This window comes from Bacillus sp. REN3 (assembly GCF_017912555.1).
Classification (GTDB): domain Bacteria; phylum Bacillota; class Bacilli; order Bacillales; family Cytobacillaceae; genus Mesobacillus.
Map to the genome: position 1 here is coordinate 1 of NZ_JAERSD010000006.1, position 57,671 is coordinate 57,671.

Consider the following 57,671-nt stretch of genomic DNA (forward strand, 5'->3'; position numbering starts at 1 on the left):
AGCCGTATGAGGGAAAACCTCACGTACGGTTTGATGAGGAGGGACTGAAAGTAAAAGAGGAAGCCAGGAAGGCTCCCACTTTGAAATCAGTTTCTTACTCTACCAGGGAAAAACAAACACAAAATATAGGAAAAGTATGAAAAATCATATAAAATATAGTCATTCACAAATTTGTCACAAGGGGTAATAAATTATGGGCCAGAAAGTTGCACAGAAAGAAGACAGACACCTTCTTGGAAAAGCTTTATCACTTTATAAATTGATGTCCGCCAATAAAGATGAGGAAACAGCAGAAAAAATTAGGGATCTGGGAAGGAAAACGATTGGCGGAGAGTTCACCATCGCTTTTTGTGGTCACTTCTCAGCTGGGAAATCGAGTATGATCAACAGGCTGGTAGGAGAAAACATCCTGCCGTCAAGCCCTATTCCTACAAGCGCCAATTTGGTGCGCATCAAATCTGGAGAGGAATATGCGAAAGTATTTTTTAAAAACGGTGGTACAAGACTTTATCCTCATCCTTATGACTATGAGACGGTAAAGTCGTATTGCAAGGATGGAGATGAGATTGAGGCAATTGAAATCAGCCACGATGGAACAGAGTTCCTGAAGGATGCCATCATAATGGATACACCGGGGATCGATTCTACTGATGATGCCCACAGGATTGCTACTGAGTCCGCCCTGCATCTTTCCGACCTCATCTTTTATGTTATGGATTATAACCATGTTCAGTCCGAACTGAATTTTATTTTTACAAAAGAACTGACTGATGCAGGAAAGGAACTGTACCTGGTGGTCAATCAAATCGATAAGCACCAGGAATCAGAGCTTTCATTTGACCAATTCAAGGATAGTGTGGAAACTGCCTTTGCCGGATGGGGAGTCAAGCAATCAGGCATCTTCTATACTTCGTTGAGAAATGGAGAATTACCTCATAACCAGTTCGACGAGCTTCGCAGGTTCATGACTGCCCGCAAAGAAAAAAGGAAAGAACTTCTCCCTGTTTCGGTTTTCAGGTCAATGGAAAAGCTGTCGGAGGATCACTTGTCCTTCCTTTATCATCAAGTCGAGGAACAGGTGAACGAGAAAGAGGGCGTCCTCGGACACATCCCTTTGGAGGAAAGGGAGCAGCTATCAGCAAGGCTGGAGAAATTAATGAAAAAAAAGGAGCAGTTCATTGAAGATAGCAATCCGGATGCCAAATTCATCTCAGGCATAAATGAGATATTGAAGAATGCCTATCTCATGCCTTTCCAGACGAGGGAACTGGCAGAAGCATACCTGGAATCCATACAGCCGGGCTTCAAGGTGGGCATGTTGTTCTCAAAGCAGAAAACAGAACAGGAGCGCCAAGCGAGATTGGACCATTTTTACAAGGACCTTGAGGAAAGAGTTCAATCTCAGCTTGATTGGCATATCAAAGACTATTTGAGGAAGCTGTTTTCAAACCACGGGATCAGCCATCCTGAAATCTTGAATGCAGTCCAGGATTACAAAATTGATTTTGGCAAGGAATTGCTTTCCCAAGCAGTAAAAAGCGGAGCAAGATTATCTGGCGATTACGTATTGAACTATACAGATGATGTCGTACAAACGCTGAAAACCATCGCCAGGAAAAAACTTGATCCGATTAAGGAACTGTTCGTACGTCACGCCAGGGTGAATGCCGATGAGGAACTTGCAAATATCGCTGCTCAGGAAGTCAGACTGAAGGAACTGCTAACAGCATGGGCTGATCTATCATCCATCAAAGAGGGGTTGGCGGAGCAAAGACGAGAAGTTTCAGAAATATTATATGGCAATGGAAAGAACGAATTTGCTGACGAGGAACTGGCTGTCTTTGAAGACCAAAGCGAAGATCCGGAGGTGGTAATGAGTTCCCATCCTGACAATTCCAATCACCAGGTGGAGGAAGCAATGCCAGCGGAACATAAGGAACAAGTGGAGGAAAGAGAAGATGAGCTTGAGGATATCCACGATAAACACAGGAAACTAGTCGATAAACTGAACTTTGCTTCCTCACGGATCAATGGTTTCCCAGGACTGAAAAAAATCGCCAGGGAATTGAAGGATAAAGCAGCCAGGCTGAATGAAAAAGAGTTCACTGTGGCATTATTCGGAGCATTCAGTGCCGGGAAATCGTCCTTTGCAAATGCTCTTGTCGGCGAAAAGATTCTTCCGGTTTCGCCGAATCCGACCACTGCGGCAATTAATAAAATCAAGCCAGTTACAAAGGATCACCCGCACGGCAGTGTTATCGTCAAATTGAAAAATGCTGAAGAACTGATGGAAGAAGTGGACAGATCACTAAGGTTATTCGGCAAATCTGCTATCAGTTTTAAAGAAGCCCTCGAACAGATTGAACGTCTCGATTGGTCGGATTCGGGCTTCAATCCGGCTGAAAAAACCCATTACTCTTTCCTGAAAGCATTCTCCAGAGGATTCCGGGACTTAGGCAGTCAGTTGGGAGCCACTCTGGCTACAGACATGGAATTATTCCGGGAGTATGTTGCCATGGAAGAGAAATCGTGCTTTGTTGAATGGATCGAAGTTTATTTTGATTGCAGCCTGACCAGGGAAGGAATCACCCTTGTCGATACACCTGGAGCGGACTCCATTAACGCCCGGCATACAGGCGTCGCTTTTGACTACATTAAAAATTCTGATGCGATTTTATTTGTTACCTATTACAATCATGCCTTCTCAAAAGCTGATCGCGAATTTTTGATCCAGCTTGGAAGGGTGAAAGACACATTCGAGCTTGATAAAATGTTCTTCATTGTAAATGCTGTCGATTTGGCTGGGTCGCAGGAAGAACAGGATGCTGTCCTTGAATATGTGGAAGATCAACTTGTCCAGTATGGAATAAGGAAGCCTCATATCTATCCTGTCTCAAGCCTGCAAGGGCTGCAGGCAAAACTGAAGAAGAACAGCGACCCACTATTCAGCCAATTTGAGCAGGCATTTCATTCTTTCATTTCTTCAGGGTTGCTAAGGATGGCGATGGATGCAGCAGAATCAAAATGGCATCAGGCAGTCAACATGATAGAAGAAATGATTCATTCTGCTGAAGAGGATCAGGCATCCAGGGCAGAAAGAAAAAGGAAACTTCTTTCCGACCAGGAGCGGATGCAGCAAATCTTGAAAAAAATGAAGGGCGATCTCCTTCTTGACCGAATGGCATCGGAAGCGGATGAACTGACGTATTATATCCGCCAGAGGGTTTTTATCCGATTTGGTGAATTTTTCAGGGAATCATTCAATCCAGCCCTTTTAAAGGACGATGGGCGAAACTTAAAGAAGGCGCTTGAGTCTGCTCTTGATGAATTGATCGAAAGCATTGGTTTCGATTTGGCACAGGAAATGAGAGCGACATCCTTGAGGATGGAGGCTTTTATCGGGACCATCTTAAATGAGTTCCAGGATACAGTCATGGCTGAAATGAGCAAAATCAATCGAACTGTTTCCCTGGCAGCTAGTGAGCGAAGCGAATTGGCTGGCATCGATTTCGAACCAGCTTTCAATGATTTGGATCGTTCTGATTTTAAAAAGGCACTCGGAATGTTCAGGAATCCAAAAGCGTTCTTTGAAAAGAATGAAAAGAAGCTGATGAGTGATAGACTTGAACAACTATTCCAGGAACCTGCTGGAGATTATCTACAAAGAGAAAATGACCGGCTGAAAGACCACTATTCAAAAGAGACCGAAACTGCATTCAAATTAGTCGTGGCAGATTATTCGGAGCAAGTCAATGAATACTTTGAAGGGCTTACTGCCGCGCTTGCCGGCCAATTTTCAATTGACCAGGCGAGGGAAATGCTGCGAGAGTTGAACAACCATGAGTCTGGCCCGGGAATGGTTCAGTGATGAGGAACCGTTATCATGCCTGCGCCACATGTACCCACTTCAGAGCAATCAGAACAGGGGGCAAGATGAAGTATCACTGCGGGAGACTCGGGTACGAAACGAAAACGCATTATCAATTCAATTGCTGGAATCCAAAAGATAATGTGAAGAAGCTAATGGAGAACGGGCGATGAAAGTATTTGGAGGGATTTGATGAAACAGCATGTAGAACCGTCGTGGCTGAAGGACCGCCTTAATGATGGCCATATAAGAGTGGTGGATTGCAGGTTCAATCTTGGCAATCCGGATTCAGGCAGACTAGAATACCAAAGAAGCCATATTCCAGGTGCCGTTTATTTCGATCTGGAAGAGGACCTTTCAGGACCTGTGAGGGAACATGGCGGCAGGCATCCGCTACCAGATCTGGAAGAACTCAAAGCGAAATTGGAAAAGGCGGGGATTGAAAACGATTCGGTGCTTGTTGCCTATGATGCGAAGGAAGGGGCTTTTTCTTCAAGGTTTTGGTGGATTATGAATTATATTGGCCATGAGCAGGTTTACATCCTGGATGGAGGTTTGGAAGCCTGGAGAGAGGAAGGCTTCCTTGAGGATTCGCTGATTCCAGACTATCCTCCGTCTTCTTATACCATTTCAGTGAAAAGCGAAATGGTTGCCAGCTATGAAGAAGTAAGGGACATCGCCCTGAACGGAAAAGAAGGAACCATTCTTATCGACTCACGGGAAGAAAAACGATTTCTCGGTGAAGAAGAGCCAATCGATAGAATCCCGGGCCATATTCCTGCAGCAATCAACAAACCATGGATGGAAGGGTTCAAGAATGGCAGGTTCAAATCAAAAGAGGAACAGGTAAAAAGGTTTTCCGGGATCAGCAAGGATCTTTCCCTTATCGTCTACTGTGGTTCAGGGGTCACTGCGACACCTAATTATATTGCATTGAAAGAAGCCGGTTATGAAAATGTCAAGCTATATACTGGCAGCTACAGCGATTGGGTTTCCTATGAACATAATCCAGTCTCGAAAGGAAAGGAAGGCTGATGGATGCTCAGCTGAAACAAAAGGCCAACTATGATACAATAGAACGGATGCAACGCACTGCATCAGCGGTTTTGGACCGCTGGCAAAATGAATGATGGAGGTTCCAGTTTGGAAAAAGACAGAAATTCTACACTGATGCTAGTGGATGGAATGGCATTGTTGTTCAGGGCTTTTTATGCCACAGCAGTAACTGGCCAGTTCATGATTAATTCAAAAGGCTTGCCAACAAATGGAGTGCACGGCTTCATAAAACATTTCATAACAGCTATTTCAACCTTTAAGCCAACTCATACAGCAGTATGCTGGGATATGGGGAGCAAAACATTTCGTACTGAAATGTTCAATTTATATAAAGCGAATCGGCCGGAAGCCCCAGTTGAACTGGTTCCGCAATTCGAGCTTGTGAAAGAGGTCGTGGAATCCCTTGATGTCCCCAACATTGGGCTGCCGGGATACGAAGCAGATGATTGTATCGGAACAATCGCAAAAACAATCACAGATGTTGACACAGTTTCGATCCTGACAGGTGACAAGGATATCCTCCAATTGATCGACGACCGAATTTCCGTAATTTTACTGCAAAAAGGATATGGAAACTATTTAGTTCATAACCGTGACACTTTGTTTGCGGAGAAGGGGATTACGCCTGAACAAATAATTGATCTAAAGGCATTCATGGGGGATCCGAGCGACAATTATCCAGGTGTGCGCGGAATCGGAGAAAAGACAGCCCTTAAGCTGCTTCAAGACCATGGGGATGTGGACGGAGTGATCGCCAATCTGGATCAGTTGACAAAATCTCAGAGGACAAAGATTGAGGCAGATATGGAGATGCTCCATTTAAGCAGGCAGCTCGCTGAAATTAAATGTGATGTACCCGTAGAATGCAATCTGAAGGATGCCCTCTGCAGATTTGACAGGGAAAAAGCCATTGCCAAATTTCAAGAAGTAGAGTTAAAAGGTCTCCATCGCTTCCTGGAAAACGAAAGTATATACGCATAAAAAAGCGATATGGGACTGTTGACAATCTGATAGGAATCTGAAAAACCTGTGGAGAATTTATTCTTTACAGGTTTTTTCTTTAGGGGGATATATTATGTGGGTTCACAATGATGATTGTCAAAGTAAAATGGAGTTCATTGGCGTGAATCCTTTTGTTCCTCAAAAATAGTATGCTTCACCAAATCAGTGAGAAGATTGATTTTTTCGATTCATAATAGAAAGGAAAAATATTTTTCGAAACTTTGGGGGAAATCGATTCCGTCCTTTTATTTAGGCTATGTTATAGACCAGTGTTGATTATAAATGCCTGTTGGTTGGAACGGAAGGCACGCAGGCTCCTCGAAGATGCTAACGCAATTCCTTCGTGCTTGGGCAAACTCGAGGAAGCCCATCCAGTATCCAGCGGGAGTACGGGGCATGGGGGGGACACCACCCAAGAGGCGAAAAACGCCGAGGAGGCTAACCGGCACGCCTGCTGAAAGCGGTCGACTAAAACCGCGCAGCCTCCTGCGGCAAAGTCTGTACTAGGACTTCCTGACTGTCGAAGTGCCTGGAGTGGATATCAACATTCAAATTTAACATGGCCATGATTTAAAAAATGCTACTCATTGGTTATTTAAATTAGATTGATTCTTGAACAAGAAGTTCATTTTAAGATGCGCTGTGTTAGTTGAAGAAGTATGGGGAACCAAATGAAGGCTCCCCGATTTCTGTCTAAAATCAACATTCTAGTTTAATAAAACCTTTTACTTTGTATTTTTTTTCTTAGCAGCATTTTCAAGTTTTGATTTAGGTTCCTTGCTGAATTCGGTATCCGCCCCGTAGCCTTGTGGATTCACTCCTCGTGATGCCTTGTCTCTATTGTTAGTGCCCATTTAATGCCCTCCTCTATTTTTTTTGTTTAAAAATCCCGTGAAAAGAGAAATAATCAAGTAAGCTGTCCAATTTAAATAATCTTTCGACTTGGAAAAAAGAAAAAACTATGTGGCTTAAGGCGAAAGCTTCGGGAAGACGAGGATCCAAATCTTTTATATGTGGAATGACGGAGCCAGTCGCTAGAAGCTTTACTGCCATATGCCAATCTTCAGCCGCTGGCTATTGAAGTGCGCCTGAAGATGAAAATGCCGCAGGGCAGAAAAACACCAATGATGCTGTGTACGTTTTTAGGCTTCCTCTTGGTAGGATGCCCTAGCGCATTTCAGGTTATAAGCACCTAAGAATAATTGCGCTCATTTTTCTTCACAATAACATGGAGGTGACGGTTGTGAATAAAGGAGTACTTATTTCATTATCAAGCATCGGGCTGGCACAAGCCCTGAAAATACCTATCCATTATGCGAAAACGAAGGAATGGAAGCCGGAACTGTTTTTTGCTACTGGAGGAATGCCAAGCTCACATTCTGCTGGAGTATCTTCATTAACAACATATATTGCCTTGAAAAAGGGGGTACCAACGGTTGATTTCGCCCTCTCGCTAGTGTTTGGAATGATTGTTATGTATGATGCCCAGGGAATCAGGAGGCAGACCGGGGAGCTTACATTGAAGGTGAATGATCTCGACGAGCTAATCGACAAAATTCATGAGGATGACCCTGTTGAATTCGAGGAGAAATCACCTAATCCATTGAAGGAGATGCTGGGACATCAGCCTAAAGAGGTTCTTGGCGGGGCCCTGCTCGGGGCACTAATGGGATTTTCCGGCTACCATTTAGCAAAAAAACGGTAGAAAAACGTCGGAATTTACGGTAAGATTTTTATTAGAAGAAAGGTGTGCAGAGAGGATGGATCCAGTCAGTGCGGAAAGTAGAAGATTATCTGCTTCATTTAAAAAGTAAGGGATTTCATTTGCGCGAAGATGCTGTTGGTTTCATTTACTTCGGCCAGCAGTATACGAATTCATCAGATGAAATCACGAATGCGGCGATTGAACTTACCCTAAAGGCTCAAAAGAATTTTGACGGAAGTTTTTATATCTCATTGCTCGAAACATTTGCTTCTAATAAAATCAATACCCGTAAAGCGGCGATCCGGTTCCTTAGGGACAAACAGCTGCTGGCAATATGAAAAAGGCTGGCTCCATAGCATTTCATGCGTTGGAGTCAGCATCTTTTTTTATGGTGAATTTCTTTGCAATGTAATCTAACCGCCCGGGAGGCAATTCAGCAAATACCATTCCTGCAAAAATGAGGACACAGCCTGCAAGCCCGATTGGCGCAAGCCGTTCTCCTGCGAAGAAGAAGCCAGTGATTGCAGCAAACACTGGTTCCATAGCGAAAATCAAAGCAACGCGGGTTGCTGTTGTGTGCTTCTGGAAATTCGTCTGGATAAAGAAAGCAAGCGCTGTTGCCAGGACAGACGTAACCAGCAGGGCGATAATCACTTCAGCCGAAAAAATGACTTCTGGTTTGAACGCATTTTGCCAGTCTTCAAAAACAAATGATGATATGCCGGATAGGATGGAGACAGTCAAAATCTGTACGGCAGTCAGCAACAAGGTTGGAAAGCTGCTGCTGTATTTTCCCGTGAATAAGATATGGAGTGCAAATCCAGCAGCACAAATCAAGACCAGCCCATCTCCAACATTCAGGGAGGATATATCGGACATTGTTAAAAGGTATAGACCTGCTGTAGCCGCGGTAACGCCGGCAACTGAATGGATGCCCGGCCGCTGTTTCATGACCAAGGTCATCAATACGGGGACAAGGACGACACTCAGTCCAGTAATGAAACCAGCTTTTGATGAAGTTGTGTACAAGAGCCCGAGTGTTTGGAATGCATATCCGATGAACAGCAAGAAACCAAGCATTACACCTGATATCACAAGGTTTTTATCAAGTTTTTTCAGCTGTTCCCGTTCAAAGACGGCCAGCCATGCAGCTAAAAGGATGGCAGCAAACCCGAACCTGATTCCATTGAATGAAAATGGTTCGAGGAAAGAAATCGCATTTTGGACAATGACGAATGTTGCTCCCCATATCAACGCAACAAACAAAAGACTTAAATCTGCAAAGGTAGACGCTCTGATCATGTTTCCGTTCCTTTCATATTGTGGATTATTCTTGCTGCCTTTCTCGCCAGTTCATCCGCTGTTTTATTTTCGCTTGAGGGAATCCATTTCATGAAAAAAAGTTCAAATTGGCTTGACAGCTGTAATGCCTTCTCCAAAAGCGGTGCGTACATGTTGTTTTTTACAAACTCCTTTTCAACGGCTGCATTGACAAGCTGGGAGTCAGTGCGGAAGGAAACAACTGTGTAGCCTTTTTCAAGACAGATTTCCAAAGCTTTGATAAAAGCATGATATTCGGCTTCATGATTTGTCATGACTCCAAGAGGGATGGAGTATCTGGATACATCGCCATCCGCATTGATGAAAATGCCGGCACCGCTCGGTCCTGGATTCCCTGCACTGGAACCATCAATATATACTTCGATCAATGATCGAACCCCCCATTGTTTATTCGAATAATACATAGTGTATCATAATAGCACGCCGTAAAATAAAAAAATGCCATCCGTGTCGAGTCGACTACGCTGGCCAAATCGTCAGTCCTTATGGTAACAGCCTTGGAAAATGGACAAGATAAACTATAATAATCCTAACGGCTATAAGGACGGTAATCCTGAAAAGATTGTGAGGATCGAATCATGAAATATAGATTGGAATGGGAATTCAAAGCAAAAACGATGGGAAAAATCATGTTCACATCTGACTTTCTTGAAGGCGAAACTGCGCTGCAAGCCGCAGAAGAGCTTGAAAAGACAGGGAAAGCTGGGGAAATCACGTTCATTGATGAAATCGGCACCATATGGAATGTGAAAGAAATGAAAAAGCTTCTTGCAGAAGTGGAAGAGGAACCCCATGACCTGCGCGTATATTTTGACGGTGGATTTCAAAAAGAGACATACAAAGCAGGACTGGGGATCGTCGTTTACTATAAACAGGGAAAGAAAAAATACCGGCTGCGCACTAATCATGTATTTGATGAATTGGAGACCAATAATGAGGCTGAGTACGCTGCTTTGTATTACAGCCTGACCATTCTCGAAGAACTTGGTGTCCGGAACATGTCCTGCGAATTCATCGGGGACTCGCAGGGAGTGCTGAAACAGTTGGAAGGAGAATGGCCCTGTTATGAAGATACATTGAATCGCTGGCTTGACAGGATTGAAAACAAGATAAAAGAACTTGGTCTTTATCCAAAATACAGTTCCGTAAGCAGGAATGAAAATAAGGAAGCGGATAAATTGGCAGCACAGGCACTTCAGGGGAAAATGATCAACAGCAAAATGCAGATATTATGATGCCTGCGGGAAAGGCGGGGGAAAGATTGACACGGAGTGAAATTCTTGCTGAGCTCGAAGCCTTGCTCAGCACCTACTGCAACGGATGCTTCCTCAAGAAACATCATAAAAAGGAAAAGGGCAGAAGATATGCCCATCGATTTTGTATTACGGAATGCACTGTAGGGCGACAAATCAAATCATGCGGAAACCGGCTGCCCAAATAGTGAACAGGGACCAGTTTCCGTTCCACTTCAATAAAACAAAAAGGCTGGCAAAATGCCAGCCTTTGAATTTTTGAATTATAGTTTAACGACGTTTGCAGCCTGTGGTCCGCGGTTACCTTCCACGATTTCAAAAGAAACTTCCTGTCCCTCTTCAAGTGACTTGTATCCTTCTCCCTGGATTGCAGAGAAGTGTACGAATACATCATCGCCGCCTTCTACTTCGATGAATCCAAATCCTTTTTCATTGTTGAACCATTTTACTTTACCGTTTTGCATGTTAAACTTTCCTCCCATGTCTCTCGAGACACATTCTCTGTGTCAAAGTTGAATATTATCATTCATAGGAAATGCCTGCAAAGGTAACGGAGCAAACATATTTCTATTAAATGATGTATTAAATATACCAATAATGGGCATGGTCAGTCAAGATTTGTAAGGAGATAATAAAGTAATTATCTCAAGATTTCATTTTTTGAAAATAAATAGAATTTTAAAGGGCTACCGTTTCAATTTTGGAAAATATTTGTTATTATTTTCTTAACTTTAGCATTTGCAGGAGGGTATTTATGAAGAAAGCCACTCCATCCACGTTCATGTCCTTAACGAATCAGGAAGTCGAGACGCTTCTTGATACGATCAGGAACAGCCCAACCGTATTCGAGCAGCAAGGCAAGTATGAAGAGACGATGATTGAGGACGTCTCGCGAAAAATTGACCAGGCTTCAAGGCAAATGGAAGAAATATTTGAAGGTATCTTTGCAACCGGTACAGTCCCGATCAAGGAAATCAAGGACGAAATACTTCCTGTAATCATGCAGGCTGCGGAAATTCCGCATATCTACCATTTATTCTATGAATTGAAAAGCAAGGATGAATACACATACAGGCATACTGTGTGTGTGGGCATCATTTCTGCAATGATTGGGAAATGGCTTGAATTAAGCGAGCCAGACTTGATGGCCCTTTCGCTTGGGGGAACTCTGCATGACCTAGGGAAGGCAAAAATTCCAGGGGAGATTCTTAATAAACCTGGCAGGCTCACCCAGGAAGAATACCGGGAAATGAAACGGCATACAATCTACGGATACCAGCTGCTTCGAAATATCAGTGAACTTGATAAGAGAGTGGCGTTAATCGCCCTTCAGCATCACGAACGCGAGGATGGGGGAGGCTATCCCTTCGGTTTGCTCGGCGGGAAAATTGACAGGCTGGCCAAGATTGTCGCGATCGCGGATGTCTATCACGCAATGTCATCATCCAGGGTATACCACCAGGCGGAACCATTCCATATTGTCATTTCCCAAATGCAGAGTGATGTTTTTGGCAAGTTCGACCCGGAAATCATGCTGGTATTTCTTTTCCGGATCATGGATAGCCTTGTTGGCCGGCGCGTGCTGCTCAGCAGCGGCGAAGTGGGGAGGATCATCAGAGTCGATCCATATGAACCATTGAGGGCATTAGTGCAATCCGGGGATGCACTCATTGATTTGAGGCTGAACCGAGGGCTCAGGATCTCACGTGTTTTAAATGATTCAATCGTAGAGGTATAATCGGGTTCTGTCCTTCATACCTTTCAAGAGTAGGATATGATATGAAAAAGGGTGAGGGCATGTACCGTTTTTCAATTGGCGATGAGGACTGGGTGATTGTTTTTTCTCAGCATCTTTCTCTTGAAAAAAATGAAAAAGACGCAGCTATACATTCCATTGCCATCATGGGTCCTCGTTGGTCAGGTTTTTCCCATGGAGAGTCGTTCGTGCTCTTCCTTGATCAAATCGGGGCGGTTGTCATCAGAATCGAGAAGATTCCATCCCTCATTTTGACTGTTTCTGCGGTGGTGCCGAGGAACAGGTGGTTTATAAAAGATCATAATAATATAATACCTATTGAGGATTGACTCCAAGGCAGCTGTTAGAACAGCTGCCTTTATCTTTGTCCATCGGTTGAGGAAGAGATAAAAGTCCTTTACGCTTCGGAATCCAAACATTTAAAATAGAATAGGGTTTTTAAAATGAACGATAGGAGGAAGCCATGAAATTAATCATTGCGGAAAAGCCTGACCAGGGCAGGACGCTAGCCTCCGTTTTCAAAACAAAAAAGGGAGAAGGTTTCATCGAAGTCCTTCCGAATAGCACTTTTCCAAAAGGAGCTTTCGTGACTTGGGCGATTGGCCATCTGACAGAGCTGTCAGCTCCTGAGGAATATAATCCCGCATGGAGAAAATGGTCGCTTGATATGCTGCCAATCATACCTGGCCAATTTCAATACAAAGTCGTCAAATCGAAAGCAAAACAATTCAACATCATAAAAAAGCTTGCCACCGATCCCAGAGTTACGGGAATCATCCATGCCGGTGATGCCGGAAGGGAAGGTGAACTGATTATCAGGAATATCCTTCGCCTGGCCGGGTGCTCCAAGCCGATGAAGAGGCTGTGGATTTCCTCGCTGACACCGAATGCTATCAAGGAAGGATTCCAGAAACTTCTGAATGAAACAGAAACGAAAAATTTGTACTTTGAAGCTTATACTAGAGCATGTGCCGATTGGCTCGTAGGAATGAATGCTTCAAGGCTATATTCGATCCTGCTCCAGAAGAAAGGGTATTCAGATGTTTTCTCCGTTGGCAGGGTTCAGACACCTACATTGGCTTTAATTGTAAAAAGAGAACTGGAGATTGAAAACTTTGTTTCTGAACCCTTCTGGGAGGTCCATGCAAAGTTCAATGTCAACGGCAAGAAATATAGCGGAAAATGGGAGAAAGATGGTGATTCAAGAATCAAATCCAAGGAGCTTGCTGAAAAAATCTCCTCATTCTGCATTGGGAAAAGGGCTGTAGCCGCGGAAGTCAGCTCAGAGAAAAAAGAATTTCTGCCTCCCTTATTACACAACCTTTCCGCCATCCAGGCCGAGGCGAACCGAAGATTCAAAATGTCCCCTAAAAAGACTCTTGATGTTTTACAGGGCCTATACCAGAAAGGGATTGTGTCCTACCCCCGCTCCGATTCCAGGTATGTGACTCCAGGAGAAGCAGATGGGTTCCCGGCAATCTTGAGAAAGCTGGAATCGTATCCAGAATATGAATCGTTATTCCCCTTGCCAGTCCCTATGATCAAAAACAGCAAAAGATTCGTAAATGAAAAGAAGGTTACGGATCACTATGCCATCATACCGACGGAGCAAGTACCGCCTCCCGGAAAGCTTTCAGGTGACGAACAAAAGCTTTATGACCTGCTGGCAAGAACATTGATTGCGGCCCACTATGGGCCGAATAAGATGGAATACACGACAATCAAAACTCTGGTCGAAGGCAGGGCAGAGTTCATTTCCAAAGGAAAAGTCCAACTAGAAGAGGGATGGAAGAAAGTACTTCCCCAGAAGGAAACTGACAAGGAACAGGAACTGCCTCCGATCCTGCAAGGCGAGACAGGCTCCGTCATGAAAACGGAAGTGAAGGAGAGCAGGACACAGCCGCCGAAAAGGCTGACCGAAGGACAATTGATCACACTCATGAAAACAGCTGGAAAACATCTCGATGACAAGGAGCTTGAGAAAGTGCTGATGAAAGCCGAGGGACTTGGCACGGAAGCGACAAGGGCGGGAATCATTACAATGCTGAAAGACAGGGCGTATATTGATGTACGAAAAAATCTTGTCTATGCTACAGCCAAAGCAAAAATCCTGATAACAGCCATAGGCGGACAGGTACTTGCTTCCCCTGAAATGACGGCGAAATGGGAAAAAAGGCTGCATGAAATCGGCGAAGGCGAAGCATCACCGAAACAATTCATCGAACAAACTTCCAAGATGATCCGGCACCTAATCGGTGAAACTTCCCAAGAGGCTGAACAATGGGAATTCGAAGATGAACTGACTGATGCTTTCGTACCGGGAAAAAGGCGAGGCGGATCCAAGAGGAGAATAAGTTTCGGGCAATGCAAAAAATGTGGGGGGATGGTTGTGGATAAGGGGACGTTTTACGGCTGTTCCAACTATCCAAAAACAAAATGCAACTTCACGCTTTCCAAGAAAATCCTCGGCAAGACCCTTACGCAGAAAGATATCAAAAAGCTTTTAACAGAGGGAAGGACGGATGTGATTAACGGCTTCCTGGGCAAAGAGAAGCCATTCAATGCCAGTCTTTACTGGGATGGTCAGGAGAACAGAGTCAAGTTCGATCTGCCAGTACATTCGGCCAGGCAGGAAGGATAACTCCTTGTCACTGCTGTCTTTCTATAGTACACTTTAATGTGGCTATCGTTTTATCATTGGAGGTCAAGGGATGACAACACCTAGTATGGAAGATTACATTGAACAGATATTTAAATTGATTGAAGAAAAGGGCTATGCTCGCGTATCCGATATTGCCGAAGCATTGGCAGTCCATCCCTCCTCGGTAACCAAAATGGTCCAGAAGCTTGATAAGGACCAGTTTTTAGTCTATGAAAAGTATCGGGGCCTAATGCTGACCCCAAAAGGATTCAAAACAGGAAAACGGCTTGTATACCGCCACGAGTTGCTGGAACAGCTCCTGAAAGTCATAGGGGTGAAGGATGAGAATATCTATGACGATGTTGAAGGGATCGAGCACCACCTAAGCTGGGATGCCATCGACAGGATCGGCGACCTCGTCCAGTTTTTTGAGGAGGATCCTGGCAGGGTAGAAGCATTGAGGGCAATCCAGAGGAAAAATGAAGAATGATATAGAGGGGAACACCTGACGGATGTCAGGTGTTTTTTTACTTTCAGACCGTAATACAGCTTTGAAAAACGCTTTGCGCCTCCGATGGGGACAAAGCATTATATTTCGTTTCTCCGCAAATTCCCGGCTCAAGGAAGTGCGAAGGCCCTCAGCCCAATGAGAAAAAGGTTAATTAAATATCGGTCGGCGATCGCAAAAAACTCTCCATGATTGAACCGGAACGACCTTTGTTACACAAACACAGATGCGCTCCCTTTGAAGGTGCTGGGAATAGTGAAAGGTACCGCAAGAGCAGAATGCACCCCCTTTTGAGGCACTGGGAGTAGTGAAAGGTACCGCAAGAGGGGCATGCACTCCCTTTGGGGCCGCCGGGAGTAGTATAAGGTAACGCAAGTGCAGTATGCGCTCCCTTTGAAGGCACTTGGAGCAGTGAAAGGTACCGCAAGAGGGGAATGCACTCCCTTTGAAGGCACTTGGAGCAGTGAAAGGTATCGCAAGAGGGGAATGCACTCCCTTTGAGGGTGCAGTGAGTGTAGAAAGGTACCGCAAGAGGGGGATGCACTCCCTTTGAAGGCACTTGGAGCAGTGAAAGGTACCGCAAGAGGGGAATGCACTCCCTTTGAAGGCACTTGGAGCAGTGAAAGGTATCGCAAGAGGGGAATGCACTCCCTTTGAGGGTGCAGTGAGTGTAGAAAGGTATCGCAAGCACGGAATGCACTCCCTTTGAGGGTGCGGGGAGCAGTGAAAGGTATCGCAAGAGCGTTTTGCACTCCCTTTGGGGCCGCGGGGAGTAGTAAAAGGTAACGAAAGCGCAGTATGCACTCCCTTTGAAGGTGCGGGGAGTGTAGAAAGGTATCGCAAGCACGGAATGCACTCCCTTTGGGGCCGCGGGGAGTAGTAAAAGGTAACGAAAGCGCAGTATGCACTCCCTTTGGGGGTGCAGTGAGTGTAGAAAGGTACCGCAAGAGCGTTCTGCACTCCCTTTGGGGCCGCCGGGAGTAGTAAAAGGTAACGCAAGAGGGGCATACACTCCCTTTGAAGGCACTTGGAGCAGTGAAAGGTATCGCAAGAGCGTTCTGCACTCCCTTTGAAGGCACTTGGAGTAGTGAAAGGTACCGCAAGAGGGGCATGCACTCCCTTTGTAGGCACTTGGAGCAGTGAAAGGTACCGCAAGAGCGTTCTGCACTCCCTTTGGGGCCGCCGGGAGTAGTAAAAGGTAACGCAAGAGGGGCATACACTCCCTTTGAAGGCACTTGGAGCAGTGAAAGGTACCGCAAGAGCGTTTTGCACTCCCTTTGGGGCCGCGGGGAGTAGTAAAAGGTAACGCAAGAGGGGCATACACTCCCTTTGAAGGCACTTGGAGCAGTGAAAGGTATCGCAAGAGGGTTCTGCACTCCCTTTGGGGGTGCAGTGAGTGTAGAAAGGTATCGCAAGAGGGTTCTGCACTCTCTTTGGGGGCGCCGGGAGTGTAGAAAGGTACCGCAAGCACGGCATGCACTCCCTTTGTTTGTATATCTAGGAAAGTTATTTTTATGATTCATTGCTGGCGCTTTTTCGGACTTGTCCAGCCATAGGCTTTCTTTAATAAATAGGGGGATATTGTTCGAGTGCCGGTCCCTCGCTGGACATTAAAACACCAATCCCATCCGTGTCCATGGTTAGATGAACACCTGTGATGATTCCCTCTGCAGCTTCGGCAAGGGCTTTGCGATATGAAATGATCCTTCCGCTTGTGGTCTGGAAGCTGATGATCCTTCCATCATGATTCTTATGGATTGCTATTAATTTTTCCTGGTTCATTGCAGTCACTCCTTTCATTCTCCTAGTCTTGCTCTTTTTCCTGGAAAATAAACAAAAGGAAAAAGGTGATTTTTAGCGAAATGGTAATGAAGAGATTATCTATATAAAAATGGGCAGGTGGAAACATGGAAACATTCAACTGGACAGAAGAGGCTGAAAAACAATGGGATGAAATGGCGGGTTCCTGGAATTCCCGCAGCAGGGAAATGTGGGAGACTGGCAGCCGAAAAGAGATTATACCTTTCGTCAATCAATATCTTCCCCAGGGAGCAGCAGTTTGTGACCTTGGTTGTGGCGATGGTTCTGGCACAGAAAAATTGGCAAGGGCAGGATATATTGTGACTGGGATGGATGTTTCTGAGGAAATGCTTGGCAAAGCAGTGGAAAATCTCAGGGATTGCGGTGCCCGTTTCAAGAAAGGAGATCTTTTAAAAACCGGATTCCCCGAAAGTTCTTTTGATGCAGTTCTTGCAATCAATTCCGTGGAATGGACTAGCAGCCCTTTTGCAGCTTTGAAAGAAATGGAGCGAATCATCAAACCAGGGGGATTCGCCTGTATTGGAATCCTTGGACCTACAGCGGCTCCAAGGAAGAACAGTTATCAGAGGCTATACGGAAAAGAAATTACCTGCAATACCATAATGCCATGGGAGCTTGAACAGCTTGCAGAGGAGAATTCATGGAAAAAAGCCGGCGAGTATGGTGTGTATAAAAAGGCTGCAATGCAGCTATCACTCGGTTCATTGCCGGTAGTTCTCCAGCAGGCATTGTCATTCATGTGGGTGTTCATGTTCCAGTCAGGCAAAAGGGAGGAATGAGCAGATGGGACGATATTCCTTGGAGGAATTCGTTAGCAATACAAAACAGGAGGATAGAGGAGAAGGGCTATTTGAGCTAGAAACACCGAGAATGCTTGAAGTCAACCTGGAAGGAAGGGTATGGGCAAAAGCAGGTACGATGATATCTTATCGGGGATCTGTCAAATTTGAGAGAGAAGGGATCCTTGAACATGGAGTAGGAAAAATGTTCAAAAAAGCTTTGACAGGGGAAGGCACAGCATTGATGAAAGCAACCGGAAACGGGAAACTGTACCTGGCTGACCAGGGGAAGGTAATTTCGATTATTCAGCTCCAGGGTGAGTCGATCTTTGTGAATGGGAATGACCTTCTTGCTTTTGAGCCTTCGATTGCCTGGGATATCAAGCTGATGAAGCGTGTTGCCGGAATGCTATCAGGTGGTTTATTCAATGTCCGGCTTGAAGGGAGAGGCATGGTGGCGATCACCTCCCACCATAAGCCCCTCACCCTTCAGGTCACAAGAGAAGAGCCTGTATACACGGATCCGAATGCCACGGTCGCCTGGTCAGGCGGTCTCCAGCCAGAATTTGTGACGGACATTTCATTGAAGACATTCCTTGGGAGAGGAAGTGGGGAATCCATTCAAATGAAATTCAGCGGTGAGGGGTTCGTGGTGGTCCAGCCATATGAGGAAGTATATTACAGTCAGCAGACGTAAAAGAAACAGAGGCGGATTGCCTCTGTTTTTTCAATCCCACATATAAGGAGTTTCTTGATAGACATAATAATTGAGCCAGTTTGAAAAAAACAGGTGTGCGTGGGAACGCCAGCGATTTGCCGGTTTTTGCCCAGGGTCGTCTCCAGGGAAATAATTTTCAGGGATTTGGATATCCAGTCCCTTCTCAAGGTCCCTTGCATATTCCTCCGCTAGCGTCTCTGCCTCATATTCCAAATGGCCCGTTACCATGATTCTTTTTCCATCATCAGAGGCGATGATAAATGCGCCAGCCTTTTCAGAGACTGCCAGGAGCTTCAGGCCGGGTGTCCTCGAAATAGATTCTAAGGATACATCGGTGTTCCTCGAGTGAGGTGCCAGGAATTGATCATCAAATCCTCTTAGCAGTTTCTCATTCTCTGATTGCACACGATGGCTGTAGATGCCTGAACATTTCCTTGGGAGTTCGAATTTTCCGATGCCATAATGGTGATACAGGGCTGCCTGTGCGCCCCAGCAAATATGTAGCGTAGACGTGACATGGCTGGTCGTCCAATCCAGAATATCTTTCAGTTCTTCCCAATAGTCCACTTTTTCAAATTCAAGCAGTTCGATAGGTGCCCCAGTGATGATCATCCCGTCGAATTTCTGCTCCCTGACAAAGTCAAAAGTGTGATAGAATTCCTCAAGATGATAGGCTGAGACATTCCTGGATTCATAGGTGGCCGTTTTTAAAAAGGTGATATTCACCTGGAGCGGTGTGTTTCCAAGAAGACGGAGAAGATGCCTTTCGGTTTTTTCTTTTTCTGGCATAAGATTCAGGATCAGGATATTCAAAGGCCGGATATCCTGCTGCTCGGCCCGGCTGTTGTCCATCACGAAAATATTCTCCTTCTCCAAAATTTCCCGGGCAGGCAGATGTGCCGGTATTTTAATAGGCAAAAGATAACCTCCCTTAAATAGTTTGAATTAAATAACTTTTATTATAATCCGAATTGTTTGACGGAGCAATTGGCTAAAGAATAAAATTTCTAAACTGTCAAATTTTTTTCACCTTTGTATGTTGTTCAGATGTTAGAATATAATAGCAAAAGCATATAGATAATATCTGGGGGGATTGGGAATTGGAAACAAATATTCAAGTAAAGTCAGATATTGAAATTGCACGTGAAAGTAAAATGAAGCCGATTATGGAAATCGCAGCAAAGATTGGTCTTGATGCTGAAGAAATTGAAATGTTTGGAAAATATAAAGCAAAGCTTTCAGCTGAAGCGCTTGCTAAATTGAAAACTAAAGAGAGCGGGAAGGTAGTCCTCGTTACGGCCATCAATCCGACAGCTGCAGGGGAAGGGAAATCCACTGTAACAGTCGGCCTTGCTGATGCGATGAACCGTCTCGGGAAGAAAACAATGATAGCCATGCGTGAACCATCATTAGGCCCAACGATGGGCATCAAGGGTGGCGCCACTGGAGGGGGTTATGCGCAGGTCCTTCCAATGGAAGATATCAATCTCCATTTTACGGGAGATATCCACGCGATCACGACAGCCAATAATGCTCTTGCCGCCTTGATTGACAATCATATCCAGCAGGGAAACAAGCTCCGGATCGACCAGCGCCGGATTGTCTGGAAAAGGGCCCTCGATATGAATGACAGGGCATTGAGGAAAGTCATCATCGGTCTTGGCGGGCCGACACAGGGTGTGCCCCGGGAGGATGGTTTTGATATTACGGTCGCTTCCGAAATCATGGCCGTCCTTTGCCTTGCGAGCGACCTGAAAGATTTAAAACGCCGTCTGGCAAGGATGGTTGTTGCATACAATTATGATAAACAGCCAGTAACAGCAGGTGATCTGGGTGTGGAGGGAGCGTTGACGCTGCTTTTGAAAGAAGCGGTGAAACCGAATCTTGTCCAGACAATTGAACATACACCTGCCCTGATTCATGGGGGGCCATTCGCGAACATTGCTCATGGATGCAATAGTGTGATTGCGACGGAAGCTGCATCGAGGCTTGCCGATTTTGTCGTGACAGAAGCCGGATTCGGGGCCGACCTTGGCGCGGAGAAATTCCTGAACATCAAGACAAGGGCAGCTGGAATCGAGCCTGCCGCCGTTGTGATTGTTGCTACCATCCGGGCGCTCAAAATGCATGGCGGCATGAAAAAGACAGAGCTGGCAACTGAGGATGTCAAGGCTCTGAAGGACGGATTCACGAACTTAAAGAAGCATGTTGAAACGATTGCCGGCTTTGGGCTGCCATTTGTGGTCGCAATCAATCGCTTTATCACCGATACGAAAGCCGAGACAGACACATTGCTGGAATTATGTGAAGCTGCCGGGATTCCCGCTGCCCTGACCGAAGTATGGGAAAAAGGGGGCACAGGAGGCCTTGAGCTTGCTGAAAAATTGATAGAAACCATCGACAATACAGAGAACGCCTTTGCCCATTTGTATGATCTTTCCGATCCACTTGAAGTGAAAATCGAAAAGATCGCAAAAAATGTCTATGGAGCAGATGGAGTGGACTTCTCCCCTAAAGCGAAAAAACAGCTGGCTGAATTTGAAGACTATGGGTGGGGTGTGCTTCCGGTTTGCATGGCTAAAACCCAATATTCCCTTTCTGATGATCCGTTAAAGCTCGGCAGGCCATCAGGCTTTACCATAACCATAAGGGAATTAAAGCCATCAGTTGGAGCAGGCTTCATTGTCGTGTTGACAGGGGATGTCATGACGATGCCAGGCCTGCCGAAAATTCCGGCGGCCATGAATATGGACGTGGATGACGAGGGAAATGCGGTCGGCCTGTTTTAGATGTAAAAGGAGTGTTACAGCCTTTGTTTGATCCAACAGCATATGAAAATATCAGGGTTGTCATTGAAGGTGCGGTTTATGACAGGGATTTAAGCGGAGAGATATTGGTGATTGACCGGAATGATTGGTTCAATGCCGCCAAAATGTCGCGAAAATATGAAATAACTTTCTCTCTGACCGGGAATTTTCCTTCCCGTTTTTCAGGTTCGATTACAATCGAAGCTGGCATCGAGAATCTTGCAGCGGAGCTTATGGAGACCGGGAACGCCTCGCAGCTTGCCGGCTGCATTGTCAAGATCCATTTTTTGATCGAGCATCCTGACGAACCCTCGGTCTTCGGGGAAATCCAGGAAATCCTCGAGTCGGTCTGGGGCAGGGAAAGAGTAATTGAACAAACCGTGCAATCTTCACCGTTCGCAAACAATACATTAGTAAAAAACGCAGTGACTGTTTCCTTCAATCGCCTTGTTTATGAACACCAAATTGAGGATCTAGCCGGGATGATCGATTATATGATCATGTCTCTTGAAAAACTTCATGAGGCTATCACAATCTAATAAAGAAATTCCTGCCGAAGTAGGCAGGAATTTTGTTTATTTTTTTAGAACTATTTTAAAAAATAATCGAGGGGGAACTCGTTTGAAGAAAATTGCTTGGGTCACCGATAGCACAGCCTATCTGGATGAGGCTCTGAAAACCCATCCTGATGTATATCAGGTGCCAATGACGATTGTGCTTGATGACCAGGAATATTTGGACGGGAGGAATTTAACCGCTGAAGAACTTTATGAAAAGCTGAAACACCTGAAAACACCGCCAAAGACATCTCAACCGCCTGTTGGTGCTTTCCTGGAACTCTATGAAAAGCTTGAAAAGGAATATGATGCTGTTTTTACCATCCTTGTTTCCGCCAGGCTCAGCGGGACGGTAGCCTCCAGTGTCCAAGCAGCTCAATCTATCTCCATGCCTGTGGTGACATTCGATTCGAAGCTATTGACTTATCCGCTTACTTCCCTGTTGAAGAAAGGAATGGAATATGCCAAACAAGGAGCCAGCCTGGAAGAAATTCAAAAAAAGCTTGAAAAGGTTAGGGATTCAAATGAAACCTATGTCCTGATCGGCAGCCTGGAACAGCTCCATCGAAGCGGCCGAATGTCCGGTCTCCGGTTTTATCTGGGGAGCATGTTGAACATTAAGCCGATCATCAGTATAGAGGATGGTGGCCTTGCAACCAAGGACAAAGTTCGTAGTGACAGGAAAGCGAGGGAAAAGATCTTTGATTACTTAAGAGCATCCCATCAGGAACATACAATCAAAGAGGTGTATATCCTTTATGGCCTGCATAAGTGCTCGGCTGATGAATGGCAAAAAGAGCTTGAAGACGAATTTCCTGATATCCGATTTATCAGTTGTCCAATCGGCGCTGTTATTGGCGTCCATGCAGGAGAGCACACAATCGGAATCAGTTGGAATAATATCGAAGGATAAGTGCCATGTTTACTGGCGCTTTTTTCTTTTCGGATAGTCAGGAAAGACCGCCAAATAAAGGATTGAGAATCTCCGTATAATCGCGTATGGCGGGGCCTTCCACTTAACCTGCTTTGACGCATTTCTCCAGAGAATCATACTGACTGAGTATAGATTAACGGGCATTACAGAAATCGGCAAAGATGCCTTGAAAGGAACCATTTATACAGGATTAATTGAGGTATATGATAAAATAGTTTCCGAGGAAAGCGGGTGGCAAAATGAATGAAATGATAAGAGCTGCTGAACTCTTCGTCAAAAATGAGCTTGAAAAGGATTCATCCGGACATGACTGGCATCATATTGACAGGGTAAGGAAGAATGCCAGGCTTATTTGGAGCAAGGAGAACCGGGGAGACTGGTTCATCATCGAAATGGCAGCATTGCTTCATGACATCCCGGACGGGAAACTGAATGAAACGGAAGAAGCGGGTTGGAGTAAGCTGTATTCCTTTTTGTCCACTCTGAATCTGGATGACAGATTGGCTGCGATGATCTTAGAATGTATCGAAAAAGTCTCATTCAAAGGTGGAAGGGACATAGAACTTAATACCATCGAAGCGGAAATCGTCCAGGATGCTGACCGGCTGGATGCCCTTGGAGCAATAGGAATTGCCAGGGCATTTGCATATGGCGGAAAGAAAGGCCATCCCCTTTATGAACCAGGGCTTGCAGTCAGGGATCAAATGACAATTGAAGAATACCGCAACGGTGATAGTTCTTCGATCAACCATTTTTATGAAAAGCTTCTGAAGCTTAAAGATAGAATGAACACTGCATATGCAAAACAGCTCGCAGAGGAGCGGCATCGATTCATGGAAAAGTACCTCTCACAATTTTACAGCGAATGGAATGGTAAGGCATGAAGATGATTACGATTGAAGACTTGACAAAAACATACGGAGAAAAACAGCTATTCAATAATATCACTTTTACGATTGGCGAGCATGAACGGGTTGGCCTGATTGGAGTGAACGGGACAGGGAAATCATCGCTGCTGAATATTGTCGCCGGCATAGATCAAGCGGATTCTGGACGGATTACATATCCGAAGGATTATAAAATTTCCTTTCTCTCTCAACAGCCAGAAATGGATCCGGACAGCACGGTACTTGACCAGGTTTTCAGCGGGGAAGCTCCTATTTTAAAGCTGATGAGGGATTATGAGTCGGTACTTTCGCAGCTTGGAAGCAATCCTGAAGATGCAGGGCTTCTTGAAAAACTATACGGATTACAGAGACGCATGGACAGTTCAAACGCCTGGGATGCCAGCACTGCAGCCAAATCGATCCTCATGCAGCTGGGGATTTCTGATTTCACAAAGAAGACGGGGGAGCTATCAGGGGGCCAGAGGAAGCGGGTCGCACTCGCTCAGGTATTGATAGAAGCACCTGATTTGCTGATCCTTGATGAGCCCACTAACCACCTTGATTATGAAACTGTAAAATGGCTGGAAGATTATTTGTCAAGGTATCCGGGATCGCTATTGCTAGTTACCCATGATCGCTATTTTCTTGACAGGGTGACAAACCGGATATTCGAACTTGATGGCGGCTCATTATACAGTTATAAGGGAAACTATGCGAGTTTCCTTGAAGCAAAGGCAATAAGGGAAGAAAATGAAGCGGCGACATTTGAAAAAAAGAAAAACTTGTTCAGACAGGAACTCGAATGGATCAGACGAGGCGCAAAAGCCAGGACAACAAAGCAAAAAGCACGTATCCAGCGATTTGATAAACTCGATGAAGAACTATCCGCAGTCAAGGCGTCTGATAAGCTGGATATAGCCCTAAGCGGCAGCAGGCTTGGAAAACAGGTTCTTGAGTTGAAGGGGGCTTCCAAGCAATACGATGACCAGGTAATCCTTGCTGATTTTGATTTGCTTGTGAAACCAGGTGACAGGCTTGGAATCATCGGTCGCAATGGTTCCGGGAAATCGACATTGTTGAATATTCTTGCGGGAAAGATTCCTCTTGACGCCGGTGAGTTAATTACAGGGCAAACTGTCAAGGTCGCTTACTACACCCAGGAAAATGAGGAAATGGATGAGAACAAGCGGATGATCGAATATCTTAAGGAAACGGCAGAGCTGGTAAAGACAACAGACGGAAAGGTGATTTCAGCAGCGCAGATGCTGGAAAGGTTCCTGTTCCCGATGTATTCACATGGAACTCCCATCCGGAAATTGTCCGGGGGAGAGAAACGCCGGCTTTATCTATTGAAGCTGCTCATGGAAGAACCAAACGTACTCTTGCTGGATGAACCGACGAATGATCTTGATACACAAACATTGACAGTCCTCGAGGACTACCTTGAAGAGTTCCCTGGAGTTGTCCTCACAGTCTCCCATGACCGCTATTTCCTTGATAAGGTGGTCGACCAGCTTCTTGTCCTTGAAGGGCAAGGGAAGACTGAATTTTATTTCGGGAACTACACGGATTTTCTTGAAAAATGGCCAAAGCTTGCAGAGGAAAGCCAACCAGTAAAAAAAGACAAAGCTAAACCGGAAGAAAAGCAAAAGAAAAAGCGGATGTCCTTCAACGAAAAAATGGAATGGGAAAGCATCGGTGATAAAATTGCTGCTGCCGAAAAACGGCTCGAAGAGGTTCAGGAAGAAATGGCGGATATCGGGAGCGACTTTGAAAAAGGGCAGGCTTTGATGAAGGAAGAAACTGAGTTGAACGACCATCTTGAGTACCTGATCGAACGGTGGAGCTATTTAGCGGAGATAGCAGAGAATGAATAACTAGCGTTTCATTGAGAATAATGGGCGAGCAGGCGGTACTGATATCTTGCCAGGACCTCTGGTAAATTGCTTGATCATCACGATCTTTCGCACTGAAGAATGTTTGCCGTCATCTTTTATGCCTGCAGATAAAAGATAACATAGCCGGCTTCCATGATTTAAAAAAACTGTTATGTTAAAATGGCTGCAATTAGAAAAATAAAGGGGTGGGAACGTGAAAATTTTATCGATTGAACCAACACCGAGCCCAAATACCATGAAAATAAACCTAGATGAAGAGCTTCCAATGGGGAAAAGCCACAACTACAAGAAGGATGCCGCAGAAGGTGCCCCATACGTGGTAGTCAAAATACTTGAAATTGAAGGGGTAAAAGGTGTCTACCATGTGGCAGATTTCCTTGCTGTCGAAAGGAACTCAAAATACGACTGGAAAGCGATACTGCCTGAAATAAGGAAGGCTTTTGGCGAGGATGCCGGAAAGGCAGCTGCCGAAACAGGCAATATTGATAAGCACTTCGGTGAAGTGAAAGTTCTTATCCAAGTCTATAAAGGAATCCCGATGCAGGTCAAGCTGACGGATGGGACGGAAGAGAAGCGGTTTGGCCTTCCCGATCTGTTTGTTCAAAGTGTTGCTAAAGTGCAAACACCCGAGGATAATATTGTGATGGTCCGAAAATGGAAGGAGCTCGGAGTCCGCTATGGCGGGCTTGAACAGGTCGGGCAGGATGTTGTGGAAGAGATATTAGCTGCATACCCGCCAGATCGCTTGGCAGAGCTCATCAAGTTTGCCAACAGCCCTTCAGGGGAAGAAGGACAAAAATCCGCAAAGAAAAAGATCAAGGTTTCCGAGGCTGATCTTGACCACCCAGATTGGCGTATAAGGTACCAGCTTTTAGAACAGATGGATGATCCGGAGCTTACGGACTTGCCGATGCTCAAGAAAGCATTGAACGACGATAAGGCCTCGATCCGCAGGCTTGCCACAGTCTACCTCGGGATGATAGAAGACGAAGCAGTTCTTCCCCTTTTGTATAAGGCATTGAAAGACAAGACGGTTACCGTGCGCAGGACCGCAGGAGACTGCCTGTCAGATTTAGGTTATCCGGAAGCGATGGAGGCAATGATGGGCGCCTTGAAGGACCCAAGCAAGCTAGTCCGTTGGCGTGCTGCTATGTTTCTGTATGAAGCAGGGGATGAAAAAGCGCTTCCTGCTTTAAAAGAAGCGGAGGAAGATCCTGAGTTCGAGGTAAGCATGCAGGTGAAACTTGCGATTGCGAGGATTGAACAAGGAGAAGAGGCCAGGGGCTCTGTGTGGAAGCAAATGACCGAAGCGAGAAAACAATAAGTTTTATTCATGTATAATGCCGGATTTATGACAAATCCGGCTTTTTTGCATGGTTTACTGCAGGAAATGGCATGCTTCATCATGCTAATTTTATCTTGATCACATGAGAAGGGAACCTATAGGCTTTTATGTAACGCGGAGTATAGTCCCATCACTGGAACGGTAGTATGCTGAATCCACGTTTTGCTCCACATATTATTGGCGGATATTGAATTCTTTTATTAAATCATATGGGCGTCCAAATCCTTTCGATGGGGTAAGTTACCATTCAAAAGTACGGAAAATGTATCCGCTTACTTAAAAATAATAAATTAAATTTTGTGAAAATTATTGCAAATAGACGCAAAAAAGGGTATCGTAGTGAATAAAAAATTGGGAGGGACCTCTAGTGGAAAAAGACTTAAGGATCAAAAGCCATGTATTCAGCGATGATGCCAGAAAGGCTCCCAACAGGGCGATGTTGAGGGCGGTGGGTTTCAGTGATGAAGATTTCAGGAAGCCGATGATTGGCATTGCGAGCACGTGGAGCGAGGTAACGCCTTGCAATATACATATAGACAAGCTTGCTGTCAGGGCCAAGGAAGGAGCAAGGGCTGCAGGCGGAGCGCCACTTATCTTCAATACCATTACTGTTTCTGATGGAATCTCAATGGGAACGGATGGCATGCGTTATTCGCTTCCAAGCAGGGATCTGATCGCTGATTCAATCGAGACAGTAGTGGAAGGGGAAAGCCTCGATGGATTCGTCGCGATTGGAGGCTGTGATAAAAATATGCCAGGCTGTATGATGGCAATCGCTCGGATGGACTTGCCTTCGGTATTTGTTTACGGCGGAACAATCAGACCAGGCAAGCTAGATGGCCAGGATATCGATATCGTCTCTGCTTTCGAGGGGGTAGGAAAGTTCAATAAAGGAGAAATCGATGATCACGGCTTGAATAAAATAGAGTGCCACGCATGTCCTGGAGCAGGTTCATGCGGAGGCATGTATACTGCCAACACTATGGCAAGCGCCATTGAAGCGCTTGGGATGAGTCTCCCGGGAAGTTCGTCAAACCCTGCTGAAACGGCTGCCAAGCATGATGATTGCCAATCTGCAGGGAAAGCAGTCTACCATTTGCTCGAAAAAGGTATCAGGCCAAGCCAGATCCTTACAAAGAAAGCATTCGAGAATGCGATCACCGTTGTCATGGCTCTTGGCGGTTCAACCAACGCCATTCTCCATCTGATGGCGATTGCACACGCGGCAAAAGTTGATTTGAAGCTGGACGACTTTAATGATATCCAGAAGAAGGTCCCGCATATCGCAGATTTGAAGCCGAGCGGAAAATATGTCATGCAGGATTTGTTCGAGGCAGGCGGAATTCCAGCGGTTATGAAATTATTGCTGAGAGAGGGGCTTCTGCATGGGGATTGCATGACAGTGACAGGAAGGACACTTGAAGAGAACCTTAACGACTTCCCTGAATTAAAGGATGGGCAGAAGGTGATCCATCCGGTTAGTGCTCCCCTTAGAAATGACGGTCCGTTGATTGTCCTTAAAGGAAATCTCGCTCCTGCTGGGGCTGTAGCAAAAGTTTCAGGTTTGAAGGTAAAAAGCATGACAGGCCCAGCTAAAGTCTTCGATGATGAGGAGTCCGCCTCAAAAGCTGTTATGGCCAACGAGGTCGTTGCTGGCGACGTTTTGGTAATCCGTTATGAAGGGCCGAAAGGCGGACCCGGTATGCCTGAAATGCTGTCTTTGTCTGCGATCCTCGTCGGCAAGGGGCTTGGCGAAAGTGTAGCGTTACTGACGGATGGGAGGTTCTCCGGAGGAAGCCATGGGCTGGTTGTTGGCCATATTGCACCCGAGGCTCAGGTTGGAGGCCCAATTGCCCTTATCAGCAATGGTGACATGATCACAGTTGACAGCGAGCGGAAATTGCTTGCGGTAGACTTGACGGAGGAAGAATTTGCTGCCAGGAGACTGACATGGAGCCCGCCGGAGTTCCCTTCAAGGGGAACACTGGGAAAATACGCGAGACTTGTATCATGCTCATCTAAAGGGGCAGTGACGGATCTGTTCGAGCAAAACGATTCAAAAAAGCCAGTCCTTAGTTAATGAAGATGGAACTGTTGCCTTTATCATCCACAATGTTGTATGCTAACATTGCATCTATTTTGGGAGGGATCCTATTATGTCAATGGCATATGAAGAATATATGAGGCAAATGGTAAAGCCAATGAGGGAAGAACTTACACGTGCAGGCTTCAAAGAATTGCTGACTTTTGAAGAAGTCGAGCAGTTCATTGAAAATGCAACAGGCACGACCCTTGTTGTTATAAACTCAGTTTGTGGCTGCGCTGCAGGCCTGGCGCGCCCGGCAGCTACCCAGGCAATCCTGAGAAGTGAAAAGACACCTGATCACCTTGTCACAGTGTTTGCTGGACAGGATAAGGAAGCAACGGCAAAAATGCGCGAGTATTTTACTGGGATCGAGCCTTCCTCACCTTCAATGGCACTGCTGAAAGGGAAAGAAGTTGTCCATTTCATTCCACGGCATGATATTGAAGGACAACCGATGGAAAGCATCATGGAAAACCTCGTATCAGCTTTTGAAAAAAACTGTTAGAAACTGAAAGGATGTCATCTGACGTCCTTTTTCTTTTCAGCTTGCTTGGCATGTTTGGTTGGGATTGGAAAGAACTGATATTATATTTCCTTTGGTCGATGCTTTCCCTGGAAGCTGTTTCATTGGAGAAGTGCCGTTCAATGGAAATCCTGGCAAGCGCTTTAAGGGATGACCATCCGCTTGCCGGAAACTGATTCCAAAGGAATCCGACTCGTTTTTTTGGAAAAAGAGGTGGTGAAAATGTTCGTTACAACGGCAGGCAGGACAAACGATGAAATGGTTTACCAGGCTCGCGAAATAGCCGCCAGATTGATGGTAGAATATATTCCCAGGAAGAAACGGTCAATCAAAGCCATTCAAGAAATGAAGCAGCAGGATTGCCTCGTCATTGGAAAAGATAGACTGGAACTTTTTCCATTAGGCGAGAGTGAGCCATTCTTTTTCCACCCCAACTCAGCTATGTTCCGGATCAAACGGCTGATGAAAGGGGAGACAGACCCAATGATTGCTGCTGCCAAGCTGGAAAAGGGCATGAGTTTTCTCGATTGTACTCTGGGACTTGGCGCAGACAGCATTGTTGCCAGCTATGTTGTGGGCAGCAAGGGGATTATCAAAGGCATAGAAGCCCGGAAAGCGCTAGCTTTCATTGTAAGTGATGGGTTGAAAACATGGGATTCAGGAATTGAATCGATCAATCATGCGATGAGGAATATCGAGGTTGTGGAAAGTGTTTCACTTGAGTATTTGAAGCTGCAGCCAGACAACAGTTTTGACTGTGTTTATTTCGATCCAATGTTTGAGACGACAATCGTTGAATCGGATGGAATCCGTAGGTTGAGTCATTTTGCGGCCTACGAGGGAATCTCGAAGGAAATGATCGAGCAAGCGCATCGAGTGGCAAGAAGGAGGGTGGTACTCAAGGACCACTTTCGAAGCCCCCGGTTTGCACGGTTCAATTTCAAGGTGATCCAGAGGAAATCGGCAAAGTTCCATTTTGGCGTCATAGAAAAAGAATGAGATGGCAACCTCATTCTTTTTCTGTTTTATAGGCAAGTTAGTATCCTGTTTTTGCTGCTGGATAATCTCCGGCACCTGCTCTAAGAAGCCTGACCAAAAGGCGGCATAACAGCAGGGTGACAAGTTCCCTATGGCATCATCCGGCACCATAGGGGAGGGATGAAAAAAACCTTGGGCAGCGTGACCTGATCCCTGTCTCCAAGATGCCCGTCTCACGCCTGTTTAGACATTCCCATGCTCGACAGATACCGAGACTGACAAAGTAAGGGGGGTGCCCCCGTAAGCACGCTTATAAGGAAAATCCCCTTCTCTTAATCAGCAATTGCCAGATAAACAAAATATCCAAGCATCAAAAGACTGAAAGCGACAATTATCCATGACCACTCCATTTGTTAGACCTCCCTCGAACAAAAACATTCTGATTATCTTAATCAATATCCTTTTTCAGAAATTTTGAAACCCGTTCCCTTTTTTTTCGTATAAACAAGTATAATAATATATATATTTATATCGTGTTTTATCTTTTTTATACCCTCATTCATAGAAAAATTGACGGGAAAGCTGTTTCAAGCTTCTTTAAAACAATTATCGCAATCTAATCCAACTTATGAGGAAGTGTTAAATATGCCTGCTTGGCTCCGTAAATCGCTGGTTGTCCTGATTTCCATCTTCACTTTGGGGATGGTGACACCTGCACAGGTAAATGGTTTCCTGACTACCTCTGCAGACCGAATTGGGAAATCTTCATTAGAAGAAACCTCCATGGTCGAAGGCTTGGAGCCTATTCTCGATGAGGAGTCCCTAAGGGAAAGGTTCATTGACAGAGCCGTGAAGGAAGCGGAAGAACAATCCTTCCGGAAGTTCGGCAATAAAATCGGGCCAGTGATCGAGGATGAATTCAGGCAATCCATCCTTCCAAATATCGAAAGGGCTATTGAATCTGTCGCAGCACAGTATCCAGGGGAAAGACTTGACTCGCTTGAAATAACAGAGACGCCGGGTGGCGGGACATCTGAAAAAATCTTTCATATCTTTGATAAGGACGGCAAGGATCTCATCCGTTTCCATGTCAGGAGGGACCATCCTCCAAAAGAGGGCTACTGGTTCAATTTTCATTATCATACATACCACGACAACTTCCAGACACACTATGCCCTGGGTACGATTTTTTGGGACAAAAATATGCCTCCTAAGTGGAAAAGCGTTTGATTTGAATTTTTTGAAGGTATATGAAAAAATAATATCATTCTAAACATCTATTATTGTTTATTCGGTTTGGTTTTTTTCTACATCTTGCTGATAAAAGTTGACACGCAGACGTGTAACTAGAATATAGGCTGGTTTTTCAAAGACCCGGATGGTGCCGGGTCTTTCTGCACTGAATGATCAGGACTAACCGGGAGGCACTTCAGGAATGTCAGAAATTTTACAGGGAATTCTCAATACTTATGCCCAGTTTTTCGATTGGGATATGTGGGTCAAGGTTTTAACGGATCCGGTAAGCTGGGGCTTAATTGGTACGCTAGTCATTCTCGAAGGGTTGCTGTCCGCTGATAACGCACTTGTGCTTGCGGTTATGGTCAAACACCTGCCAGAGAAACAGAGGAAAAAAGCCTTGTTTTATGGCTTGCTCGGAGCATATGCTTTCAGATTCATTGCAATTGGCATCGGTGTTTACCTGATTAAGCTTTGGTGGGTGAAAGTTATTGGCGCTGCATACCTGGCATGGCTGTCGATCAAGTATTTCATCGATAAAAAGAAGGGGGAACAACCCGAGATTGAGGATATAGGCGATATCAGCAAAAATGGCATTCTAATCAGGCTTTTTGGGACATTCTGGGGAACAGTCGCTGCGGTTGAAATCATGGATATTGCATTTTCCGTTGACAGCGTCCTGGCTGCCTTTGGTATCAGCCAGGAAGTTTGGGTCTTGCTGCTTGGAGGAATGCTTGGCGTCCTGATGATGAGGGGAATCGCAGGCGTTTTTCTTAACCTGATTGAGCGGATTCCTGAACTGGAAACAACAGCATATGTCCTGATCTTGATCATCAGCGCAAAAATGTTTGCCGGCGTTTTTGGCTACCATCTTGATCACATTTACTTCTTCATATTACTGCTGATTACATTCGCGGCAACTTTCGTGATCCATTATGCAAAGAAGAAAAAAGCTGAAAAAGAACAAAATAGGAATGCACAATAAGCTTGTATCTTAAGGGAACAGATCATTGTCTGCTCCCTTTTTCTATGCGGTTGTCACATTCCAAGTGGAATTGATTTTAGCTAAAAACCAGTCAGGCGAAAGAATCAACAGTCTAGTCTGGCCAGCTTGACTTTTTCCCCTGACTTCCCATGTACAAACTCGAGGCAGCCTCTGTTAATAGTACGTTGGGAATCAGCCTGCATATCGTGCTGTAGTTTAACAAAGAATTTCAACGCTGAAATAAATCAAAGTCCTTTATGCAGTAAAATATTCGACGGACAATTAGGAAAACACATGCCCCAGCAAGGTAAATAAGGAAAAACAGGATGCAGAAAAGCCAAGCTCCGCTATTCTCCGGTATAATGAGAAGGGAAAAGATGAATGAATAAAACAATAAATCAAAAAGTACAAATTCCCCGGAACACATTGTGTTCCTGACAATCTCAAGCTCACGCTTCAATTCATCATGGGGCTGCCGTTTATATAGGAAGCGCATCGAAAATCCACCTCTCGGTTATTGGTACTCAACTATATGCATGGACAAGGAAGAGGGTGAAACCACCTTTCTGTCAATGCTAGAATCATTTGCAATTTGGGAAAATGCTGGTTTGATTATGATATGATAATGAATAAATACTCAAAATGGATTAAGTCCCCAAAGGGAAGGGATACTATGCTTCTGCCTGACTGCCAATTATCGATCCACACATTGCCGGTTACTTATGATAACTGGCTGGAAACGCTGCAGATGCCTTTATATGAACGGCCAAATTTCCAAAAAGAAGGCGAAAGATTGGAAATCGGCCAGGTCCTTGCACAATTCAGCGGTATTCCTCTCGAGGAAGACGATTATTATAACCAGATTTATGACTATGTTCATTTGCATGGGATGGTTTTGCTAAGTGCGGATTCGCTTGATCATTCTAAAGGGGGCGTACCGGTTCGGTGCGCTAAAGAATTGATATCCGAAATGAAAAGGAGGAATCTTTCACCCTCCCAGATCGTCGCTTTACTTGAAGAAGAAAATCTAATGGTATCTTCCGCCAATAAAATAGTCCAGTCGAAAATAAAAGAGGCTGCCATTAAGACCATCGACGAGTTTTCCAGGAAAGAGGAGCGTGGATTGAGGACAGACAGCGCATTCTCCGTTCTGGCCGATGTTGTCCAGTGGTCATACAATCATCTCCAGGACCTTTTAAGGAACGCTGATCCGGAAAAAAACATGCCTAAACTGCTATGGTATGGAAGCTTTAAGAAAAGCCATCAATACTTGATTTATTTCGCTATGAAAATCGGTTGTGACATCGCTGCCTTCTCTCCGGAAGGAAGCCAAATCTTTTCCTCTGTTGAGGAAAAGATTTTTACCCACGAATACCCCCTTAAGAAAGCAGCGGCGCCTTTCCCAGCCAGCAAAAGGAATAGGAGCGCCACAACAGCCTACAGGGCGTCAAAAGAGATCGAAACAGTCTTAAACTATGAAGGTTTAGGATTCTATAAGCCATGGCAGCTGAAAGATTACGCGACTGCATCGGTCACTCTGAAAACAACCTTCGATGAATTATTAATGCTTGCACAGGAGAAGGCCTTATTCAGGCCAGCTTTTGAGGTAAAGGATACTAAGGTGAAAATACCGGTGGTTTTTTCGAAAATTTACGGGGTCAGCAAGAATCGGAGGGAATACTGGAAACATATCCATACAGTGATAGGATTTGAAAATACGATATTAATCAGGGAGTTTCCTTTTTCCACTGGGGCGAACAATGATTTCCGTTTTCACTATCGCAATGCACTTGGCCAAGACGGAAAAATTGATCCTGGAAAAATGATCGAGTCACGCTATTGGAAATACAGGCATTTACCTTCTGGCCTGCAAATTGGATTGGCACATGCGATAAGGGAAATGTGTGCCAATCCGAAGCTGAAACCAGGGTTGCATGAAACTCTGGAAGAAACAAAAACTTATTTGTTCACCCAGGCAATGCAGATACCGGAAATCTTCCTGAAAATGCTGCAAAGGTTTGATTATTCACAGGCTGTCCCGAAAGTGGTTATATACAACAATGAGCTAAATGGGCTTATGACCAGGCCGGATGCTGCATTGCTTTTGCTTCTGAACCAATTTGGAATCGACTTGGTCCTTTTCAATCCTGCCGCCAGGAATGATATTGAAAATTTCATTGAAGCAAGTGCCTTCGATGGGCACTGGCTTGATGATATCGTTTTTGAGCAGGAATTTAAAAAGCCATCGATCATTCATAGAGTGATCTTCCATCGTTTCTTTAAAAAATGAAGGGGAGAATGATATGGACGAGCCGACAGGTAACCAAGACATCATTTTTGAGGGATTCAAACCTCGATCTGAAATGGCTGCAGGTTTGAAACTGGCGCTCCGCGGTGAGCCGGAGGTACTGGCTCTTGCCCGGTCAATCGATGTTCATGACCCAATCCGGATTCTCGAATATGGAATGAATCTTGCACTAGGCATATCAAGTGTCTCTGACCAGCTTCTTTGGAATATACGGAAGGACAGAGCCGAAGATCCTACTTCGTTTTTGGTTGGCCTGGAAAAAATCCTCGAGCGGTTTGACCGAAAGGATTTTGAGAAAAAGCCGCGCGGAATTTTCAGCATCCTGTCCAATAAAGGACAACTGCCTGTTGATCGCCTTTTTGAAAAGTATCAGTCCATGGGGAAAGAAATAGAAAAAATATATATCGATATTTCCAATTTCCAGAGTGTCATGGCTGATTCGGCGAATATGCTTGAACGAATGCATGAGCAAGTCTATCAGTATTATTTATCTCTTGAAAAATATACTGTAGCTGCTGAGATCAAGCTGGAGGACTTGAAGATGGATTGGATGGCCATGATGGAGGCAAAGATGCCAAAGGCAGTATTAGCAGACTGCGAGGTATCCATCGAGTATGAATCTCTTATACGAGCGATTGATCTGCTCGATCAAAAAATCCACCAGCTGAAGTTTGTCGGAATCGTTGCTTTACAGACAGCCCAGCAGATTAAGCTGATTCAGCAAACAAATGGGATATTGGTAAGGAAAATCAATTCAGCGTTCATGACGGCCATCCCCATTTTTAAGAACGGGTTGTTCCAGGCTTTGGATGAAAAGAGACAAAAGCTTGCGGCTGACTCGATGAAGGAATTGGTCCGCCGAACGGAAGATGCGCTGGAGAGGGACGTTCAGGATCGCTCCAATATAGGCCATTATATTAACAAAGATTCCTTTCATCTCGGGTTGCTTGAGGAAAGCTGCAAAATCATCAAAAAGGGCCTGGAGGAAATAAGATTGATTGATGAGGAGAACAAACGCATGAAAAATGAGAGCAGCCATTGCCTTCTTCTGATCCAGGAAAAATTCCAGAACATTGAACAGTAAAAAACTTTCAATTAGCAATACTTTTAAAATTTATACACTCCACTTCAGAACATGCCGAAAAGGACCCTTCCGGATATGGGTGGCCACTGAAAATCTGCCGGTTTTCAGGATTTCTTGAACACCAAAAAAAGCCAGTTCGTTTCCGTATTTTTGGGAATAATTCGGCTTTTTTCTTGTTTTCAGTTCTCTTTTTAAGATTTTTTCATCTAATCAGTTTGAGTATCCGTTCTAGCTTGAACGTAAAAATGGCCATGGCGAATTGCGATTCCATGCCAATAAAGGCTGCATTATATCGGTGTCTGTGTTGTAATCCGCTATTCTTCGCCTAACCCTATAGCAATCCCTGGACTTATCCTTAGTTGGAGTTGGTTCAGGTGGCTTGAGTCTGGAAAGGATTTAGAGTTTGAAAAACGTTTAGAACAGATGCTTGTTTCATCCTGTAAAAAATCAAATAGTTTTCCAGTTCAAAGTTTTAGGTTAACAGCATAACAAAAAGACACTGAGCAAAATTCAGTGGCTTGTTTTATACATTAATTAGTATTCCAACCAAACTAAAAATACTTGTTACAGTTAGGGCATTGTTGTCCATGTTCTTGGCGCTTAACCCTTGTTTGGCATAAAGGACACATTACTAATTTTGTATCCTCATTTAGCTTTGCTGTGCGGTCAAGAATAACTGCTCTACTTGAACGGAAATTTTTCAAAAGAGTAACTATCGCTATCGCTATTACTGTTAATGTGATAAATAACTCCATTGAAATAGCCTCCCCCTGATGATTTATTTAATATATATACATGTAGAATTATAGTTTTGTTTCATTATTTTAATAAAATTTCCTTTTATTTTTCTTAATATAAAAGCAACAATCTTTTTAGAAAAGAACCTTCCTTTTCAATCACTCCGATGAATTCCTGGGAATTAGCAATCTCCCCCCAAAAAGCTCAGGTCTTGTCCTGGATGGAAGTCTGGACTTAAGGGTTTCATCAATTTGGTCGTTAGCCTTCCTCGGTGCCCAATCAGGCCTTCTTTCGGTTTCATCACTGCATGCCCCGTGGAACAATGGCTGCCCTTCAAGGTTTTTTTCAGTTGCCCCGGGAATTGGAAGGTTCCTTTAAATCGTGTTAATAAAAGACAACTTCTTTCCTGAAATTCACAGCATAAGCCTAAATACTCATATGTTATAATTTTCATAACATTGTAGCCATATAAAAGGAAAGGGGAGGATGAAATTGCGCAAATTCATACAGCTCTTGATCGTGTCTCTCTTCTCCTTTCCGCTGCTCGGCAGCTCAAATGCCGATATTAATGGTATTCTCCTCAATCAATATCCTAAACAATCAATCTTATACAATTCTCTTGAGCCTCTTGCTGCGGACGATACAGGTGAACTGTTCATCCTTCCGGAAGGGGATTTTGACCAGCAAGAGGCCGCAAGGATTATAAACAGGATTGCTCTTCTTCCGGATTCCATGCTGGAAAAAACAGCTGAGCATAACATCAAAATCAAGCTATTTGAAGGCAATTTAACCGACAACCCATCTGTCAGGCATTTAAAGGGAGTGATTCCCCGCGGCTACGAATCCGGCAAGACTTGGGACGATGTACCGGGAATCGGGGGCTCTAAGCTTGTCCTTGTTAAAATTGGCAGCAGCCAGAGGGGACATGGACATGGCTCTGTGAACCTTGAGCTCCATGAACTTGCACATTCACTGGATCGGTATGTTTATGGAGGAATTAGGGAGGATGAGAGATTCGAGCAAATCTGGAGAAAGGAGAGCAGCTTGTTGTTCCCTGGCCAATCCTATTTCCTTGATTACCCAGAAGAATACTTCGCAGAGGCTTTTGCAATGTTTTATATCGGCGGCATCCCTGCCCGGTTGCTTAAGCAAAAAGCCCCACGGACATTTGGGTATATTGATAGCCTCGAATGAATTGCAACAAGCGATTTATCTGATAAAATAGAAAGGATAAACGGCTTGTTTGAAAGGCAGGGACATTCATGAAACAATATTTGGACTTATGCAGGCATGTGCTTGAAACTGGTGTGGAAAAAAGCGACCGTACGGGAACTGGTACGATCAGTACTTTTGGCTATCAAATGAGATTCGATCTCCAGCAAGGTTTTCCATTGCTGACAACTAAAAAACTCCATGTGAAATCGATAATTCATGAACTCCTTTGGTTCCTGAGAGGAGATACGAATGTTAAATACCTTCAGGAAAATGGGGTAAGGATATGGAATGAGTGGGCAGACGAGAATGGGGATTTAGGACCTGTCTATGGACATCAGTGGCGATCCTGGAATGGAGCGGATGGAGTAACCATTGACCAAATATCCGAATTGATACATACAATCAAGACCAATCCCGATTCCAGAAGAATGATTGTCAATGCCTGGAACGTGGCTGAACTTGACAAGATGGCTCTGCCTCCTTGCCATTGCATGTTTCAATTTTATGTGGCAGACGGCAAACTTTCGTGCCAGCTATACCAAAGATCAGCAGATGTCTTCCTTGGAGTGCCGTTCAATATTGCATCGTATGCACTTTTAACGATGATGATTGCACAGGTGACGGATCTTGAACCGGGTGAATTCATCCACACTTTCGGAGATACACATATTTACCTTAACCACTTGGATCAAGTTAAACTTCAGCTGACAAGGGATCCGAAACCTCTGCCGAAAATGAGAATCAATCCTGAAGTGAAGTCGATTTTCAGCTTTAAATTTGAGGACTTTGAAATTGTTGATTATGATGCGCATCCGCATATTAAGGGAGTTGTCAGCGTATGATTTCACTCATTTGGGCGATGGATGAAAACCGGGTCATCGGCGTTGATAATCAACTGCCATGGAGGATCCCCGAGGATCTAAAATTTTTCAAGCGAGTGACAATGGGCCATGCGATCGCAATGGGAAGAAAGACATTCGAGTCAATCGGAAAGCCTTTGCCAGGGAGGGAAAACATCATCATCACCCGGGACAGGGAATATGCCGCTGAGGGATGCACCGTCATGAATTCCGTTGATGAGCTTTTCGATTATGCAGACAGGAAAAGGGAAGAAGTTTTTGTGATCGGCGGCGCTGAAATTTTCAAGGAAATCCTCCCAAGGGCAGATAGACTCTATCTGACAATGATTCATGAACAATTCGAGGGAGACACATTTTTTCCAGTATTCGATATTGGAAAATGGAGGCTTGAATCAAGGGAAAAAGGGCCAAAGAACGAAAAGAACCCATATGACTATGAATTCTTGATTTATAAGCGGATTTAAGTTTGCGAGCAACAGTATTCGAATTAGCTGCTGCAAAAAGAACAATCTTAAAATGAAAAAAGCACAGCCTCCAATAATCGGGGCTGTGCTTCTTTTTTCATAACAATGAACGAATTAGAGGGACGGGGATGACGATTATCCAAATTGAGAAAGACTTTCCATCATCTCTTTGAATTCCGCAGGGGAACAAAAATCATCAGGAGTGAAGTTAGCGCGAATCCATTCCACCATTTCAACAGGGGTGTTGAAAAACTCTCCACTTGAATCACTTTTCCTGATCATGTATCTGCCATTATCCTCATCAACCGTGATTTCAACTGGCATTGCTCCGTCAAGACTGCATAAAGAAAATTCCATTTCTCATCCCTCCAACAGATAGTCCATTTTAATGTTATTTTACTACCTTTCTATTCAGACTGGAAGAACAAGAATTTAAATATTTGAAAAATTCTTTCGACGGACCTGGAATCCATGTTATAATGGAAAAATTAATATTTGAGCAAAGTGAGGGTGACAAAATGGAACAGAAAACAATGAGCAAAAAATGGGTGAATGTAGAAGATATTTTAATTGCCTACCGACACCTTAAAGAGGTTGTTGCCCATACACCATTGCAGTTTAACCAGCGTTTATCGGAAAAATACGGAGCTGAAATTTACTTAAAGAGGGAGGACCTCCAGCATGTCCGTTCTTTCAAGCTGAGAGGAGCATACTATGCGATGAAACTGCTTTGGGAATCGGGACTTCAGAATGGGGTAGTCTGCGCAAGTGCAGGCAACCACGCGCAGGGTGTGGCCTATGCATGCCGGCAATTGGGGGTTAGCGGAAAGATCTTCATGCCGGCGACAACGCCAGGGCAGAAGGTCAGCCAGGTAGAGATGTTCGGCCGCGGAAATGTTGAAATCGTTCTAGTTGGAGATACTTTTGATGATTCGTATCGAGAGGCATGGGCCTGTGCCGAAAAAGAGGGACGAGAGTTCATCCATCCATTTGATGATGAGAAAGTCATTGCCGGACAGGGAACCGTTGCGGTGGAGATCATGAATGATTGCCAGGAATCGGTCGATTACGTGGTTGCCGGCATTGGTGGCGGAGGATTGATGGCTGGGCTGAGTACCTACATAAAAAGCGTTTCGCCCGCCACTAAGATGATTGGAGTCGAACCAGGAGGAGCTGCATCCATGAGTGCAGCACTATCGGAAGATCATGTCCTTTCCCTTGAAAACATAGATACATTCGTTGATGGCGCAGCAGTGAAATGCGTAGGCGAAAAAACATTCGATATTTGCCGGGAATCCATGGACGGAATCATCGATGTGCCTGAAGGAAAAGTATGCAGCTCAATCCTGGAGCTCTACAATAAGCACGCAATTGTCACCGAGCCTGCTGGAGCTTTGCCCATTGCCGCTTTGGATTTTTTAAGGGAAGAAATAAAAGGAAAGACAGTGGTCTGTGTGATCAGCGGGGGAAATAATGATATCGGTAGGATGCAGGAAATCAAGGAGCGATCCTTGCTTTATGAAGGACTCCTATATTACTTCATCGTCAATTTTCCCCAGCGGGCAGGTGCATTACGCGAATTCCTCGACGATGTCCTGGGGCCAGGGGATGATATCACAAGGTTTGAATATACGAAGAAAAACAATAAAGAAAGCGGTCCGGCGCTGGTCGGCATTGAGTTGAAGAATAAGGATGATTACCCTAGGTTAATTGCCAGCATGGAGAAGAAAGGCTTCTCCTATATGGAATTAAACAAAGACAATCAGCTCTTCAATTTGCTTGTTTGATATTAATGATAGATAAATTGGGCAAGATATAATAAAATAATAAATGTCACACTTGGTGAAATTCTTAAAGCCTTTGTGAATTTATAATGAACTTTCGTAACTTAGCTCCCAATCAGGGAATAAAAGTAATATAATCATAGTAGATTTACAATAAGTTTAAAGGAGATGTTGATATGTTATCAAACATCGGTGTTCCTGGGTTGATTCTAATTCTAGTTCTTGCCCTGATCATCTTTGGTCCAAAGAAGCTTCCTGAAATCGGGCGGGCGTTCGGTCAGACACTTCGTGAATTCAAAAAATCCACTCGTGAATTGACTAGCGATGTCATGGAAGAGTTCGAGGAAGAAAAGAAGGAAGTTACCAAAGTTACTAAATAAGGTGTAAGATGTTTTAGTCTTACACCTTTTTCTCTTCAATGCGATGTTAAATAGTACTGTTTAGAATGGAACCAGCGATACTTCTGCTGATTGGCGGATTGGCCGTGGCAATTTGCGGCCTGTCCCCAGCCATGGAGTGGAATCCTTAAGGAAATAGCAAACATTATATTTAACATAGCTTGTTCAAAAGTGCAACAAAGGAATTGGCAGGGGATCAGTATGGAAGATAAAGAATTGAATCTCGTCGACCACCTCGATGAACTTCGGAAAAGGCTAATCATTTCCGCGGTCGCGTTCATCGTTTTTTTCGGGGTAGGCTTCGTCTATGTTAAAGATATTTATGAATTTTTCGTCCGCGACCTGGATGTGAAGCTGATCGTTCTTGGTCCAAGCGACATCATCTGGATTTATTTCATGCTTGCGACCATCATTGCGATTGCCGGGACGATTCCAGTCCTGGCCACACAACTCTGGTTGTTTGTAAAACCAGCGCTCAAGCCGATTGAAAGGAAAATCTCCCTTTCTTACATTCCGGCTTTGTTCATTCTCTTCATTGTTGGGCTTGCATTCGGATATTTCGTCATCTTTCCGACTGTATTGAACTTCCTGGTTGAGCTGAGCGGTGACATGCTGGTTACGAACTTCACTGCGGAAAAATATTTCAAGTTCATCATGCATATGACCATCCCATTCGGGATCTTGTTTGAGCTGCCGGTCGTCGTCATGTTTCTTACTTCGCTTGGAATCATCAACCCATATGTCCTGGTGAAAATCAGGAAGTATGCATACTTTGTCCTGATTGTGATATCAGTCGTGATTTCGCCTCCTGACTTCATGTCAGATATCATTGTGACAATTCCGCTGCTGATTTTATATGAAATCAGCATCAACCTTTCCAAACTTGTCTACAGAAGGAAGTTGAAGAAAGAAAAAGAATGGCAGGAAGAATTCGGTGACACGGAAGAAAATGATAGAGAAAAAACCTCAGTATAAAAGCCATCAGATTTCACAATCTGATGGCTTTTTCTATGCTTGAAAAATGTAACACCCCTTTATCGTCGATTTTTCAACGAAATCACTGTTATTACTGACTTAAGGATTCTTTGTGTCAATATTCAAAAAGTAAGGACTCATCGGCCGCTGTTATGGTACATTTTGGGTAAATCAACACCAATTCAATTCTTTTCATGGCATTAAGGGAGGGTTAGAGAGATGGGTATCAAAGCAAAAAAGACGATTTATGAAACTGCCCTGGAGCAAGGAGTTTCCAGACGGGATTTTCTGAAAATGTGCACTGCCCTTACAGCGGCTATGGGGTTGGAATTCAATCAATCCGGCAAGGTAGTGGAAGCGATGGAAATCAGTGAGCGAGTTCCTGTGATCTGGCTGCAGCTGCAGGACTGCACAGGTTGTTCGGAGTCATTTATCCGTTCTTCGCATCCGAAAACAGAAAGCGTCTTGCTTGAAATGATTTCGCTCGAGTATTCAGAAGTGCTTTCGGCAGCTGCTGGTCATCAGGTTGAAGCTGCGATGAAGAAGGTCATAGAGGAATATGAAGGCAAGTATGTGCTCGCTGTAGAGGGAAGCATTCCTGAGGATTCCGCGTTTTTGACTGTTGGAGGGATAGACGCCAAAGAGACATTCCTGGAAGCGGCAAAGGGCGCGAAAGCGATTATCGCATATGGAAGCTGTTCATCATGGGGAGGAATACCGGCAGCCGGACCGAATCCTACTGGCGCTAAGCCGATCACTGAATTTGTAAAAGATACACCTGTTATCCTCGTTCCTGGTTGTCCTCCAATAGCGGAAGTGATGACTGGCGTAATTGCTCATATTATCACATTCGGGTCGCTGCCAGAGCTTGATCATCTTGGTAGGCCGAAAGCATTTTACCGGCACCGAATCCATGATAAATGCAACAGAAGGGCATATTTCGATGCCGGTCTTTTCGTGGAGTCATTTGACGATGAAGGTGCCAAACAAGGCTACTGCCTCTATAAGGTAGGATGCAAGGGGCCGACAACCTATAATGCGTGCGCAGAGATGCGCTGGAATGGAGGAGTCAGCTATCCGATCCAATCAGGGAATCCATGTATCGGCTGTGCGGAAAAAGGCTTCTGGGACAATGGACCATTCTTCGTCCGCCGTGCCAAGATACCGGGAACCCAGACAACGATCAATCCGGATGATGTTGGATTGGCTGCGACTGCCCTTACAGCCGCTGGAGTTGCTGTCCATGCTGCAGGAACGGTAGTTAAAAAGAAACTTGATGACAAACGGGGTGGAGAAGAATGAGTGAACGGATAGTAGTTGATCCCATCACTAGGATTGAAGGGCATCTAAGGATCGAAGCGGACATTGATGATAAAGGTGTAATCAAGGATGCATACAGTTCTGGGACTTCCATCCGCGGACTTGAACTGATCGTAAGGGACAGGGACCCTCGAGATGTCTGGGCATATGTCCAAAGGATATGCGGTGTATGTACAACGGTGCATGCCCTTGCAGCCATAAGGTCCGTAGAGGACGCACTTGATATCAAAATACCAAAAAATGCTCATTTAATCAGGGACATAATGAACCAGACCGTGTTTGCGCATGACCATGTTGTCCATTTCTACCACTTGCACGCCCTTGATTGGGTAGATGTAGTCAGCGCGCTTAAAGCCGATGTGAATGAGACCTCGAAGATCGCACAATCAATCTCAACTTGGCCGAAATCTTCGCCGGGATATTTCAAAGATGTCCAAACGAAGGTAAAACGGATTGTTGAGAGCGGACAGCTTGGAATTTTCGCAAATGGCTATTGGGGACACAAGGCTTATAAGCTCCCTCCAGAGGTCAATCTTCTTGCTGTAGCGCACTATCTTGAAGCATTGGATTGGCAAAAGGAAATTGTGAAAATCCATACTATTTTCGGCGGGAAAAACCCGCATCCTCATTATGTTGTCGGTGGTATGGCAACACCACTCGATATCAATAGCGACAATGGTATCCATGCCGAGCGCCTGTCGCATGTTTCCCAATTGATCGACGAAGCCAGGGAATTCGTCAATCAGGTGTATATCCCTGACTTGATCGCGATTGGTTCTTTTTATAAGGATTGGACGCATGGCGGCGGTTTGAACAACTATATGTGCTACGGGGACTTTTCAACCACCCATCTATATGACACGAAAAATTACAGGATTCCGCGCGGAATCATCCTTGATGGCAATCTGAATGAAATTCATGACATAGACTTGAAGGATCCGTCCCATATACAGGAATTCATTGATCATTCTTGGTATACGTACGAAGGCAAGGACAAGGGCGGCAAGCACCCATGGGATGGTGAAACAACCTTTAACTATACCGGACCGAAAGCGCCTTTCAAGACATTGGATACAGACGAGAAATACAGCTGGCTGAAAGCCCCGCGCTGGAAGGAGAAGCCTATGGAAACAGGTCCGCTAGCAAGGATGATGATCGGCTATGCATCTGGTAAAGATGAGATAGTCAATATTGTCGATGAAACTCTTGCGAAGATTGGCCTTCCTGTAAAGGCACTGCAGTCAGCACTGGGGCGTACGGTTGCCCGCGGGCTTGAAACCGTGCTTATGACCAACTGGATGAGAAATGACATGGATGAATTATTAAAGAATATTAAAAATGGCGACCAGGTTACATTCGATCGGACGAAATGGGAGCCTGAAAGCTGGCCGAAGAAAACACAAGGAATCGGCTGGATGGAGGCGCCTAGGGGTGCTTTGGGGCATTGGATTGAAATAATGGATGGAAAGACAAAAAATTATCAGGCAGTAGTGCCTACAACATGGAATGCATCCCCTAAGGACCATAACGGCAACATCGGTGCTTACGAAGCAGCATTGAAAGGCACACCTCTTCTCGATAAGGAGAAGCCGCTCGAGATTCTCAGGATCATCCACTCATTCGATCCTTGCCTTGCGTGTGCGGTGCATCTTACAGATCTGGAATCAAAAAATATGACTGAAATACGGATCGGTTAGGAGGCTGAACCATGTCAGACCTTAACATAAATCCCAATCCGGATCCCCTATTACCAGATTTAAAGAAACAGCCCAATTCAGGTACGAACAGTGAAACATCCTTCCTGCCTGGAAGGGTTGCAAAATATGAACCTATGAATCAAACGCATGTGAAAGTATATGTCTGGGAGCTGCCAGTCCGTATCTGGCACTGGGTCAATTTCGTAGCCATTTTCGTCCTCATGGCAACGGGGATCTATATCGGGCAGCCATTCGCAGGCGCGACAATACCTGAGGATGCTTACTACTCCTATTTGATGGGATGGGCAAGATATATCCACTTCTTTGCAGCATTCATCTTCACTGCGAACATGATTTATCGTCAATACTGGGTATTCAAAGGGAACAGATATGCGATTTCACATCCATTCAGGCTGATTTTCTGGAAGGAAACATGGGAGACGGTAAAATTCTATCTCTTTCTCAAACACAAGAAACCGCATTATATCGGACATAACCCTTTGGCGCAGCTTAGCTATATCCTATTTATGGGTGTTGGATCCATTATCATCATTTTCACTGGATTCTTCCTCTATTTTGAACCACAGCCTGAATCATTTTTCGGAAGCATCTTCTTTTTCCTTGTGCCTCCTCTATCAGGGGATGACAGCTTCACCATCAGGTCATTGCATCATTTGGTGGCATGGGCATTCATGGTTTTTACGGTGATCCATATTTATCTGGCCTTCCGAGAAGATTATTTGCAGCGGAACGGAACAATGTCTTCTATCTTCACCGGTTATAAAATCGAAAAGAAAAAACACGTTGGTGAAGACGATGAATAGCTTTAATCCGGAAAGAAAGATTACCATTATAGGAATCGGCAACACCCTCTATCAGGATGAGGGTGTTGGCGTCCATATCCTTCCGTTGCTTGAAGAAAAGTTCAGGAATGACTCTATGGTGGAAATCATTGAAGGTTCAACAGATGGAATGAGGCTCTTAGGCCCCGTAGAGGATTCCAGCCATTTAATCATCATTGACGCAATCAATGCCGGTAAGGAGGGAGGCGCAATCATCACCCTCATAGGCGAAGATATTCCCGCATATTATGGAGTGAAGATGTCCATCCACCAGCTTGGATTCCAAGAGGTTCTATTTGCCGCAAAGCTAAGGGAAAGGTATCCGAAGCATATCGTCATGTTCGGGATGCAGCCAACTTCACTTGAACTTGGTATCGAACTGTCACAGGTGAATGCTGGCAGGCTGCAGCAACTTGCAGATAAAGTTGAAGACCAGGTAAGACAATGGAGAGATGCATCATGAAACGTACGGAATTCTTTAAGGAAATGAAGAATGGTTTTGGTGAAACACTGAGAGCGATCTGTTCACCCGTCATCGAGGAAGATTTCGAGAAGCTGTCACTGGCTGCTGATCGGGCAATGAGAATCAGATGGCACTATTTATCTGAAGAAAATGATTTGAAAGAAGGCGTGGAACAAAGATTCATTTCTGGCCAGCCAATTTTAGTTTTGGTTGATGAGCGGAACATGCAGGCGATAAGCGGAATATGCCCTGTCTGTTCCAATCTTCTTGCCTTTACTCCACTATACGCAACTGGAAAATGTTTGATATGTGAAAAAGAGTACAATTTTGGAGCGAAGAAGGGAAGCCTCGTCTACACCGAACTTCCAACCAAGTTTGAGAATGGAAAAGTATATGTCGGAATGTCCACTTAACAGAATGCCTGCTTGGGAATCTAACTGTGCGATCAAAGTTTAAGTTGTGCAGGTCTAGGGATTTGGGATGCTGGATCAGGAAAGGCGGGTCCAGTCATGCTTAGGGAATTCCCGTACTCCGCTTGCCTCAAGTGTATTCATGGCCAAAAAAACTGGCAGGGAAACATAGAAGAATAATAATAGATTAGGGATGATGCTGATGCATGAAATGGCGCTGATGGGGGATATTTTGCAAATCATTCAGGAAGATGCCGCTGGAAAAGGAATCACCATCATACAGAATATCGAACTTACAGTAGGGGAAATCAGCAATGCGATGCCGGAAGCGCTGATGATGGCTTTCGAAGTATACAAGGGGCAGAACGGTGATTTTTTTGATGAAGAAGCCGAGCTAGTCATCCATATAGAAAAAGCAGAAGCGGAATGCATTTTTTGTTCCACGAAATATGTGCCGGACAGCAGGATTTCATTCTGTCCGATCTGTAAAATGCCGTCAGGGAAAATCATTTCAGGGGAAAGTTTCCAAGTCTTATCTTATGAGGGGAGAGAATAAAAGTGAAGATAACATTGTGTACAGATGTACTGACAAATAATAACAAAGCCGCTGAGTTCAACCGGGATACATTCCTTTCTTCAAATACCCTTGTCATTAATTTGATGAGTTCTCCTGGTGCGGGAAAAACAACTCTTCTTGAGGAAACGGTCCGGCATTTTTCTGAAAGGTACCAGATTGCTGTTATTGAAGGGGACCTCGCTACGGAAAGGGATGCTGACAGGATCAGGGCTCTCGGGGCTAAGGCTGTCCAGATCAACACACATGGAGGCTGCCATCTGGATGCCAGGATGATAGCCGCTACCCTGCCGGAATTCGATCTTGGAGAAACCGATATGCTCTTCATTGAAAATGTTGGCAACCTTGTCTGCCCTTCCGGATACGATCTCGGCCAGAACCATAAGGTTGCAGTATTAAGTGTGCCGGAGGGCAATGATAAGATCCCAAAATACCCGACAATGTTCATCCGTACGGAGCTGGTCCTGTTAAATAAAATTGATTTACTGCCATATCTTGATTTTGATGTAGATGAGGCTATCGCCGATTTACAGGGTATCAATCCACAATCAACCCTTCTTCCTGTTTCCGCGAAAACGAAAGAGGGACTGGATGATTGGTTCAACTGGGTGGAAGAGGCGTACAAGACATGCTGTCCTCAATGACCGTCGCTGTAAGGGGAAGGGTCCAGGGGGTCGGATTCCGACCTTTCGTCTTTCAAATCGCCCGCTTACATGGGATAAGAGGAACTGTCCAAAACAACATGGATGGTGTGAAGATCCGAATGGAAGCAAACGAAAGCGCTGTTCAAGCGTTTTTATCCGATTTGCGCACCAAAGCTCCAAGAATGTCAAAGATTGATGAAATTTCGGTTCAAGAGACAGACCCAGCAGGATACAGCGATTTTACCATAATCCCAAGCGAAAAGACCGGCTCATCCTTGCTTGTCCTTCCAGTTGATTCCGCTGTATGCAGCGATTGCCTGGAGGAGATGGATAATCCCGATGATGCAAGGTATCAATATCCGTTCATCAACTGCACGCAGTGTGGCCCGCGCTATACAATCATCAGCAATCTGCCGTATGACCGGCCATCCACATCGATGGCTGGCTTTGAAATGTGTGAGGACTGCAAAAAAGAATACGAGGATCCCCTGAACAGGAGGCATCATGCGCAGCCTATTGCCTGTCCCAAGTGTGGCCCGTCAGTTAAACTCATAAAACCAGATGGAGATGAAATGACAGGAGAAGCGTTTGAGAGAACCAGGGAACTTCTCAAGTCAGGCTCGATTATTGCGATTAAAGGACTTGGGGGGTACCACCTTTGTTGCGATGCGAAAAATGAAAATACGGTATCAAATCTTCGCAGAAGGAAGGGACGGCCTTCACGGCCGTTGGCAGTCATGGCAAAGGAACTGGAAACAATCGAAAGATATGCCATAGTCGACAGGACAGAATCGAAATTCTTGACGAGTCCCGAGGCCCCGATTGTCATCCTGAAGAAAAAGGACGGGGAAAATCTCGCGCAAAGTGTTGCACCAGGGATGAGCACGATAGGGTTCATGCTGCCCTACACACCACTGCATCATTTGCTGTTCCAGGACCCTGAATTGGACTGTATCGTAATGACAAGCGCAAATCCTTCCGGACAGCCAATTTTATACGATGATTCATTGGCGCTGATTTATTTGACAGGAATAGCAGATTACTTTCTTGTCCATGACCGACAGATCCTCCATCCGGCAGACGATTCCGTTATCCAGGCGAAAAGAGGCGAAATCGACTTTCTGAGGAGATCGAGAGGGTATGTGCCTGACCCAATCTATTCACCTGTAGATGTGAACGGAATAGTGGCTTTTGGTGGGCAGCAAAAGACAACATTCACGATTGGAAGGACTTCGCAGGTTTTTGTTGGTCCGCATATTGGAGATTTGGAAAATCTCGAAACAATCGATCATTATAAAAAAGAATTGAACCACTTATTATCCTGGATTCAAATCCCGCTTCAAACTGCAGTCATTGATATGCATCCTGGCTATAACACAAGGAACATCCTTATGGATTATCAGTTCGAGGAAGCCATCGAAGTCCAGCATCATCATGCCCACATGGCAGCCTGCATGGCTGAAAATGAGATCTTAGGTGCCGATTTGTGGGGCATCATCCTTGATGGTACAGGATATGGTGAGGATGGGAACATCTGGGGGTTCGAAATTTTCAAAGGCAACGAACAGAAGTATACAAGGAAAGCACATTTGAGGTATACGCCGTTGCCTGGCGGCGAGAGGGCGATCAAGGAGCCTTGGCGGAATGCGGCTGGCATGTTGATGAATATGCTTGGCAAGGAAGGAGAAGTGCTTGCGGCGGAAATCTTCCCTAAGAAAAAAGCGGAACTGTCAATTTTGAAAAAAATGGTCGATAAGAATATTAATAGTCCGCTAGCAGGTACTTGTGGCAGGATGTTTGATGCAGTCAGTGCGATTTGCGGTGTATGTGAAGTATCATCATATGATGGGGAAGCCGCCATCAAGCTTTCGGATTTAATCCAGGCAGAAGACTATGATGGAAATTCTTACCCATTTGAAGTAATCCATGAAGATTCGATACTCATCTTTGATTTCAGTTCCATGTTGAGGGATATTGCCAGAGATCAGTTGGACGGCAAGCCGGCTGAAAAAATTAGCCTGAAGTTCCATGAAACAGTCGTCAAAGCGATATGCAAAGGAATGGGACAACTTCTGAACGATTCAAGTGAAGGCACCAAAAAGGCAGTTCTTTCGGGAGGAAGCTTCCATAATCGTTACTTAAGGCAAAGAATAAAGGAAGAACTGGAAGGAATGGGACTCGAGGTATATGTCCACCAGAAGCTTCCGTGCAATGATGGCGGTTTAAGCTATGGACAATTGGCTGTGGCAGCCGCGAAAAGGGGGAGATAGGAATGTGTGTGGGCGTTCCGGCAAAAGTAATTGAAAAACATGAATTTACGGCAATGGTGGATGTGATGGGTTCGAAGACTACAGTAGGAACAATCTTCATCCCTGAAGTGGAGCTAGGCGATTTTGTCATTGTCCATGCGGGACAGGCAATGTCCATTATTGATGAAGAATACGCAAAACAAAGTGTGGAAGAATGGAGGAGGCTTGTGAATGCTAGAACTCCTTAAGCAATCTTCTGACCCCGCCTTATGCCGGCAACTTGCAGTGGCGGTAAAAGAAAAAGCTCGCGAATTTTACACCCTGTATGGAAGGAAGCCTGCTTTCATGGAGGTGTGCGGATCGCATACCATGGCCCTGGCCAGGTCAGGTGTCAAGCAGGCACTGTTTGAAGATGTCCTCCTTATTTCTGGTCCCGGCTGCCCGGTTTGTGTGACAGATCAAAAGTCGATTGATGCCATGATTGCCCTTTCGGAAGGGGATGACAGGATCATCTGCACATTCGGGGATATGATGAGGGTCCCTGGTTCAAGAAGGACCCTTATGGGTGCACGTACAGAAGGGAAGGATATCAGGGTGATATACTCACCGGTTGATGCGATAAAAATTGCCGAGAGCAATCCTGATAAAGAAGTGATTTTTCTGGGAATAGGCTTTGAAACAACGATTCCAATCCTTTCCCTGCTTATAGGCGAAGCCCATTCAAGATCACTTGACAATTTTTCTGTTTGGATGTCTACGAAACTTGTGGAACCGATTCTGAGGCATTTGCTTCATCTGGGCGAACTGCAGCTGGATGGGTTCCTGCTTCCGGGGCACGTATCGATTGTCCTTGGTGAGGATTCCTATCAATACTTGCCTGAGGAATTCAACATCTCCGGAGTCATTTCAGGATTTGAGCCCGCAGAACTGCTGAGTGGAATCTATAAACTGATTGACCTTGCCATAAAAAACGAGCCGAAAATCATCAATGATCACCCATCGATCGTTACAAAGACAGGAAATGTTGTGGCGCAAAAATGGATGCGAACTTATTTTACCGAGTGCGACGAAGCTTGGCGGGGAATCGGCATTATACCTGGAAGCGGACTGGACTTAAGGCCGGAATTTGAAAAATATAATGCGAAAAAAAGATTCAAGGTTGCAGCTGGAGAACCAAGGAAAACGAAATGCAGATGCGGTGAAGTCATCAGGGGGCTGATTTCTCCGGACGAATGCAGCCTGTTCGGCAAAGCATGTCACCCGATGAATCCGATTGGCCCTTGCATGGTCTCGGCAGAAGGAAGCTGCTCTGCTTATTATCAGTACATGAGGGAGAGTTGAAGATGGAAAAGGTGATCAGCCTTGCCCATGGAGATGGAGGAGAGTCAAGCCATCGATTGATCAAGGAAGTGTTTGTCAAGTCGTTCGGAAACCAAAAGGAAGCTATGTTCGATGCATCGATTCTCGATTTGCCTGGAAATCGAATTTGTATCACGACAGATTCCTTCGTCATAAAACCAATTTTCTTTCCGGGAGGATCGATTGGGAAGCTTGCTGTGGCAGGAACAATAAATGATTTGGCTGTGAGCGGTGCAGTACCGCTCTATCTGACATGCGGATTTGTGATTGAAGAAGGTTTCCCTGTTTCCGATTTGATAAGGATTGTCGAAGATATGGCAGCAGAAGCGGAAAAAACCGGAGTGAAGATCATTGCAGGCGATACTAAGGTAGTAGAACGGGGAAGTGCAGATGGAGTCTATATCAATACGACTGGTATAGGAGCCTATGAAAAAGAAAAAGGGAATAGCCTGGACTTCCGGGAGGGAGACGCTGTCATTGTTTCAGGAACAGTTGGGGACCACGGCATCGCTGTTCTGGCAGCCAGGGGGGATCTTGGTATCCATGTTCCTATAGACAGTGACTGTGCTTCATTGAATCATATGCTTGGGCAACTTTATAAAGAGGTGAAGGGAGTCAGGATTGTTCGCGATCCTACCAGGGGAGGACTTGCTACGACTCTCGTTGAAATCGCTGAAGACTTTTCTTTGTCAATCATATTGAATGAATCCGCGATCCCAATCAAGGAGGAGGTACATGGAATGTGCGACCTCGTGGGCTTCGACCCATTGTATATCGCCAATGAAGGAAAAGCGATCTTGATTGTTGCGAATGAAGAAAAGGAAAAAGTCCTGGAAATCCTGTCTAGGTTTGATGAAGGAAAGGATTCAGCAGTTATCGGGACGGTATCGGGCATGGATAAAGGGCGTCTCTTGCTGGAAACACCACTTGGTTCAAAAAGGCTGCTAGCTCGTCTGAACGGAATGATGCTTCCAAGGATCTGCTGAAAAATAGGAGTTAGACAGATGATAGAATCAGAAAAAAATTTTAAGTTAATCCGCAAACAGACACATTTCGACCTGGATATAGGTTATAATAAAGACAAACGGGTATAAAAGAGGATTGATATTTTGTTATTCAAGAGCCTGGAGTTCAAAAATGTTGTTGGACAGAAGGTTAAAATTGTTGATATTCCTGTATTGGAGGAAGAAAGCAGCTATTATTTCATGATCCAAGTCCGTTTGCAAACGTTCATCACGTCTATTTATAAGGAAAAATGCACAAAGAAATATTATTCCTTTCAAGAGTATTTAAAAAGGGTAATGAAATGGCCTGATTACGAGAAATTATTCAAATCTGCAGAATTGAAAAATAATGCATGATATCCCATTGCTAAGCGCCTTTTAGGCGCTTTTGTTCTGGATTCGGGACCTAAATCTTTGATTCAGGCCTATCTGTTTGTCGTTTGAAAGCCGTTTAGGGAAAGAATGGATGAATGGCCTTTCCCCGGGTTTGACTAGGAATGCATTATGATAGCCAGTTGCCTGGCGCTTTTTTGTAGAAAGTTTCCATGACAGTAAATGTTTCAAATTCCAAATAGGAACATGTATAATGGTAATGAGTGTTTTTTGATAGGATGTGAATATTATGGGCAAAATTAAGATTGTGACTGATTCAACTTGTGATTTGAATGATGATGTGATAAAAAGGCATGGCATTGTTGTTGTGCCTTTATCAATCTCAATTAATGGGGAAAATTATTTGGACAGGGTGGATATTACTCCTGCGGAATTCATTGAAAAGATGAAAGCCTCACATGAATTGCCAAAAAGTTCCCAGCCCCCTGCTGGCGAGTTCCTGAAGGTATACGACGAGCTCGGCGAACAGGGATATGAAGTTATTTCAATACATATGACAGGCGGGATGAGTGGAACTGTCGGATCAGCTGAAAGTGCAGCACAGATGACGAAAACGAAAGTTAAGGTCATCGATTCCAGGTTTATTTCGAAAGCACTTGCTTTCCAGGTCCTTGAAGCAGCAGAGATGGCGGCACAAGGGAAAACCGTTGAAGAAATAACCGATCGCCTTGATACGATTCGTGAACAAACCAGGCTATTCGTTGTGGTAGATACCCTTGAAAACTTGGTCAAAGGTGGAAGGATTGGAAAAGGAAGGGCCATGATTGGTTCTTTATTGAACATTAAACCGATTGCTTCACTTGAGGGCGGTGTCTATACTCCTGTTTCGAAAGCCAGGAGCCATTCCCAGGTTGTAAAATATTTGAATAATCAGTTCGCACAAGATGTGAAAGGGAAAGTGATCAAGGGCATCGGCCTAGTCCATGCTGAAGGATTGGAGCTTGCTTCGAGATTGAAAGAAGCGATAAAGGAATCGATTGGCTATGAAAGGATCGAGATTGAGGATACCACTCCTATTATCAGTACACATACTGGAGTAGGAGCAATAGGCTTCATGTATTATTTCGAATGAAAAACCTGGATTCCAGGTTTTTTTTTATCTCTCGCCTGCGTAAATAATTGCGGGCTATGACCGAAAAGTCCCGCTTGGCTATTTTTACATAATAAACAGGAATTATCATGGAATCCGTCGAATACTCTCAGTAATTTCGTAAAAGAATGGATTGTGAAAATTCATTATGAAGCAGAAACTTGAAAACATGCCTTTATTTAACAAGCTGTTCATTTTTTCTTTTATGATTGCGATATTGGTAGTTGTTTCGATTATTGGAAGCAGTTTTTATCTCCAATCAAAACAGCTGAAAAGCCAGATTACAGAAAGGGCACAAGGCGTTGCCACCCTTTGGTCCGCTACGATCTCCCCTGAAGATATCCATCATTCCGCCAAGCTCAGGCAGCTGGACCATCCATCGATGGTAAGGCTAGTCGAGCGCCTGACGATGGTGAATGAAAGGAACTCCTCGCTCCTTAATGGTTTTCTGGTATTGCCTGAAGAGTACCCTGGCGGGAAGGTCTTTGTGCTTGCAGCGGCAGATAGTTATCAGCTAGAGTCATTTAAATCACTGGTGTATTATAAAGCAGGCGAAGAGTTTTTGACGGCTTTTAATCAGGCAAAAGGAAAAGGCACTTTCCAAAGTACGGACATTTACAAGGATCAGTACGGCACTTGGATCACCACCTTCGAACCAATCATTGATGAAAAGGGAGAAATCGCTGCGATACTTGGAATCGATGCGGATGCGTCGATGCTCAGGAAGAATCAATCCGAAATGTTATTTATACTGTTGATGGAAATGGCAGTGATTATTTTAGGAGTGTATTTTGTCTTGAATTGGGGGTTGAAAAGAGGCCTTAAACCGGTAAATGATATGTTTTTCGGAATCAAGGAAATCAGCACTGGCAATTTCAGCGTCCGCTTGCCTGTCGAGGACCAATCGGAGCTTGGGCAGCTGAGTGACCGTTTTAATGAAATGGCTGAGCAGCTTTCACAGCTGTTTGAGAGGGTATCCGCTGCTTCCAGGCAATTAGGGCAAACAGCAATTCCAGTGAGTGAATCCATGCCGCTGGAGGAAGCAATCGATCGGATGGAGGATATTTTTCAAAAAGCAAAACTCCAGCAAGAACTTCAGCGGGCGGAGAAAATGAATGCGATTGGCCAGCTTGCAGCATCAGTCGCACATGAGATCAGGAATCCTATGACGGTGGTAAAAGGATTCCTGCAAATATTCCTTGCAAAGGATTTGCCAGACGAAGAACGAATGTACATTAAATTGATGATAGAAGAGCTTAATAGAGCAGAGACAATTATCAATGACTATTTGAGCCTGGCAAAACCCGATATTGGAAAGCTCGAAGTCATTGAAAGCAGGGATCTGGCAGAAAAAGTGATGGATTTAATGGTGTCTTATGCCATGTTATCCAAGAACATTTCCATACATACTGAAATAAAGGATGATATCAAAGTCAAAGGGAACAAGAATGAACTCAAGCAGGTGCTTATCAATATCCTCAAAAATGGCATCGAAGCCATGAACGATGGCGGCAGACTAACATTGATCATTGAAAAGCAGGAGGAATTCGGCGTATTCAGAGTGATTGACACAGGAATAGGAATGACTGATGAGGAATTGACCAGGCTCGGCACTGCATTCTATTCTTTGAAGGAGCGGGGCACCGGTATGGGGCTGATGGTCTGTTATCAAATTGTCGAACGAATGAAGGGGCATATTAAGGTCACAAGCAAAAAAGGAGTGGGGACAACCTTTGAAATATTCGTCCCAATCATGTCCGAACCCAGGACGAAATAGCCTGATGCAAAAAAGATTGTTTGCTTTTTCACCGTTTTCCCCTAGCTTTTCCTTCCTTCTATCAAAAACGTTTGCTAGAATGAGGGATGATAGTAATAAGGACTGAAGGTGAGCAGATGAAAAAAGTATATTTGTTTCTCTTGATTGGAGTTTCCATTTTATTGGCCTCTGGATGCGGAAACAAGATTGAAGGGGCTAAAAACTATCCAATTGAAGAATTTAAGTTTACAAGCCATGAGGGGAAACAGTTCGGCACAAAGGATCTGGAGGGCAAGATATGGATTGCGGATTTCGTCTTCACGAATTGCGCGGATGTTTGTCCCCCAATGACTGCAAATATGTTGAAACTTCAGGACAAAGTGAAAGAGGAAGGCTTGAAGGATGTCGAATTCGTATCTTTCAGTGTCGATCCGGAAGTAGATGATCCCGAGACGCTGGCCGCGTATGGGAAACAATTCAATGTGGATTTTGCAAATTGGACGTTCCTGACAGGTTATAGCCAGGAAGACATTGAAACGTTCGCAAAGGAAAACTTCAAGACAATCGTCAAAAAACCTCAAGAAGGAGACCAGGTAATCCACGGCACCGATTTCTATCTTGTTGATCAGGATTCTAAAATGGTGAAGTATTATACCGGACTCAAAGAAGTACCGTTTGATGAAATCATTAAGGATATAAAAGCTCTTCAATAGACCGCGTCAGTGGTCTATTTTTTTTCAATATACTATAATATTCAAGCGAACTTTTTATCCAAATCAGCATTTACGTGAAAAATGGACTAATTTTTACAGGCAGGTGAATCGAAAGTATGAGGAAACTCACCTTACTTTGTTTATTGCTGGCAGTTTTTTTGGTATCCTGTGCCCCGTTTGACAGCAAGGAGAATGGGAAATTTAATAGAATAAAGGAAACTGGCATGGAAGTGAAGGAATCGTTCCCCCGTTCTTTTTTTCCGAAAGATATTAACGTTGTTGCGGCAGGTGATTCATTGACACAGGGTGTAGGCGACAGCACGGATTCCGGAGGATATATCCCATACCTGAAAGCACAGCTTGAAGATGAGCAATCCATAAAAAAAGCGCATTTTGAAAATTTTGGTGTGAGGGGAAACAGGACTGAGCAGCTTCAGGAAAGACTTGAGGGCAAAAAATTCAAATCTTCCATCAGGCAGGCGGATTTGATTATTTTGACGATTGGCGGAAATGATTTGATGAAAGTCGTAAGAGAAAATTTCTCGGGGCTTGAACTTGATCAGTTTCAATCAGAGCAGTTGGTTTTTAAAGAAAAGCTGCAAGCAATCTTTATGACGATCCGGAACGAGAACCCTGAAGCCCCTATT

General features: G+C 44.6%; 56 protein-coding genes (1 of these 56 running past the window's edge). 49 read left to right on the forward strand and 7 right to left on the reverse strand.

Features of this window, described 5'->3' with window-relative positions:
• The first annotated feature begins 193 nt into the window (after positions 1-193).
• The 3 genes from JJQ88_RS06970 to JJQ88_RS06980 all read left to right on the forward strand — a co-directional run bounded on the left by JJQ88_RS06970 (position 194) and on the right by JJQ88_RS06980 (position 5,905).
• Entirely contained in the window at positions 194-3,868 is a 3,675-nt protein-coding gene (locus JJQ88_RS06970; RefSeq protein WP_210365020.1) for a dynamin family protein, read from the forward strand.
• Positions 3,869-4,060: 192 nt separating this feature from the next.
• On the forward strand, positions 4,061-4,903 hold the full coding sequence (locus JJQ88_RS06975) for a sulfurtransferase (RefSeq protein ID WP_210365021.1): 843 nt from the start codon (positions 4,061-4,063) through the stop codon (positions 4,901-4,903).
• 135 nt (positions 4,904-5,038) lie between these two features.
• Entirely contained in the window at positions 5,039-5,905 is an 867-nt protein-coding gene (locus JJQ88_RS06980) for a 5'-3' exonuclease (RefSeq protein WP_246860979.1), read from the forward strand.
• A gap of 746 nt (positions 5,906-6,651) precedes the next feature.
• Here the strand turns inward: JJQ88_RS06980 and sspL are convergent.
• Positions 6,652-6,780 carry a small, acid-soluble spore protein L gene (gene sspL / locus JJQ88_RS06985; protein ID WP_210365023.1) on the reverse strand — a complete coding sequence of 43 codons (129 nt, stop codon included), beginning with the start codon at positions 6,778-6,780 and terminating at the stop codon, positions 6,652-6,654.
• A gap of 389 nt (positions 6,781-7,169) precedes the next feature.
• Here sspL and JJQ88_RS06990 point away from each other — a divergent pair, with 389 nt between their 5' ends.
• Complete coding sequence (locus JJQ88_RS06990) at positions 7,170-7,631, forward strand: divergent PAP2 family protein (protein ID WP_210365024.1); 462 nt, start codon at positions 7,170-7,172, stop codon at positions 7,629-7,631.
• Positions 7,632-7,699: 68 nt separating this feature from the next.
• Positions 7,700-7,969, forward strand: coding sequence for a DUF6123 family protein (locus tag JJQ88_RS06995; protein ID WP_210365025.1), 270 nt, complete (start codon positions 7,700-7,702; stop codon positions 7,967-7,969).
• A gap of 22 nt (positions 7,970-7,991) precedes the next feature.
• Here the strand turns inward: JJQ88_RS06995 and JJQ88_RS07000 are convergent, their stop codons facing one another.
• A complete protein-coding gene (locus JJQ88_RS07000) occupies positions 7,992-8,933 on the reverse strand; it encodes a DMT family transporter (RefSeq protein ID WP_210365026.1) in 942 nt (313 codons plus the stop codon).
• Positions 8,930-9,340 (reverse strand): reverse transcriptase-like protein, encoded by a 411-nt coding sequence (locus JJQ88_RS07005; RefSeq protein WP_210365027.1) that lies wholly within the window; start codon positions 9,338-9,340, stop codon positions 8,930-8,932. The genes JJQ88_RS07000 and JJQ88_RS07005 overlap by 4 nt, the downstream gene beginning before the upstream one ends.
• A gap of 210 nt (positions 9,341-9,550) precedes the next feature.
• Between JJQ88_RS07005 and JJQ88_RS07010 the strand changes: the two genes are divergently transcribed.
• Both JJQ88_RS07010 and JJQ88_RS07015 read left to right on the forward strand, forming a co-directional pair.
• Entirely contained in the window at positions 9,551-10,207 is a 657-nt protein-coding gene (locus JJQ88_RS07010) for a reverse transcriptase-like protein (RefSeq protein WP_210365028.1), read from the forward strand.
• The gene (locus JJQ88_RS07015) at positions 10,207-10,413 is read left to right on the forward strand and encodes a zinc-finger domain-containing protein (protein ID WP_349237106.1); all 207 of its coding nucleotides are present in this window, start codon (positions 10,207-10,209) and stop codon (positions 10,411-10,413) included. Before JJQ88_RS07010 ends, JJQ88_RS07015 begins: the two co-directional genes overlap by 1 nt.
• A gap of 75 nt (positions 10,414-10,488) precedes the next feature.
• Here the strand turns inward: JJQ88_RS07015 and cspD are convergent, their stop codons facing one another.
• The gene (cspD, locus tag JJQ88_RS07020) at positions 10,489-10,689 is read right to left on the reverse strand and encodes a cold-shock protein CspD (protein ID WP_042355328.1); all 201 of its coding nucleotides are present in this window, start codon (positions 10,687-10,689) and stop codon (positions 10,489-10,491) included.
• A 290-nt stretch (positions 10,690-10,979) separates the two neighbouring features.
• Between cspD and JJQ88_RS07025 the strand changes: the two genes are divergently transcribed.
• The 4 genes from JJQ88_RS07025 (at position 10,980) to mntR (ending at position 15,112) form a co-directional block, all read left to right on the forward strand.
• Positions 10,980-11,963 carry an HD-GYP domain-containing protein gene (locus JJQ88_RS07025; protein ID WP_210365030.1) on the forward strand — a complete coding sequence of 328 codons (984 nt, stop codon included), beginning with the start codon at positions 10,980-10,982 and terminating at the stop codon, positions 11,961-11,963.
• A gap of 41 nt (positions 11,964-12,004) precedes the next feature.
• Positions 12,005-12,310 carry a hypothetical protein gene (locus JJQ88_RS07030; RefSeq protein WP_246860973.1) on the forward strand — a complete coding sequence of 102 codons (306 nt, stop codon included), beginning with the start codon at positions 12,005-12,007 and terminating at the stop codon, positions 12,308-12,310.
• 134 nt (positions 12,311-12,444) lie between these two features.
• Positions 12,445-14,622, forward strand: coding sequence for a DNA topoisomerase III (locus tag JJQ88_RS07035; protein WP_210365031.1), 2,178 nt, complete (start codon positions 12,445-12,447; stop codon positions 14,620-14,622).
• Between the two features lie 70 nt (positions 14,623-14,692).
• Positions 14,693-15,112, forward strand: coding sequence for a transcriptional regulator MntR (gene mntR / locus JJQ88_RS07040; protein ID WP_210365032.1), 420 nt, complete (start codon positions 14,693-14,695; stop codon positions 15,110-15,112).
• Between the two features lie 1,581 nt (positions 15,113-16,693).
• Here the strand turns inward: mntR and JJQ88_RS07045 are convergent.
• On the reverse strand, positions 16,694-16,912 hold the full coding sequence (locus JJQ88_RS07045; protein ID WP_210365033.1) for a DUF3892 domain-containing protein: 219 nt from the start codon (positions 16,910-16,912) through the stop codon (positions 16,694-16,696).
• Positions 16,913-17,037: 125 nt separating this feature from the next.
• Here JJQ88_RS07045 and JJQ88_RS07050 point away from each other — a divergent pair, with 125 nt between their 5' ends.
• Positions 17,038-17,730: a class I SAM-dependent methyltransferase gene (locus JJQ88_RS07050; RefSeq protein ID WP_210365034.1), complete on the forward strand. Its 693-nt coding sequence runs from the start codon at positions 17,038-17,040 to the stop codon at positions 17,728-17,730.
• Positions 17,731-17,734: 4 nt separating this feature from the next.
• Entirely contained in the window at positions 17,735-18,427 is a 693-nt protein-coding gene (locus tag JJQ88_RS07055; protein ID WP_210365035.1) for an AIM24 family protein, read from the forward strand.
• A 30-nt stretch (positions 18,428-18,457) separates the two neighbouring features.
• Here the strand turns inward: JJQ88_RS07055 and metA are convergent, their stop codons facing one another.
• Entirely contained in the window at positions 18,458-19,366 is a 909-nt protein-coding gene (metA, locus tag JJQ88_RS07060) for a homoserine O-acetyltransferase MetA (RefSeq protein WP_210365036.1), read from the reverse strand.
• Between the two features lie 182 nt (positions 19,367-19,548).
• Between metA and JJQ88_RS07065 the strand changes: the two genes are divergently transcribed.
• The 17 genes from JJQ88_RS07065 (at position 19,549) to JJQ88_RS07145 (ending at position 39,353) form a co-directional block, all read left to right on the forward strand.
• A complete protein-coding gene (locus tag JJQ88_RS07065) occupies positions 19,549-21,237 on the forward strand; it encodes a formate--tetrahydrofolate ligase (protein ID WP_210365037.1) in 1,689 nt (562 codons plus the stop codon).
• 23 nt (positions 21,238-21,260) lie between these two features.
• Positions 21,261-21,794 (forward strand): hypothetical protein, encoded by a 534-nt coding sequence (locus JJQ88_RS07070; RefSeq protein WP_210365038.1) that lies wholly within the window; start codon positions 21,261-21,263, stop codon positions 21,792-21,794.
• Positions 21,795-21,876: 82 nt separating this feature from the next.
• The gene (locus JJQ88_RS07075; protein WP_210365039.1) at positions 21,877-22,725 is read left to right on the forward strand and encodes a DegV family protein; all 849 of its coding nucleotides are present in this window, start codon (positions 21,877-21,879) and stop codon (positions 22,723-22,725) included.
• 260 nt (positions 22,726-22,985) lie between these two features.
• On the forward strand, positions 22,986-23,630 hold the full coding sequence (locus tag JJQ88_RS07080; protein WP_210365040.1) for an HD domain-containing protein: 645 nt from the start codon (positions 22,986-22,988) through the stop codon (positions 23,628-23,630).
• Positions 23,627-25,510, forward strand: coding sequence for an ABC-F family ATP-binding cassette domain-containing protein (locus JJQ88_RS07085; protein WP_210365041.1), 1,884 nt, complete (start codon positions 23,627-23,629; stop codon positions 25,508-25,510). The genes JJQ88_RS07080 and JJQ88_RS07085 overlap by 4 nt, the downstream gene beginning before the upstream one ends.
• 214 nt (positions 25,511-25,724) lie before the next feature.
• A complete protein-coding gene (locus JJQ88_RS07090; RefSeq protein WP_210365042.1) occupies positions 25,725-26,855 on the forward strand; it encodes a virulence factor in 1,131 nt (376 codons plus the stop codon).
• Between the two features lie 388 nt (positions 26,856-27,243).
• A complete protein-coding gene (ilvD, locus tag JJQ88_RS07095; RefSeq protein WP_210365043.1) occupies positions 27,244-28,956 on the forward strand; it encodes a dihydroxy-acid dehydratase in 1,713 nt (570 codons plus the stop codon).
• A 76-nt stretch (positions 28,957-29,032) separates the two neighbouring features.
• Positions 29,033-29,467 (forward strand): BrxA/BrxB family bacilliredoxin, encoded by a 435-nt coding sequence (locus JJQ88_RS07100; protein WP_210365044.1) that lies wholly within the window; start codon positions 29,033-29,035, stop codon positions 29,465-29,467.
• An 11-nt stretch (positions 29,468-29,478) separates the two neighbouring features.
• On the forward strand, positions 29,479-29,661 hold the full coding sequence (locus JJQ88_RS07105) for a hypothetical protein (RefSeq protein WP_210365045.1): 183 nt from the start codon (positions 29,479-29,481) through the stop codon (positions 29,659-29,661).
• Between the two features lie 46 nt (positions 29,662-29,707).
• A complete protein-coding gene (locus JJQ88_RS07110) occupies positions 29,708-30,484 on the forward strand; it encodes a class I SAM-dependent methyltransferase (protein WP_210365046.1) in 777 nt (258 codons plus the stop codon).
• A 624-nt stretch (positions 30,485-31,108) separates the two neighbouring features.
• Positions 31,109-31,693, forward strand: coding sequence for a YpjP family protein (locus tag JJQ88_RS07115; protein ID WP_210365047.1), 585 nt, complete (start codon positions 31,109-31,111; stop codon positions 31,691-31,693).
• Positions 31,694-31,898: 205 nt separating this feature from the next.
• Positions 31,899-32,684 carry a TerC family protein gene (locus JJQ88_RS07120; protein WP_210365048.1) on the forward strand — a complete coding sequence of 262 codons (786 nt, stop codon included), beginning with the start codon at positions 31,899-31,901 and terminating at the stop codon, positions 32,682-32,684.
• Positions 32,685-33,357: 673 nt separating this feature from the next.
• On the forward strand, positions 33,358-34,974 hold the full coding sequence (locus JJQ88_RS07125; protein ID WP_210365049.1) for a YceG family protein: 1,617 nt from the start codon (positions 33,358-33,360) through the stop codon (positions 34,972-34,974).
• 13 nt (positions 34,975-34,987) lie between these two features.
• A complete protein-coding gene (locus tag JJQ88_RS07130) occupies positions 34,988-36,076 on the forward strand; it encodes a toxic anion resistance protein (protein ID WP_210365050.1) in 1,089 nt (362 codons plus the stop codon).
• A gap of 1,224 nt (positions 36,077-37,300) precedes the next feature.
• Complete coding sequence (locus tag JJQ88_RS07135; RefSeq protein ID WP_210365051.1) at positions 37,301-38,008, forward strand: anthrax toxin lethal factor-related metalloendopeptidase; 708 nt, start codon at positions 37,301-37,303, stop codon at positions 38,006-38,008.
• 68 nt (positions 38,009-38,076) lie between these two features.
• Positions 38,077-38,871, forward strand: coding sequence for a thymidylate synthase (locus tag JJQ88_RS07140; protein ID WP_210365052.1), 795 nt, complete (start codon positions 38,077-38,079; stop codon positions 38,869-38,871).
• Complete coding sequence (locus tag JJQ88_RS07145; protein ID WP_210365053.1) at positions 38,868-39,353, forward strand: dihydrofolate reductase; 486 nt, start codon at positions 38,868-38,870, stop codon at positions 39,351-39,353. Before JJQ88_RS07140 ends, JJQ88_RS07145 begins: the two co-directional genes overlap by 4 nt.
• Positions 39,354-39,488: 135 nt before the next feature.
• Here the strand turns inward: JJQ88_RS07145 and JJQ88_RS07150 are convergent, their stop codons facing one another.
• Positions 39,489-39,710 (reverse strand): hypothetical protein, encoded by a 222-nt coding sequence (locus JJQ88_RS07150; RefSeq protein ID WP_210365054.1) that lies wholly within the window; start codon positions 39,708-39,710, stop codon positions 39,489-39,491.
• A 161-nt stretch (positions 39,711-39,871) separates the two neighbouring features.
• Here JJQ88_RS07150 and ilvA point away from each other — a divergent pair, with 161 nt between their 5' ends.
• The 19 genes from ilvA to JJQ88_RS07245 form a co-directional block, all read left to right on the forward strand.
• Complete coding sequence (gene ilvA / locus JJQ88_RS07155; protein WP_210365055.1) at positions 39,872-41,140, forward strand: threonine ammonia-lyase IlvA; 1,269 nt, start codon at positions 39,872-39,874, stop codon at positions 41,138-41,140.
• A gap of 173 nt (positions 41,141-41,313) precedes the next feature.
• Entirely contained in the window at positions 41,314-41,517 is a 204-nt protein-coding gene (locus JJQ88_RS07160) for a twin-arginine translocase TatA/TatE family subunit (protein ID WP_210365056.1), read from the forward strand.
• Positions 41,518-41,736: 219 nt separating this feature from the next.
• Complete coding sequence (gene tatC / locus JJQ88_RS07165; protein WP_210365057.1) at positions 41,737-42,510, forward strand: twin-arginine translocase subunit TatC; 774 nt, start codon at positions 41,737-41,739, stop codon at positions 42,508-42,510.
• A gap of 219 nt (positions 42,511-42,729) precedes the next feature.
• On the forward strand, positions 42,730-43,812 hold the full coding sequence (locus JJQ88_RS07170; protein ID WP_210365058.1) for a hydrogenase small subunit: 1,083 nt from the start codon (positions 42,730-42,732) through the stop codon (positions 43,810-43,812).
• Positions 43,809-45,527 carry a nickel-dependent hydrogenase large subunit gene (locus tag JJQ88_RS07175; RefSeq protein ID WP_210365059.1) on the forward strand — a complete coding sequence of 573 codons (1,719 nt, stop codon included), beginning with the start codon at positions 43,809-43,811 and terminating at the stop codon, positions 45,525-45,527. The genes JJQ88_RS07170 and JJQ88_RS07175 overlap by 4 nt, the downstream gene beginning before the upstream one ends.
• Before the next feature lie 134 nt (positions 45,528-45,661).
• Complete coding sequence (gene cybH, locus JJQ88_RS07180; protein ID WP_246860982.1) at positions 45,662-46,351, forward strand: Ni/Fe-hydrogenase, b-type cytochrome subunit; 690 nt, start codon at positions 45,662-45,664, stop codon at positions 46,349-46,351.
• Complete coding sequence (locus JJQ88_RS07185) at positions 46,344-46,832, forward strand: HyaD/HybD family hydrogenase maturation endopeptidase (protein ID WP_210365061.1); 489 nt, start codon at positions 46,344-46,346, stop codon at positions 46,830-46,832. The genes cybH and JJQ88_RS07185 overlap by 8 nt, the downstream gene beginning before the upstream one ends.
• Positions 46,829-47,245, forward strand: coding sequence for a hypothetical protein (locus tag JJQ88_RS07190; RefSeq protein ID WP_210365062.1), 417 nt, complete (start codon positions 46,829-46,831; stop codon positions 47,243-47,245). The genes JJQ88_RS07185 and JJQ88_RS07190 overlap by 4 nt, the downstream gene beginning before the upstream one ends.
• A 199-nt stretch (positions 47,246-47,444) precedes the next feature.
• Positions 47,445-47,798: a hydrogenase maturation nickel metallochaperone HypA/HybF gene (locus JJQ88_RS07195; RefSeq protein ID WP_210365063.1), complete on the forward strand. Its 354-nt coding sequence runs from the start codon at positions 47,445-47,447 to the stop codon at positions 47,796-47,798.
• A 2-nt stretch (positions 47,799-47,800) separates the two neighbouring features.
• Positions 47,801-48,460 (forward strand): hydrogenase nickel incorporation protein HypB, encoded by a 660-nt coding sequence (gene hypB / locus JJQ88_RS07200; protein WP_210365064.1) that lies wholly within the window; start codon positions 47,801-47,803, stop codon positions 48,458-48,460.
• A complete protein-coding gene (gene hypF / locus JJQ88_RS07205) occupies positions 48,445-50,730 on the forward strand; it encodes a carbamoyltransferase HypF (RefSeq protein WP_210365065.1) in 2,286 nt (761 codons plus the stop codon). Before hypB ends, hypF begins: the two co-directional genes overlap by 16 nt.
• 2 nt (positions 50,731-50,732) lie before the next feature.
• Positions 50,733-50,957 carry a HypC/HybG/HupF family hydrogenase formation chaperone gene (locus JJQ88_RS07210; RefSeq protein ID WP_210365066.1) on the forward strand — a complete coding sequence of 75 codons (225 nt, stop codon included), beginning with the start codon at positions 50,733-50,735 and terminating at the stop codon, positions 50,955-50,957.
• Positions 50,941-52,050 carry a hydrogenase formation protein HypD gene (gene hypD / locus JJQ88_RS07215; RefSeq protein ID WP_210365067.1) on the forward strand — a complete coding sequence of 370 codons (1,110 nt, stop codon included), beginning with the start codon at positions 50,941-50,943 and terminating at the stop codon, positions 52,048-52,050. The genes JJQ88_RS07210 and hypD overlap by 17 nt, the downstream gene beginning before the upstream one ends.
• 2 nt (positions 52,051-52,052) lie before the next feature.
• Positions 52,053-53,054, forward strand: a complete 1,002-nt coding sequence (gene hypE, locus JJQ88_RS07220; RefSeq protein ID WP_210365068.1) for a hydrogenase expression/formation protein HypE — start codon at positions 52,053-52,055, stop codon at positions 53,052-53,054.
• Between the two features lie 123 nt (positions 53,055-53,177).
• Positions 53,178-53,429, forward strand: coding sequence for a DUF2535 family protein (locus JJQ88_RS07225; RefSeq protein ID WP_210365069.1), 252 nt, complete (start codon positions 53,178-53,180; stop codon positions 53,427-53,429).
• Positions 53,430-53,694: 265 nt separating this feature from the next.
• Positions 53,695-54,537, forward strand: coding sequence for a DegV family protein (locus tag JJQ88_RS07230; protein WP_210365070.1), 843 nt, complete (start codon positions 53,695-53,697; stop codon positions 54,535-54,537).
• Between the two features lie 166 nt (positions 54,538-54,703).
• Positions 54,704-56,332, forward strand: coding sequence for a sensor histidine kinase (locus JJQ88_RS07235; RefSeq protein ID WP_210365071.1), 1,629 nt, complete (start codon positions 54,704-54,706; stop codon positions 56,330-56,332).
• A 116-nt stretch (positions 56,333-56,448) separates the two neighbouring features.
• Positions 56,449-57,024, forward strand: coding sequence for an SCO family protein (locus JJQ88_RS07240; protein WP_210365072.1), 576 nt, complete (start codon positions 56,449-56,451; stop codon positions 57,022-57,024).
• A 116-nt stretch (positions 57,025-57,140) separates the two neighbouring features.
• Positions 57,141-57,671, forward strand: partial view of an SGNH/GDSL hydrolase family protein gene (locus JJQ88_RS07245; RefSeq protein WP_210365073.1) — the 5' portion only. 273 nt of this gene lie beyond the right edge of the window; the window shows 531 of its 804 coding nt (coding positions 1-531); it begins with the start codon at positions 57,141-57,143; its stop codon lies beyond the right edge, outside the window.

Bases quoted from the DNA above. Each gene is read 5' to 3' on its own strand.
- JJQ88_RS06975 (WP_210365021.1), top strand. From the start codon at position 4,061: ATGAAACAGCATGTAGAACCGTCGTGGCTGAAGGACCGCCTTAATGAT.
- JJQ88_RS06980 (WP_246860979.1), top strand. From the start codon at position 5,039: ATGCTAGTGGATGGAATGGCATTGTTGTTCAGGGCTTTTTATGCCACA.
- cybH (WP_246860982.1), top strand. From the start codon at position 45,662: ATGAATCAAACGCATGTGAAAGTATATGTCTGGGAGCTGCCAGTCCGT.
- JJQ88_RS07035 (WP_210365031.1), top strand. From the start codon at position 12,445: ATGAAATTAATCATTGCGGAAAAGCCTGACCAGGGCAGGACGCTAGCC.
- hypD (WP_210365067.1), top strand. From the start codon at position 50,941: ATGCTAGAACTCCTTAAGCAATCTTCTGACCCCGCCTTATGCCGGCAA.
- JJQ88_RS07240 (WP_210365072.1), top strand. From the start codon at position 56,449: ATGAAAAAAGTATATTTGTTTCTCTTGATTGGAGTTTCCATTTTATTG.
- JJQ88_RS07015 (WP_349237106.1), top strand. From the start codon at position 10,207: ATGCCTGCGGGAAAGGCGGGGGAAAGATTGACACGGAGTGAAATTCTT.
- JJQ88_RS07080 (WP_210365040.1), top strand. From the start codon at position 22,986: ATGAATGAAATGATAAGAGCTGCTGAACTCTTCGTCAAAAATGAGCTT.
- JJQ88_RS07185 (WP_210365061.1), top strand. From the start codon at position 46,344: ATGAATAGCTTTAATCCGGAAAGAAAGATTACCATTATAGGAATCGGC.
- hypE (WP_210365068.1), top strand. From the start codon at position 52,053: ATGGAAAAGGTGATCAGCCTTGCCCATGGAGATGGAGGAGAGTCAAGC.
- JJQ88_RS07115 (WP_210365047.1), top strand. From the start codon at position 31,109: ATGCCTGCTTGGCTCCGTAAATCGCTGGTTGTCCTGATTTCCATCTTC.
- JJQ88_RS07140 (WP_210365052.1), top strand. From the start codon at position 38,077: ATGAAACAATATTTGGACTTATGCAGGCATGTGCTTGAAACTGGTGTG.
- sspL (WP_210365023.1), bottom strand. From the start codon at position 6,780: ATGGGCACTAACAATAGAGACAAGGCATCACGAGGAGTGAATCCACAA.
- JJQ88_RS07230 (WP_210365070.1), top strand. From the start codon at position 53,695: ATGGGCAAAATTAAGATTGTGACTGATTCAACTTGTGATTTGAATGAT.
- JJQ88_RS07145 (WP_210365053.1), top strand. From the start codon at position 38,868: ATGATTTCACTCATTTGGGCGATGGATGAAAACCGGGTCATCGGCGTT.
- JJQ88_RS07125 (WP_210365049.1), top strand. From the start codon at position 33,358: ATGCTTCTGCCTGACTGCCAATTATCGATCCACACATTGCCGGTTACT.
- tatC (WP_210365057.1), top strand. From the start codon at position 41,737: ATGGAAGATAAAGAATTGAATCTCGTCGACCACCTCGATGAACTTCGG.
- JJQ88_RS07105 (WP_210365045.1), top strand. From the start codon at position 29,479: ATGTCATCTGACGTCCTTTTTCTTTTCAGCTTGCTTGGCATGTTTGGT.
- JJQ88_RS07110 (WP_210365046.1), top strand. From the start codon at position 29,708: ATGTTCGTTACAACGGCAGGCAGGACAAACGATGAAATGGTTTACCAG.
- JJQ88_RS07150 (WP_210365054.1), bottom strand. From the start codon at position 39,710: ATGGAATTTTCTTTATGCAGTCTTGACGGAGCAATGCCAGTTGAAATC.
- JJQ88_RS07000 (WP_210365026.1), bottom strand. From the start codon at position 8,933: ATGATCAGAGCGTCTACCTTTGCAGATTTAAGTCTTTTGTTTGTTGCG.
- JJQ88_RS07030 (WP_246860973.1), top strand. From the start codon at position 12,005: ATGAAAAAGGGTGAGGGCATGTACCGTTTTTCAATTGGCGATGAGGAC.
- JJQ88_RS07135 (WP_210365051.1), top strand. From the start codon at position 37,301: ATGAAATTGCGCAAATTCATACAGCTCTTGATCGTGTCTCTCTTCTCC.
- JJQ88_RS07055 (WP_210365035.1), top strand. From the start codon at position 17,735: ATGGGACGATATTCCTTGGAGGAATTCGTTAGCAATACAAAACAGGAG.
- JJQ88_RS07025 (WP_210365030.1), top strand. From the start codon at position 10,980: ATGAAGAAAGCCACTCCATCCACGTTCATGTCCTTAACGAATCAGGAA.
- JJQ88_RS07160 (WP_210365056.1), top strand. From the start codon at position 41,314: ATGTTATCAAACATCGGTGTTCCTGGGTTGATTCTAATTCTAGTTCTT.
- JJQ88_RS07050 (WP_210365034.1), top strand. From the start codon at position 17,038: ATGGAAACATTCAACTGGACAGAAGAGGCTGAAAAACAATGGGATGAA.
- JJQ88_RS07045 (WP_210365033.1), bottom strand. From the start codon at position 16,912: ATGAACCAGGAAAAATTAATAGCAATCCATAAGAATCATGATGGAAGG.
- JJQ88_RS07235 (WP_210365071.1), top strand. From the start codon at position 54,704: ATGAAGCAGAAACTTGAAAACATGCCTTTATTTAACAAGCTGTTCATT.
- JJQ88_RS07175 (WP_210365059.1), top strand. From the start codon at position 43,809: ATGAGTGAACGGATAGTAGTTGATCCCATCACTAGGATTGAAGGGCAT.
- JJQ88_RS07170 (WP_210365058.1), top strand. From the start codon at position 42,730: ATGGGTATCAAAGCAAAAAAGACGATTTATGAAACTGCCCTGGAGCAA.
- JJQ88_RS07120 (WP_210365048.1), top strand. From the start codon at position 31,899: ATGTCAGAAATTTTACAGGGAATTCTCAATACTTATGCCCAGTTTTTC.
- hypF (WP_210365065.1), top strand. From the start codon at position 48,445: ATGCTGTCCTCAATGACCGTCGCTGTAAGGGGAAGGGTCCAGGGGGTC.
- JJQ88_RS07100 (WP_210365044.1), top strand. From the start codon at position 29,033: ATGTCAATGGCATATGAAGAATATATGAGGCAAATGGTAAAGCCAATG.
- JJQ88_RS07190 (WP_210365062.1), top strand. From the start codon at position 46,829: ATGAAACGTACGGAATTCTTTAAGGAAATGAAGAATGGTTTTGGTGAA.
- mntR (WP_210365032.1), top strand. From the start codon at position 14,693: ATGACAACACCTAGTATGGAAGATTACATTGAACAGATATTTAAATTG.
- JJQ88_RS07210 (WP_210365066.1), top strand. From the start codon at position 50,733: ATGTGTGTGGGCGTTCCGGCAAAAGTAATTGAAAAACATGAATTTACG.
- JJQ88_RS06970 (WP_210365020.1), top strand. From the start codon at position 194: ATGGGCCAGAAAGTTGCACAGAAAGAAGACAGACACCTTCTTGGAAAA.
- JJQ88_RS07010 (WP_210365028.1), top strand. From the start codon at position 9,551: ATGAAATATAGATTGGAATGGGAATTCAAAGCAAAAACGATGGGAAAA.
- JJQ88_RS07195 (WP_210365063.1), top strand. From the start codon at position 47,445: ATGCATGAAATGGCGCTGATGGGGGATATTTTGCAAATCATTCAGGAA.
- JJQ88_RS07085 (WP_210365041.1), top strand. From the start codon at position 23,627: ATGAAGATGATTACGATTGAAGACTTGACAAAAACATACGGAGAAAAA.
- cspD (WP_042355328.1), bottom strand. From the start codon at position 10,689: ATGCAAAACGGTAAAGTAAAATGGTTCAACAATGAAAAAGGATTTGGA.
- JJQ88_RS07130 (WP_210365050.1), top strand. From the start codon at position 34,988: ATGGACGAGCCGACAGGTAACCAAGACATCATTTTTGAGGGATTCAAA.
- ilvA (WP_210365055.1), top strand. From the start codon at position 39,872: ATGGAACAGAAAACAATGAGCAAAAAATGGGTGAATGTAGAAGATATT.